This window comes from Paenibacillus rhizophilus (assembly GCF_003854965.1).
GTDB lineage: Bacteria > Bacillota > Bacilli > Paenibacillales > Paenibacillaceae > Paenibacillus_AQ > Paenibacillus_AQ rhizophilus.
On the sequence record NZ_RQPI01000002.1, the window covers coordinates 115,344 to 172,771 of the forward strand.

At 53.4% G+C, this 57,428-nt stretch carries 57 protein-coding genes (2 of these 57 cut by a window edge); 16 read left to right on the forward strand and 41 right to left on the reverse strand.

Annotated elements, in window-relative coordinates; all coding sequences use genetic code 11:
• The 5 genes from EH198_RS05950 to EH198_RS05970 form a co-directional block, all read right to left on the reverse strand.
• Positions 1-254: the 5' portion of an acetyl-CoA carboxylase carboxyltransferase subunit alpha gene (locus EH198_RS05950; RefSeq protein ID WP_124694636.1), read on the reverse strand. It extends 751 nt beyond the left edge of the window; 254 of the gene's 1,005 nt are visible here — the first part of the coding sequence; its start codon is at positions 252-254; the stop codon falls past the left edge of the window.
• Position 255: 1 nt separating this feature from the next.
• Positions 256-1,149, reverse strand: a complete 894-nt coding sequence (accD, locus tag EH198_RS05955; protein ID WP_124694637.1) for an acetyl-CoA carboxylase, carboxyltransferase subunit beta — start codon at positions 1,147-1,149, stop codon at positions 256-258.
• Between the two features lie 75 nt (positions 1,150-1,224).
• Positions 1,225-1,413 (reverse strand): hypothetical protein, encoded by a 189-nt coding sequence (locus EH198_RS05960; RefSeq protein WP_025693333.1) that lies wholly within the window; start codon positions 1,411-1,413, stop codon positions 1,225-1,227.
• Positions 1,414-1,560: 147 nt separating this feature from the next.
• Positions 1,561-2,049, reverse strand: a complete 489-nt coding sequence (locus EH198_RS05965; protein ID WP_124694638.1) for a phosphatidylglycerophosphatase A family protein — start codon at positions 2,047-2,049, stop codon at positions 1,561-1,563.
• Between the two features lie 68 nt (positions 2,050-2,117).
• Complete coding sequence (locus EH198_RS05970; RefSeq protein ID WP_124694639.1) at positions 2,118-5,771, reverse strand: DNA polymerase III subunit alpha; 3,654 nt, start codon at positions 5,769-5,771, stop codon at positions 2,118-2,120.
• Between the two features lie 135 nt (positions 5,772-5,906).
• Between EH198_RS05970 and EH198_RS05975 the strand changes: the two genes are divergently transcribed.
• From EH198_RS05975 to EH198_RS05985, 3 genes are all read left to right on the forward strand, one after another.
• Positions 5,907-6,230, forward strand: coding sequence for a YtrH family sporulation protein (locus EH198_RS05975; protein WP_124694640.1), 324 nt, complete (start codon positions 5,907-5,909; stop codon positions 6,228-6,230).
• Between the two features lie 4 nt (positions 6,231-6,234).
• The gene (locus tag EH198_RS05980) at positions 6,235-6,738 is read left to right on the forward strand and encodes a sporulation membrane protein YtrI (RefSeq protein ID WP_124694641.1); all 504 of its coding nucleotides are present in this window, start codon (positions 6,235-6,237) and stop codon (positions 6,736-6,738) included.
• Positions 6,739-6,861: 123 nt separating this feature from the next.
• On the forward strand, positions 6,862-7,173 hold the full coding sequence (locus EH198_RS05985; protein WP_124694642.1) for a YtpI family protein: 312 nt from the start codon (positions 6,862-6,864) through the stop codon (positions 7,171-7,173).
• A 92-nt stretch (positions 7,174-7,265) separates the two neighbouring features.
• On the opposite strand, the gene EH198_RS05990 is transcribed toward EH198_RS05985, so the two are convergent.
• From EH198_RS05990 to EH198_RS06015, 6 genes are all read right to left on the reverse strand, one after another.
• Complete coding sequence (locus EH198_RS05990; protein ID WP_185702774.1) at positions 7,266-8,564, reverse strand: glycosyltransferase family 2 protein; 1,299 nt, start codon at positions 8,562-8,564, stop codon at positions 7,266-7,268.
• 52 nt (positions 8,565-8,616) lie between these two features.
• Positions 8,617-10,158, reverse strand: coding sequence for a lipopolysaccharide biosynthesis protein (locus EH198_RS05995; protein WP_124694644.1), 1,542 nt, complete (start codon positions 10,156-10,158; stop codon positions 8,617-8,619).
• Positions 10,148-11,311: a polysaccharide pyruvyl transferase family protein gene (locus EH198_RS06000; RefSeq protein ID WP_124694645.1), complete on the reverse strand. Its 1,164-nt coding sequence runs from the start codon at positions 11,309-11,311 to the stop codon at positions 10,148-10,150. Before EH198_RS06000 ends, EH198_RS05995 begins: the two co-directional genes overlap by 11 nt.
• 364 nt (positions 11,312-11,675) lie before the next feature.
• Complete coding sequence (locus EH198_RS06005; RefSeq protein ID WP_124694646.1) at positions 11,676-13,010, reverse strand: DRTGG domain-containing protein; 1,335 nt, start codon at positions 13,008-13,010, stop codon at positions 11,676-11,678.
• 163 nt (positions 13,011-13,173) lie between these two features.
• Positions 13,174-13,455, reverse strand: a complete 282-nt coding sequence (locus tag EH198_RS06010; RefSeq protein ID WP_124694647.1) for a hypothetical protein — start codon at positions 13,453-13,455, stop codon at positions 13,174-13,176.
• 290 nt (positions 13,456-13,745) lie between these two features.
• Positions 13,746-14,090: a YlbF/YmcA family competence regulator gene (locus tag EH198_RS06015; RefSeq protein WP_124694648.1), complete on the reverse strand. Its 345-nt coding sequence runs from the start codon at positions 14,088-14,090 to the stop codon at positions 13,746-13,748.
• Between the two features lie 232 nt (positions 14,091-14,322).
• On the opposite strand from EH198_RS06015, the gene EH198_RS06020 reads away from it, so the two are divergent.
• From EH198_RS06020 to EH198_RS06045, 6 genes are read left to right on the forward strand one after another with little or no spacing between them, the layout of a single operon-like run.
• Complete coding sequence (locus EH198_RS06020) at positions 14,323-15,687, forward strand: YheC/YheD family endospore coat-associated protein (protein WP_124694649.1); 1,365 nt, start codon at positions 14,323-14,325, stop codon at positions 15,685-15,687.
• Positions 15,688-15,697: 10 nt separating this feature from the next.
• Positions 15,698-16,870: a YheC/YheD family endospore coat-associated protein gene (locus tag EH198_RS06025; protein ID WP_124694650.1), complete on the forward strand. Its 1,173-nt coding sequence runs from the start codon at positions 15,698-15,700 to the stop codon at positions 16,868-16,870.
• Positions 16,871-18,244, forward strand: coding sequence for a YheC/YheD family endospore coat-associated protein (locus EH198_RS06030; protein ID WP_124694651.1), 1,374 nt, complete (start codon positions 16,871-16,873; stop codon positions 18,242-18,244). It begins immediately after the preceding gene.
• Complete coding sequence (locus EH198_RS06035) at positions 18,241-19,362, forward strand: YheC/YheD family endospore coat-associated protein (RefSeq protein ID WP_124694652.1); 1,122 nt, start codon at positions 18,241-18,243, stop codon at positions 19,360-19,362. Before EH198_RS06030 ends, EH198_RS06035 begins: the two co-directional genes overlap by 4 nt.
• 9 nt (positions 19,363-19,371) lie before the next feature.
• A complete protein-coding gene (locus EH198_RS06040) occupies positions 19,372-19,914 on the forward strand; it encodes a GNAT family protein (RefSeq protein WP_124694653.1) in 543 nt (180 codons plus the stop codon).
• Entirely contained in the window at positions 19,911-21,041 is a 1,131-nt protein-coding gene (locus tag EH198_RS06045; protein WP_124694654.1) for a YheC/YheD family endospore coat-associated protein, read from the forward strand. The genes EH198_RS06040 and EH198_RS06045 overlap by 4 nt, the downstream gene beginning before the upstream one ends.
• Positions 21,042-21,158: 117 nt before the next feature.
• On the opposite strand, the gene EH198_RS06050 is transcribed toward EH198_RS06045, so the two are convergent.
• From EH198_RS06050 to EH198_RS06060, 3 genes are all read right to left on the reverse strand, one after another.
• Positions 21,159-21,875: an HAD family hydrolase gene (locus tag EH198_RS06050; RefSeq protein ID WP_124694655.1), complete on the reverse strand. Its 717-nt coding sequence runs from the start codon at positions 21,873-21,875 to the stop codon at positions 21,159-21,161.
• A gap of 319 nt (positions 21,876-22,194) precedes the next feature.
• Positions 22,195-22,449 (reverse strand): AbrB/MazE/SpoVT family DNA-binding domain-containing protein, encoded by a 255-nt coding sequence (locus EH198_RS06055; protein WP_124694656.1) that lies wholly within the window; start codon positions 22,447-22,449, stop codon positions 22,195-22,197.
• A 355-nt stretch (positions 22,450-22,804) separates the two neighbouring features.
• Positions 22,805-23,839 (reverse strand): CapA family protein, encoded by a 1,035-nt coding sequence (locus EH198_RS06060; RefSeq protein WP_124694872.1) that lies wholly within the window; start codon positions 23,837-23,839, stop codon positions 22,805-22,807.
• Positions 23,840-24,073: 234 nt separating this feature from the next.
• Here EH198_RS06060 and EH198_RS06065 point away from each other — a divergent pair, with 234 nt between their 5' ends.
• A complete protein-coding gene (locus EH198_RS06065; RefSeq protein WP_124694657.1) occupies positions 24,074-24,877 on the forward strand; it encodes a polysaccharide deacetylase family protein in 804 nt (267 codons plus the stop codon).
• An 84-nt stretch (positions 24,878-24,961) separates the two neighbouring features.
• Here EH198_RS06065 and EH198_RS06070 read toward each other — a convergent pair whose 3' ends face one another.
• The 8 genes from EH198_RS06070 to EH198_RS06105 all read right to left on the reverse strand — a co-directional run bounded on the left by EH198_RS06070 (position 24,962) and on the right by EH198_RS06105 (position 32,665).
• Positions 24,962-25,531: a manganese catalase family protein gene (locus EH198_RS06070; protein ID WP_124694658.1), complete on the reverse strand. Its 570-nt coding sequence runs from the start codon at positions 25,529-25,531 to the stop codon at positions 24,962-24,964.
• A gap of 33 nt (positions 25,532-25,564) precedes the next feature.
• Positions 25,565-25,831, reverse strand: coding sequence for a spore coat protein CotJB (locus tag EH198_RS06075; RefSeq protein WP_124694659.1), 267 nt, complete (start codon positions 25,829-25,831; stop codon positions 25,565-25,567).
• A gap of 3 nt (positions 25,832-25,834) precedes the next feature.
• Positions 25,835-26,065, reverse strand: a complete 231-nt coding sequence (locus EH198_RS06080) for a spore coat associated protein CotJA (protein ID WP_124694660.1) — start codon at positions 26,063-26,065, stop codon at positions 25,835-25,837.
• Positions 26,066-26,259: 194 nt separating this feature from the next.
• Entirely contained in the window at positions 26,260-27,618 is a 1,359-nt protein-coding gene (locus tag EH198_RS06085; protein ID WP_124694661.1) for a hemolysin family protein, read from the reverse strand.
• An 18-nt stretch (positions 27,619-27,636) separates the two neighbouring features.
• A complete protein-coding gene (yfkAB, locus tag EH198_RS06090) occupies positions 27,637-28,773 on the reverse strand; it encodes a radical SAM/CxCxxxxC motif protein YfkAB (RefSeq protein ID WP_124694662.1) in 1,137 nt (378 codons plus the stop codon).
• Between the two features lie 284 nt (positions 28,774-29,057).
• Positions 29,058-30,134 carry an HD-GYP domain-containing protein gene (locus tag EH198_RS06095; protein ID WP_124694663.1) on the reverse strand — a complete coding sequence of 359 codons (1,077 nt, stop codon included), beginning with the start codon at positions 30,132-30,134 and terminating at the stop codon, positions 29,058-29,060.
• A gap of 126 nt (positions 30,135-30,260) precedes the next feature.
• Entirely contained in the window at positions 30,261-31,085 is an 825-nt protein-coding gene (locus tag EH198_RS06100) for an undecaprenyl-diphosphate phosphatase (protein ID WP_124694664.1), read from the reverse strand.
• A gap of 140 nt (positions 31,086-31,225) precedes the next feature.
• Positions 31,226-32,665, reverse strand: a complete 1,440-nt coding sequence (locus EH198_RS06105; RefSeq protein ID WP_124694665.1) for a bifunctional metallophosphatase/5'-nucleotidase — start codon at positions 32,663-32,665, stop codon at positions 31,226-31,228.
• 136 nt (positions 32,666-32,801) lie between these two features.
• Between EH198_RS06105 and EH198_RS06110 the strand changes: the two genes are divergently transcribed.
• Together EH198_RS06110 and EH198_RS06115 are read left to right on the forward strand one after the other, a co-directional pair.
• Positions 32,802-33,524, forward strand: a complete 723-nt coding sequence (locus tag EH198_RS06110; protein WP_124694666.1) for a molybdenum cofactor biosynthesis protein — start codon at positions 32,802-32,804, stop codon at positions 33,522-33,524.
• 68 nt (positions 33,525-33,592) lie between these two features.
• On the forward strand, positions 33,593-34,627 hold the full coding sequence (locus EH198_RS06115) for an HD-GYP domain-containing protein (RefSeq protein ID WP_124694667.1): 1,035 nt from the start codon (positions 33,593-33,595) through the stop codon (positions 34,625-34,627).
• Between the two features lie 23 nt (positions 34,628-34,650).
• Here EH198_RS06115 and EH198_RS06120 read toward each other — a convergent pair whose 3' ends face one another.
• On the reverse strand, positions 34,651-35,073 hold the full coding sequence (locus EH198_RS06120) for a GNAT family N-acetyltransferase (protein WP_124694668.1): 423 nt from the start codon (positions 35,071-35,073) through the stop codon (positions 34,651-34,653).
• 318 nt (positions 35,074-35,391) lie between these two features.
• Here EH198_RS06120 and EH198_RS06125 point away from each other — a divergent pair, with 318 nt between their 5' ends.
• Positions 35,392-35,808, forward strand: coding sequence for a hypothetical protein (locus tag EH198_RS06125; protein WP_124694669.1), 417 nt, complete (start codon positions 35,392-35,394; stop codon positions 35,806-35,808).
• A 68-nt stretch (positions 35,809-35,876) separates the two neighbouring features.
• On the opposite strand, the gene EH198_RS06130 is transcribed toward EH198_RS06125, so the two are convergent.
• The 12 genes from EH198_RS06130 to EH198_RS06185 form a co-directional block, all read right to left on the reverse strand.
• Entirely contained in the window at positions 35,877-37,739 is a 1,863-nt protein-coding gene (locus EH198_RS06130) for an ABC transporter ATP-binding protein (protein ID WP_124694670.1), read from the reverse strand.
• A complete protein-coding gene (locus EH198_RS06135; protein ID WP_124694671.1) occupies positions 37,736-39,496 on the reverse strand; it encodes an ABC transporter ATP-binding protein in 1,761 nt (586 codons plus the stop codon). The genes EH198_RS06130 and EH198_RS06135 overlap by 4 nt, the downstream gene beginning before the upstream one ends.
• Before the next feature lie 309 nt (positions 39,497-39,805).
• Positions 39,806-40,216 (reverse strand): VOC family protein, encoded by a 411-nt coding sequence (locus EH198_RS06140; RefSeq protein WP_124694672.1) that lies wholly within the window; start codon positions 40,214-40,216, stop codon positions 39,806-39,808.
• A gap of 104 nt (positions 40,217-40,320) precedes the next feature.
• Complete coding sequence (locus EH198_RS06145; RefSeq protein ID WP_124694673.1) at positions 40,321-40,902, reverse strand: hypothetical protein; 582 nt, start codon at positions 40,900-40,902, stop codon at positions 40,321-40,323.
• A 272-nt stretch (positions 40,903-41,174) separates the two neighbouring features.
• Positions 41,175-42,572 carry a Fe-S cluster assembly protein SufB gene (gene sufB / locus EH198_RS06150; protein WP_124694674.1) on the reverse strand — a complete coding sequence of 466 codons (1,398 nt, stop codon included), beginning with the start codon at positions 42,570-42,572 and terminating at the stop codon, positions 41,175-41,177.
• Positions 42,573-42,596: 24 nt separating this feature from the next.
• Positions 42,597-43,028, reverse strand: coding sequence for a Fe-S cluster assembly sulfur transfer protein SufU (gene sufU / locus EH198_RS06155; RefSeq protein WP_124694675.1), 432 nt, complete (start codon positions 43,026-43,028; stop codon positions 42,597-42,599).
• Positions 43,015-44,238: a cysteine desulfurase gene (locus EH198_RS06160; RefSeq protein WP_124694676.1), complete on the reverse strand. Its 1,224-nt coding sequence runs from the start codon at positions 44,236-44,238 to the stop codon at positions 43,015-43,017. Before EH198_RS06160 ends, sufU begins: the two co-directional genes overlap by 14 nt.
• A complete protein-coding gene (gene sufD, locus EH198_RS06165) occupies positions 44,235-45,536 on the reverse strand; it encodes a Fe-S cluster assembly protein SufD (protein ID WP_124694677.1) in 1,302 nt (433 codons plus the stop codon). Before sufD ends, EH198_RS06160 begins: the two co-directional genes overlap by 4 nt.
• 25 nt (positions 45,537-45,561) lie before the next feature.
• Positions 45,562-46,344, reverse strand: coding sequence for a Fe-S cluster assembly ATPase SufC (gene sufC, locus EH198_RS06170; protein WP_124694678.1), 783 nt, complete (start codon positions 46,342-46,344; stop codon positions 45,562-45,564).
• A gap of 230 nt (positions 46,345-46,574) precedes the next feature.
• Positions 46,575-47,147: a DUF1802 family protein gene (locus EH198_RS06175; protein WP_124694679.1), complete on the reverse strand. Its 573-nt coding sequence runs from the start codon at positions 47,145-47,147 to the stop codon at positions 46,575-46,577.
• 313 nt (positions 47,148-47,460) lie between these two features.
• Positions 47,461-47,922 carry a Dps family protein gene (locus tag EH198_RS06180; protein WP_124694680.1) on the reverse strand — a complete coding sequence of 154 codons (462 nt, stop codon included), beginning with the start codon at positions 47,920-47,922 and terminating at the stop codon, positions 47,461-47,463.
• A 308-nt stretch (positions 47,923-48,230) separates the two neighbouring features.
• On the reverse strand, positions 48,231-48,533 hold the full coding sequence (locus EH198_RS06185; protein ID WP_124694681.1) for a YunC family protein: 303 nt from the start codon (positions 48,531-48,533) through the stop codon (positions 48,231-48,233).
• Positions 48,534-48,733: 200 nt separating this feature from the next.
• Between EH198_RS06185 and EH198_RS06190 the strand changes: the two genes are divergently transcribed.
• Positions 48,734-49,243: a hypothetical protein gene (locus EH198_RS06190; protein WP_124694682.1), complete on the forward strand. Its 510-nt coding sequence runs from the start codon at positions 48,734-48,736 to the stop codon at positions 49,241-49,243.
• Positions 49,244-49,361: 118 nt separating this feature from the next.
• On the opposite strand, the gene EH198_RS06195 is transcribed toward EH198_RS06190, so the two are convergent.
• Positions 49,362-49,745 (reverse strand): DUF423 domain-containing protein, encoded by a 384-nt coding sequence (locus tag EH198_RS06195; protein WP_124694683.1) that lies wholly within the window; start codon positions 49,743-49,745, stop codon positions 49,362-49,364.
• A gap of 201 nt (positions 49,746-49,946) precedes the next feature.
• Here EH198_RS06195 and EH198_RS06200 point away from each other — a divergent pair, with 201 nt between their 5' ends.
• The gene (locus EH198_RS06200) at positions 49,947-50,387 is read left to right on the forward strand and encodes a hypothetical protein (protein WP_124694684.1); all 441 of its coding nucleotides are present in this window, start codon (positions 49,947-49,949) and stop codon (positions 50,385-50,387) included.
• A gap of 140 nt (positions 50,388-50,527) precedes the next feature.
• On the opposite strand, the gene EH198_RS06205 is transcribed toward EH198_RS06200, so the two are convergent.
• Positions 50,528-51,436 (reverse strand): hypothetical protein, encoded by a 909-nt coding sequence (locus EH198_RS06205; RefSeq protein WP_124694685.1) that lies wholly within the window; start codon positions 51,434-51,436, stop codon positions 50,528-50,530.
• Positions 51,437-51,475: 39 nt separating this feature from the next.
• Positions 51,476-52,501, reverse strand: coding sequence for a stalk domain-containing protein (locus tag EH198_RS06210; RefSeq protein ID WP_124694686.1), 1,026 nt, complete (start codon positions 52,499-52,501; stop codon positions 51,476-51,478).
• Positions 52,502-52,840: 339 nt separating this feature from the next.
• On the opposite strand from EH198_RS06210, the gene yhbH reads away from it, so the two are divergent.
• Positions 52,841-54,004 carry a sporulation protein YhbH gene (gene yhbH, locus EH198_RS06215; protein ID WP_124694687.1) on the forward strand — a complete coding sequence of 388 codons (1,164 nt, stop codon included), beginning with the start codon at positions 52,841-52,843 and terminating at the stop codon, positions 54,002-54,004.
• 177 nt (positions 54,005-54,181) lie between these two features.
• Here yhbH and EH198_RS06220 read toward each other — a convergent pair whose 3' ends face one another.
• The 3 genes from EH198_RS06220 to EH198_RS06230 all read right to left on the reverse strand — a co-directional run.
• Positions 54,182-55,027: a sugar ABC transporter permease gene (locus tag EH198_RS06220; protein ID WP_185702776.1), complete on the reverse strand. Its 846-nt coding sequence runs from the start codon at positions 55,025-55,027 to the stop codon at positions 54,182-54,184.
• Positions 55,024-56,337 carry a carbohydrate ABC transporter permease gene (locus EH198_RS06225; protein ID WP_124694688.1) on the reverse strand — a complete coding sequence of 438 codons (1,314 nt, stop codon included), beginning with the start codon at positions 56,335-56,337 and terminating at the stop codon, positions 55,024-55,026. Before EH198_RS06225 ends, EH198_RS06220 begins: the two co-directional genes overlap by 4 nt.
• Positions 56,338-56,412: 75 nt before the next feature.
• On the reverse strand, positions 56,413-57,428 hold the 3' portion of the coding sequence (locus EH198_RS06230; protein ID WP_124694689.1) for a sugar ABC transporter substrate-binding protein. It continues 304 nt past the right edge of the window; only the last 1,016 of its 1,320 coding nucleotides appear in the window; its start codon lies beyond the right edge, outside the window; it ends in the stop codon at positions 56,413-56,415.

Genomic DNA, 57,428 nt, shown 5'->3' on the forward strand with positions numbered 1-57,428 from the left:
AGTTCGATAAAGTCGGTGAAGATGAGCCCGATCAGGTCGAGCGAGGTCGGCCGACCATGGTGACGGGCCAGATGCATTTTCTGCGAAGGGGAAATATTGGAATAGATTTCCTCCTCCAGCAGCCGGTAACGCTCCTCAAGCCGGGCGATTTCGTCGCTGAAGTCAATTTCCTTTTCCACCCCGAATTGCTTCAGTTCCGCAATTTTTTTGCGCATTTCAACGAGAGGTTTTTCAAAAGGCAAGTCCCCCGCCATTCTAAAATCCCCCTTTCACGTCATGCAGCTCCAGAATTTTGCTCAGTGTGGAGCGCATTTCCTTGCGGTGCACCACCATATCGAGCTGGCCGTGCTGCAAATTGAATTCCGCCGTCTGGAAATCATCCGGCAGCTTCTGCCGGATCGTCTGCTCGATGACGATGCGTCCGGCAAAGCCGAATACAGCTCCGGGCTCGGCGATATTGATATCGCCCAGCGTCGCGAAGCTTGCGGACACACCGCCCGTCGTCGGGTCCGTTATCACGGATATGTACAATCCGCCGGACTCGCCGAAACGGGCCAGCGCCGCGCTGGTCTTCGCCATTTGCATCAGGCTCAGGATGCTTTCCTGCATCCGGGCTCCGCCGGAAGTCGAAAATATGATCAGCGGCAGCTTTTTTTCGGTTGCCTCCTCGATGGCGCGGGTGATTTTCTCCCCCACCACCGAGCCCATGCTGCCCGTGAAAAATTCAAAATTCATGACCGCCGCAATAACCGGATGGCCGCCGATGCTCCCCTGCCCCGTAATGACGGCGTCAATCTGCCCCGACTTTAATTGCTGCTGCTCCAGCTTCGTGCTGTAGCCCGGAAACCCGAGCGGGTCCACCGACTTCATTCCGGCGTCGAACTCGATAAAGCTTCCCGGGTCCAGTGTGACGGCGATCCTCTCCGGAGCGTTCAGACGCAGATGATGGCCGCACTCCGAACAGACCTTGAGATTCTTCTCCAGTTCTTTGCTGTACTGGATCGAACCGCATTTCGGACATTTGCTCATGAGACCTTCGGGAATCTCCCGTTTGGGCCGCTCGCCTTCCGCCGGTTCCTTCGTCTGCTCCAGACGCTGGGAAGGAACTGTCGCGTATTTCCTTTTTTTTTGAAACAAATCTTTAAACAAGATCCGCACCTCTTCAGCCGTTTATTTGCATTATGCAGCATTCTCGCTGTCACGTTTGCTTTCAATGATGTCGTTCTAGGGATGCAGAATCAGGTTAAGCACTTCCTGCACTTCATCCAGTTCGCCGGAAGGAACCAGAATCTCAAACTGCTGCTTGGACATATTGACGGGACGGCATTTTACCAGAAATCCCTCTTCCGTCAACTTGCTCTTAATCATATCCGCCACTTTGGCGGTAGGCGCAATATAAATGACCGTCCACATGTCCTGACGAGGCCTCCCCATCTCGATTCCTAAGCCGTATCCCGTATTATGGGACCATGATAACACAGTTTTCTTTTTCCCTGCAACAAAAGAGGGAGGGAGGCAACGCGGGAGAGACCGCGCCGGATTCATGGTTCCAGGTTGGATTTACGCGAGGGGATACACCCTTGCTCTATCGTGGCGGTGCGCAATTCTGGCAGAAGCCGCGGCGGCTATGCCGGCGACCAGGTCGTCGAGAAAGACGTTAATTGCGTCCTTCCTGTCGTTCAGTTCACCGATGACGCCCAGCTTGATTTTGTCCAGATAGCCGAAGCCGGTCAGACCGATCATTCCATAAACGCCGGTAATCCCCAGAGCCAAAGTCTCGTCCGCCCCATAAAGCGATTCATCAGCCTCCATGATGGCCTGAAACGGCTGCGGCAGCAGCTTCTTCTCCGCCAGCTCATCCAGGGCGATGCCCGTCATCAGCGTGTATTGCACCTCTCTTTTGCCTAAAACGGCCTTGACGCTCGCAATGCACTCCTCCCCGCTTAAATCCGGATAATAAGCCGATTGCAGCGTGTATACAATCTCGGCGATCGAATCGACGGAAACGCCTCTGCGTTCCAATAAGTTCACCGCCAGTTGATAGGACATAAATCTTCCCCTTTCCGCAAGTGAAGCCTGTGGTTCCCTAATGTATGCGAAAAGGGGGGGAAACGTTCTTATTTTATTCTTATTGTTCCAGGGCCCAGCAGCGATTCGACAAGACCGAACAATTCCGGTGACGGCTTGACTCGAAAGCTGTCGCTGAGCGCGATGAGCTTCTGCTCCCGCTCGTAGAACAGCAGCGTCGGGACGGCCCCGGGATGGCTCTGCAGCAGCTCCTTCAGCTGCGGCAGCAGGCCGCCGTCCTCCGAGGCGGCCGTGATTTTGATGTAGGCGCGCTGGCCGGCGGAGCCATTCGCCGGCTGTGCAGCCGTCGCCTGCCGCGGAGCCCGCGCGGCAGCCTGCAGGCCGCCCGGCGGCCCGGCTGGGCCGCTGCCACCGGCGGCAGGTCTTGCGGCTGCGGCAGGCGCAGCGGCCGCTCTCGGCGCGCCGGAGCCTGCCGGCGCGGTCCGGCCCTGCGGGCGCGCAGCCGCGGCCGCGCGGCGCTGCAGCAGGCCGCGCAGCGTGTCCGGCGACAGCTGCGCGACCTCGTCGGCCAGCAGCTTGAAGCCTTCGTCCTGCTGCTGCACCTTGGCGCGCAGGGCAAGCAGCGCGCCCTTGGCGACGAGCGCGCGGCTTCGCTTCCACACCTCGGGGAACAGCACGACCTCGCAGCGCTCGATCTGGTCCTCCCATTCGACAAAGGCCATCGCTTTGCCGGATTTTGTCATAATTTCCTTGAGGGATACGACCATTCCGGCCGTAACCGCCGCGCTCTCATCGGGCGCCTCGCCGAGATCCATCAGGCGCTGCACGCCGGATTCTTCCAGCAGTTCCGCGTAGTCGTCCAGCGGATGGCCCGATAAATACAGGCCTAGCAGCTCGCGCTCCAGCTCCAGCTGCTGGCCCGCCGTAAATTTCGGAATATCGGGATACCGGATATCCCAGTTCGGCATTTCGACAAGGTCGTCGAAGAGCTGGATTTGCAGCTCCTCGCGCTCCTTGCGCCATTTGGCCGCCGCGTCCGTCGTCTCGTCCAGCATGGCCAGCAGCTGCGCCCGGTGTCCCGGCAGGCTGTCGAAGGCCCCCGCCTGGATCAGCGATTCCACGACGCGCTTGTTGCAGACCCGCAGATCGACGCGGCGGCAGAAATCGAGCAGGCTGTCGAAGGGCCGCTCCTTACGAGCTTCCAGTATGCTCTCGACGGCCAGCGTGCCGACGTTCTTGATCGCAGCCAGCCCGAAACGGATATGTCCGCCCGCGCCGCTTAATCCGTCCACCGGAGTGAACAGAACGCCGCTCTCGTTCACATCCGGAGGCAGCACGCCGATCTCCATGCGCCGGCATTCCAGCACATACTCCGCCACCTTGCGGTGGACGCCCATCACTGCCGTCAGCATGGAGGCCATGAACGGCACCGGGTAATGCGCCTTGAGGTATGCCGTCTGGAAAGCCAGCACGCCGTAAGCCGCGGCATGGGCGCGCGGGAAGCCGTAATCGGCAAAGCGCACGATCATGTCGTAGACCGCGTTGGCGTCGGCTTCCACATAGCCCTGCTTCAGGCTTCCTTTTACGAAATGGCCGCGCTCCCGGTCCAGCGTCTCGCGCTTCTTCTTGGATACGGCTCTGCGCAGCAGATCCGCTTCGCCAAGCGAGAAGCCTGCCATCGCCGATGCGATCTGCATGATCTGTTCCTGATAGACGATGATGCCGTAGGTATCGGACAGAATCGGAATCAGATCGGGATGGGGATATTCCACTTCGGCAAGCCCGTGCTTGCCCTGAATATATTTTGGTATGAATTCCATCGGACCCGGGCGGTACAGCGCCAGGACTGAGATAATATCCTCAAATACGGTAGGCTTCAGTTCCTTGAGCACTCGGCGCATTCCTGCGGACTCCAGCTGGAATACGCCCGTCGTCTCGCCGTGGCCCAGCATCGCGTACGTCGATTCGTCGCTGTCGGAAATCTTCCGGAAATCCGGCGGACTCCCGGTCATTTGTCCGACCCAGTTCATGCACCGCTCAATAATCGACAGCGTCCGCAGACCCAGAAAGTCCATCTTCAGCAGTCCGACGCTTTCCAAGTGCTCCATCGAATACTGGGTTAAAGCAGTGCCTTCGTTTCCCTCCTGCAGCGGAACCGCATCCGTGAGCGGCCCCCGGGAAATGACGACCCCGGCGGCATGCGTCGAGGCATGCCTCGGCATGCCCTCCACCTTCATCGCCATGTCGAGCAAATCCCGGGTCTTCGGGCTGTCCTGGTACAGCGCTTTAAGATCCGGACTGCTCTCCAGCGCCCGCGAGATGCTGATGCCGAGCGTCCCCGGGATCAGCTTCGCCGCCTTGTCCACTTCGCCGTAGGGAAGGTTCAGCGCCCTTCCCACATCGCGGACCGCCGCCCGCGCCGCCAGGGTGCCGAACGTAATGATCTGCGCGACATGCTCTTCGCCGTACTTGCCGGCGACATACGATATGACCTCGTCGCGCCGCTCGTCGCTGAAATCGATGTCGATATCGGGCATCGTAATCCGCTCCGGGTTCAGGAAGCGTTCAAACAGCAGATTGTACTTCAGCGGATCGACATCGGTAATGCGCAGGCAGTAGGCGGTGAGGCTTCCGGCGGACGAGCCCCTCCCCGGTCCTGTCGCGATACCCTGCTTGAGGCAGAAAGCGATAAAATCCCAGACGATCAGAAAATAATCGGAAAAGCCCATCGTCTCGATGACGCCCAGCTCATAGGACAGCCGCTCCTCGGCAAGCTTCCGGCCCTCCTCCGATTCCCAGCGGGGAGTGTCTTTATAGCGCTCCTCCAGGCCGGCTTCGCACAGCCGGCGCAAATAGGCGGCAGAATCCAGTCCTTCAGGCAGCGGAGAGTAGGCGGGTAATATGTGCTTGCCAAATTCCAGCTCCAGATTGCATTGCTCGGCGATGGCGGCGGTGTTGATGATCGCCTGGGGAACGTGCGGAAACTGCACGGCCATTTCCTCGCCGCTTTTTAAATAAAGCTGGTCCGTTCCGATTTTGAGCCGCTCCTCGTCATCCACCGTCTTGCCCGTGCCGATGCAGATCAGCACATCCTGAACCTCGGAATCTTCTCGGGACAGATAATGCACATCGTTGGTGGCAACCAGGGGGATGCCGGTCTCTTCGGCCAGAGCGATCAGCTTCGGGTTCACTCTTTTTTGCTCGGACATTCCGTGATCCTGAAGCTCCAGGTAGAAGTCGCCGCCAAAAGTCTCCTTGTACCGCAGCGCCGCCTTCTTCGCCTCCCCGTCCCGTCCGTGGAGCAGATGCTGGGGCACCTCTCCTCCGAGGCAGGCGCTTAAACAAATAAGGCCCTCCGCGTGCGCGGCAAGGGCTTCCATGTCGATTCTCGGCTTATAGTGATGACCTTCCAGATGGCCAATGGAGACGAGCCTCATCAGATTGCGGTAGCCTTCTTCGTTCTTGGCGAGCAGGATAAGGTGATAGATCGGCTGGTCCTTGCGGCTGCCCCGCTCGCGGCGCGACCCCGCCGTCAGGTACACCTCGCAGCCGATGATCGGCTTGATGCCGTTCTCCTTGCACGCTTTATAAAAAGGGATCGCCCCGTACATCACTCCGTGATCGGTCAGCGCCAGCGACTTCATGCCGTGTTCGCCGGCCCGGCGCACCAGATCGGCAATGCGCGCCGCCCCGTCCAATAAACTGTATTCGCTGTGCACATGCAGATGCACGAAAGGGCTCATGATCCCACTTCCTTCCCGTTAATCGGTATACAACTATTTTATCATATTGAAGGGGGAAAGGCCCATAGAATGAAGGGAGAGCACAAGGACAGGCAAAGCGCTTGACAGAAGCCGCGTCCGGACAAGGGGGACTTTATGAACGTTTTTTTGGGCAAAGCCGTCCTCGATTTCTTTATCGCCTTCGGCATCGTGCTGGGCGGCGCCATGCTCGGGGGCATCGGAGCCGTCCTATCGCTCCAGCAGCCGACACAGACGATGCTGGATGTCGCAGGCCGGATCAAAATCTGGGCGCTGGCCGCCGCCGTAGGCGGGACGATCGACCCGATGCGGGTCATTGAAAGCAATATGCTGGGCGGCAATCTGTCCCCGGCCATCAAGCAGATACTATATCTGGTCTTTGCTTTTCTGGGGGCGCATATGGGCAGCGAGCTCGTCAAATGGGTATGCAGCAGGGGGTAACGCCATGAGGGTTCCGCCCTTTCAGCAGTTTCGCCGGTTCTCCAAGGTGTCAGCCATTTTTGTGCTGGGGATGATCGTCGGCAGCGCGGTGTACAACGCGATTTTCCATATGGGCTTCAGCGCGCTCTGGCTGGATAATCAGGGCCTGCGCGTGCAGGTGGAGCAGTATGAAAAGGATATTCTGACACTGAAAAAATACAAAAACAGCTCGACGGTCATCAAAGAAATCAAAATCCGGTCCGAAAGCGGCGGATCAAGGGAAACCGCAAACGGACTGGATCCGGCAACCATAAAGGAGATTATCCTCAAAATGGGCGGCGACCTCGCGCCGATGCGCGGCCGCAGCGTCTTCGACATCGACGAGGACAGCAAGATGGCCCGTCTTCTGCTGAGCGGCAAGGTATACATTGTGCGCGACAAGGAATATGCGGTCCGCATCCGAACGATGCTTGTCATGGAGGGCGTCCTGCAAATATGGGTGGAGATCACGCCGAACAATCGCGGGTAAAAAGGCATGATTCCGTGGGCAGACCTGAAAAAACATGCTACAATACGGGAAGAAAACGCTTTAGTTCGCCGTCGGCCGGGCAAGAGCTTTGGGGCGGCAGACGAAGCCTAAAGGGGTGCGCCCATGATCCTGTTTATCAAATATCTCCTGTTTCTCCTGCTGACGCTCTCCGTCCTCGGCGCCGCCTTTTACAGTGCCTCTTCCCGCCGCGCCGCAACTCCAGGCGAGCGGGGGCTGAAACGGGCGGTCATGAATATTTTGCTCGGATCGATGCTCGTTCTGCTGGCTCTGATGTCGATGTTTCTGTTCCGGGGCTCAACAATCAGCATCATCGTGGAAGCGGTATTTCTCGTGCTGGGCGCCTTCAACGTGTTCTCCGGGCTGCGCAGCTACGGCTATTATAGCGGTCTGAATAAGTCCCGGTCTCAGAAGTAAGGAATCCCCAAGCGGCGTACGGGATTTATAGCCGGCTCAAACAGCCTTCTTCCCTTTCGGGACAAGAAGGCTGTTTGTTTTTCTCCTTCCGGTCAGCGTCCAATCAGCTTTCGGATCAAGGGAACCTGGAGAATCTGCTTTTTGATCAATCGCACCCTGAATTCCTGCTTCACCTTCCCGTATATATCCGGGCAGTTGCTGCGCGTCCATTGATACATGTATGTGTAATCTTCCTTCGTTTTGGCCGAGTTCCGAAGATAATAGACGATCGTATCGTAAGCGGTGTTGTTGAACCAGCCGGTCATTTCCTTCTTCTTGTAGTTGTACCGCTCGACGGCCAGGTTGCGGATGCTGCGCTTCTCTTCCAGATTCCGCACCAGAAAATCCCGGGAAAGATTAAAGGTAATGTTATTCCCGTGAATCCGGTATACGCCGACCACCGCATCGATGAACCCGGCGTCGCCGACGAGCAGGGAACGCAGATAGATGGACGCGTCGTTCACCATATTCATATGAAGAATATCCATGTCGATCAGAGCTTCCCGCCTGAACAGGGTAGTCAGCGTGGAAGCCGGCTTCCCGTAGCCGGGACGCTCGAAATTCAGAAAATAGGCGCGCCGGTCGGTCACCTCGGAAAGCCCGATCTCCTGAAGCTGCAGCCGCTGCGACGCGGAATATTCAAGAAAAACGTTGGCGGCCACGAAGGAAAGACCAGGGCGGCTCTGATGAAAAGCCGCAGCCCTGCTGAAATATCCGCTGTCGATCAAATAATCGTCGTCATCGAGGAAAAGAATGTACTCTCCATCTCCGTGAGCGGTAAAAGCTGCAAGCCGGTTCGCGCCCGGTCCCTTGTTGGTCTCATTCCGCATGTAAATGACGCGCGGCTCGTCTCCGAAGCACTCCTCCATCATAACCTCAGTGCCGTCCGCCGAAGCGTCGTCGATTACGACAATTTCTTTATTCGGATAATTCTGGGCCAGGATGCTTTCCACTGCCTGGCGCAGAAACGGTTTGCGGTTATACGTAGTAATAATGACGCTGATTTTGGGCACGGCGCCGACCGCGGCACCCTCCGCCGCAGCGGACCCGGCGCTGCTATGCAGCGCCCCGAGCTTTTCCTCCAGCAGGCCGGCCTCTTCCGAATCGCTTAACCCGAACTGGCTGTCCAGGTAGAAGCGGAGAACCTCAGCGGCATCCTTGCCAGCAGCCTGGCGGGCGATAACCCGCGACAGCGCCGTCAGCGCTTCCCGCGCCTCCGGCTGCTCCCGCTCCGCGAGCGTCCGGCATTTTCCGAACACCTCTTCTTCCGTTGCCGGACCACCGCCGATTTCCCGGCTCACGCTGTCCATAAACCTGCGGCAGACCTGCCGCATATCCTCTTGTTGAACCATTCCCATTCCTCCAGTCGCGATCTGTAATGCAGCGATACTCTATTTTTCGAAGTCAACCGCTGACCTTGACCTTGCCGGGAACGAACTTGGCCCTCATCTTTACGCCCAGGCCCCTGAACAGTCCGAGACTGTACATAAATACCTCGCGTTCAAGCAGCGAAGCCACGGCAATATAGAGCGGCAAAATGATGATACCAAGGACGAAGGCCCCCAAAATAATAGAAAGGTAGGAATCGAATGAATAATTTACCAGATTGCTTAGATACACAATGCCCGCAAATACGGCGATATTCGTGAGCCATCTGCGGAACGTGATCCAGGGACTGCGATTCATCAATTTCCGGTTGGCATAAAAGATGATATCCGTGGAACGGTATACCAGCGCGGCCACCGTGCCAAGAAGCACGCCGTAGATGCCCATAAAGTTCACCAGAATCAGCGAAGCCCCGAGATTGATGCCCGATTCCAGCAGCGAACGGCTCAGCGTGTTTTTAAAATGGCCGGCGATATTGATGACATTGTTGGCGGAAGAACGCGCATTGATCAGCAGCTTTTGGGCCACGAACAGGATCGGAATCCAGTACAGCACATAATTGACGTCATTGACGCCGGATGTGTACAGCGTGATGAACGGCAGGATCAGAATATAGGCAATGGTCAGCAGCGAGAAGACAAAAGCCATGAAGTACAGCTCGTAAGCGTCGTAGAGCTTGATGAATCGGCTTCGTCCTTCATGATAGCTCTGCCCCAAAGCGAATCTGACGCTTGTATTTACCGTATTGACGATGTTGTCGATAATGGTAAAGATCATGTTGTACATCACGTAGACGCTGACGATTTTCAGATTGGTAAAAAAGGTCAGCACCAGCACATCCGTGTTCCGGAAAATCATATAGGACAGCTCGTGGACCAGCACGAAATTTTTCTGGTTGATGGCCGCAAGATCCGGCTCTTTGTTGAAATCCAGCCATTTATAATGCCGTTTCTTGTAGATATGGAAAGCGACCATCTGAAGCATCGTCACGGCAAAATAGGAGGCCTGCACAAGCACGATATCCACGCTCTGCATCAGCAGGACGATCCGCACCAGGTTGTTGATAATATTGCCGACGGTGACGACCGAGGTATCAACATAGCTTTTTCCTTCGGCGAGCAGGTACACCCTGAATTTGCCCTGATAGTAGTAATTGATGGCCCCGCCCAGGCCGTTGAACAGAACAATGCCCATAACCTGCCACATGCCAAGCTCCGATTTGATCGCGAACGGGTAAATCACCGCAATGGCGATAACGGAGAGCAGATAGTAAAAGCCCGTTTTTTTGTAATACATGGCGGTAGCCGAAAGGATGGAATTAATGCCTTCACGATCATCTTTCGAGATCGGCTTGTACAGCGCCTGCAGCGAAGCCGCGCCCACGCCCGCTTCCAGCAGAGCCAGATACGCGATGATTTGGACAACGGAAGACACAAGCCCGTTTGCCTCCGACCCGTAATGGATCATGATCAGCCGGGGAATGAAAATGCTGAGAACGATCGTAATCAACTGGCTGCCCAAGCCGAAGACAAGGTTAAGAATGCTCCGTTTAGCTTTCATGGCCCCTCCTTGCAAAGACGCCGGGGTTTATGGCTGCCGAAGCTTCTTTGGCATTTTTGTTTTTCCCCAAATAATTGTCCAGCTTTTCGAAATGCCGCTCGGCCTGTCTAGCCAGAACGGAGACGTTCAGCCGGTTCGTGTCCAAGCTCCGGACAACCGCTTCCGGTTCCAAGGACTCCATCTTTTTGAGATCGGCGTAGGCACCCGCGAAACCGGCGTCGTTCATGACGTTGGTCGTCTTCTCGCTGTAGGCGATGGGAAACACGGGCTTGCCGAACACCCAGCCGAGAATCATGGCGTGGAACCGCGTCGCGACGATCATGCCGGAAGAGGCCAAAAGTTCGACAGCTTCCTCCAGGTTGGTCCGGTAAAAATAGGGTTTCACACGGTCGGCGTACACCTGAGGAATTAAAGAATGAATGGCTTTGACCGCTTCCTCGTCCCCTTCATACTCACAGAAAGACATCAGCTTCACCCCGTACCCTTCTTCGACGAAAGCGACGGCGATCTCTTTTATTTTGTTGTAATACATCGCATCTAGGTCTTTAAGGCTTTCGCGGTCCGAGGGCTTGATGACGGAAATGACGACATATTTCCCGTTCTTCAGGTTATCCGGCTTGGCGTGCTGGAAAATAATGTCCGGCGCCAGCCTGACGTTGCCCAGATCCTTGAACAGGTCGTAGGAGTACCGGTCCCGAAAACAGATATCGGTGTACGTGGAGAACAGCTCTCTGTGCTTGACGTAAAACGCTTCGTCCTTGTACGGCCCAAAGTTGGCTCCAAGGACAAAGAACGGTTTTCTGCTGTCGAAAACGTCCAGCTTCCAGGTGTAATCCTCCTTCCATCTTGCCCCCTGCATAAATACCGAACCCCCGATCTGGACGACGCCGTCGCAGCTCCGGGCCAGTTTCTTCAGCAGGATATTTTGAAACTCGGTGCCATTAAATTTCTTGAGAAGCTTTCGGATTCCGCGAACCCAAATCGATTCGATCGGATATAGTGTAAGGTTGGACAGGGATGCGAAGCACTGCTTGTACTCGCTCCGGGCGGGAAGAACAAAGTGGGTTTCAGGATACCTCTCGCATAGAAGCTTGACGAAGAGATCATCGCCCAGATTAAATTTGGTGTACGCGTGAATCATGATTCTTTTCATTTCTTCATCCCTTCCCGCTTGTAAATGTGGGCCGTTCCATATCTTGCATTAACGGATAGCCGAAATCGGCAACGAACAGGCTCTTCAACTTGTAGAAGGAAAAGCTGATGGGAAATTTTCTGAAAACCGCTCTTACTTTGTTCCAATTCTAAATAATCGGTTTTCCGTTTGCAATAAAGATACAAGAAATGTCAACTTTCGGCCCAAGGGCATCCTCCAAGGAGATACCGTCTACCTAATCCTTTAGAGGGTTGAAGAAATAAAAAGGACTCCGCCATAAAAGACGAAGTCCTTTAAAATGACGAAGCCCGATTCACCTTTCCGGCCCAGCGGAGTCCCGGCAGAGCAATCTCTAAGTTAAGCCTTATCTGTGATCGATCGATTGCAGCATCAATACGGATTTGGCTACCAGGGTTCCCTGATGGCTGATCTCGATTTCGAGCTTGCAGGTCCGTCGGCTGCTTTCCAGCAGCCTTGGCGTGACGATAACGGAGTCCTCGATCTGGACCGGCCGTACAAAATAGGTCGACATATTGTCCAGCACATGATCGTTTCCCGTTATATCCTTGGCCGCTTTGAATGCGGCATGCATCATAAGCGTCGAAATAACCCCTTCGGAGATGGTTCCCAGATCCGTCGCCATCTGCGGGGTAATAAAGCCGTGAAAAAACAGCCTGCCCTCCTCGTCACGCTCCTCGGCAAACCCGTTCCAGATAAGATGGTCGAAGGTCTCCCCAAGCTGCGGCTGATTGCGCACGTCCCTTAGGCTCTGCAGAACCTCCTTGCGGGTAAGCGATCCTACCAGCTTGCGGTTGCGGTCGATAATGGGCAGGAAGTCTATGCCTTCCCACATCATGATCTGGGCCGCCGAGGCAAGCGACGTCTGCAGACCGACCGTGACCGGACCGCGGATCATCATCTTCTCGATCGTTTGGTCCTCCGGCAGATCCTCTACGTCGCGGCGGCCGACGATGCCGATGACGCGGTTCCATTCATCGGTAACGGGAAACCGCTGTTCCCCGCTCTCCTTGGACAGACTGAGCAGCTCACCGATCGTGTTGGATATTTTCAGCGTGTTGATCCGCGGCTTCCGGTCGACAATATCCTCGACAAGCATAATCTTTTTCTTGATTAACCGGTCAAAAATCGCACGGTTGATCATGTAGGCTACGGTGAAGGTATCATGGCGCGATGAGATGACCGGAAGATCAAGCTTGTCCGCCAGCTCCTTGACCTCGCGGCTGGTCCCGAAGCCGCCGGTCACAAGCACCCCCGCGCCCTGCTCCAGCGCCAGCGAATGCACGTCGTCGCGGTTGCCGACGATCAGCAGGCTGTCCGCATCGATATAGCGAATCATGGCGTCGATCTTCATGGCGCCGATTACATATTTATGCAAAGGCTTGTCCAGTCCGTTCGCCCCTCCAAGGACATGTCCCTCGACAATGTCAACCACATCACCGAACGTAAGCTGCTCTGAGATGCCCCTGGGCTTCTTTTCCACCCGGACGGTTCCAATACGCTCCTTGGTAATGACAATCCCCAAGTTCTCCGCTTCCTTGACCGCCCGGTAAGCCGTTCCATCGCTGACAGCCATTTCCTTCGCCAGCTTCCGGACCGATATTTTAGCGCCCACCTTTAAGTTTTCAATATGCTGCAGCAGCTGTTCGTGCTTTGTGACTGCATCGCCTTGATTGTCCAACTGTTACACCTCCGAACCCAAAACTGTACTACACTGTACTGTATTGTAGTCGCAATCGGGTACGATCGTCAAATGAATACTTTGTCTTTGATGGCGTAGGCACCCCGAATCAACAAAAACGGCCTGCCCGGATCAATACCGGACAGACCGTATGCCAAAAGGGCTATAATCTTTGGGTAGCCCGTCCTTCTTCGTTCCATTTTCCCTGCCACATTTCCAGCTTCGCCTTTCGCACCGCATCCAGCCGTTTCTTCTTCTCCTCGTCCACCCCAATAATAAAATGCAGATGAGCGGCAATCACGAGCAGCGCAAAGGCTACCCACACTGCTCCGAACACGAACACCGGAGTCGGCCCTTCCGGCGACAATTTGGGCAGCGCATACAGGAGCATGGCCAGCGCCAGCGCCAGGTATACTACATGCTTGAACTTGTTTCTTTTTCTCATCTCTTCAAACAGCTCCTTCAATAACGAATCTATACTCTACTCTATGAGCAAGCCGTCCAAATTATGAGACAAGTTGTACAAAATGCCGGGAAGAGCGTACATGGGCAGGGTCCGTTGTTTGTTTGCGTGCCGGAGGTCCTATGTGTAAAGTTATGGAAATCGGGGTGATCAAGGAGGAGAACACCGGGTAAAGAACTATCGCAGGAACAAAAGAGGGTGCTTGCCGCCGGGTCTACCGGCTGCAAGCACCCTCTGTGGTATTTATTTTGAGAAAATGAATGCCTGAGTGCCTAAACGTCCGTTCCGTACAGATGCTCCAGGCTACCAGTAATAATCTTGTTCACGTCTTCAATAATGACGCTTAGGCGCCGTTCCGCTTCGAACAGGCGTCGGATGCTGAGGTTCATATTCAGCACTTCGAACAGCTTCTCCATCTTCTCCATCTCTTCCTGTGCCGGCATTTCCCCCGACATCATCCGTTCCTGAAGCTCCTGCTGGCTGCTGCGAAAATTGTCCAGCATCTCCTTGCTGCTCGGATCGGCCTCCACCAGCTTAAGCGCGGCGGAAATATCCGCCACCTCACTGCTTTCCTTGATTGCGCGGGCCAATTCATGCGCCTTGTCGTAGATGTTCATGTTAAGTTCCTCCTAAAAGTTTTGTTAGCATAACCTCATTGAGTAATCGTCGGCAAAACTCGCTTCGGAAGCGTTCGCTTTGTTTTGTGAGCCCAGTGCCTTCCTTGTGAATAAGGGGCCTTTCGGGAGATGGGTCAATCACCAAGGGGCGTATGACTCCATATGATGAATGATATGTAGACCTCAGCTGTCAAACAGCCGGCATCACGCTGCTACCGGAAGGAGATCCACGATGTCAAAGCTAAAGATCCCGGTCCATACGGTGCACTCGGGCATCCTGCAGGAGAACGCCGTCATGCTTGGCGACCGGCTCATCAAAAAACTCAAAATCCCGGCGCACGGACCAATCCTGCTTACCTTCGGTTCTTTCCGTCAGGAGGTCACCGTCATTCCGGTCCCCAAATCCGACAACCTGCGCGTCAGCGAGGGGCTGGCGAGAAGGACCGGATGGAAGGCGCGGAATGTTCTGAACGCCTCCTACGTTCCCGGAAGCCGGACGCTCCGGCTCGGACCGCTGATCGGCGTACTCGTCAGCCGGGAGCATCCCGAGCGTCCCGAAAGGCTGTTCGGTCCGATCACCCTGTTCTGCCGTGAATTGACGAATGCCTGCCATACACAAGGTGCCTTTGTCTATTTCTTTACGCCGAAAGCACTGGAGACCACTGGCTCCACCATTTCGGGCTGGGTGTATGACGAGGGCTGGAAACAATCGAAGCTGCCCATTGCCGATGTCATCAATAACAGGCTCACGACGCGCAAGGCGGAGAATAAACCTAGCGTACAGCATTTTTTGGCGGAAGTAAAATCAAGGTACGGCACTCATTTTTTCAATGAGAAATTCCTTGACAAGACCGAGGTGTTCGAAGCGCTGCGGCGGGACTCCGCCCTCCAGCGTTACTTGCCGGAGTCCCACCCGCTCAGCGGGTTTGCGATTCTCAAGAGAATGTGCGGCCATTATCCGGTTGTGTTTCTGAAGCCTGTCCGGGGCAGTCTCGGCAAAGGCATTCTGCGGATTTCCCGAGAAGAAGGCGGCTACCGGCTGCAGTCCACGACACCGCTGGGCACCCGCAAGCAGAGTTACCCAACCCTCACCAAATTGTTTCAGACGATTGCACCGAAGATGAAGAACACCCGCTACCAGATTCAGCAAGGTCTGCCGCTGATGGAGATCGGACGCAGGCCTGTCGATTTCCGCGCACTTGTGCAAAAGAACGGCAGCGGGAAATGGGGGGTAACCTCCATTGTCGCCCGCACCGCAGGGAACAACCATTTCGTCTCGAATTTGGCGCGGGGCGGCAGTCTCAGCACCGTTCGCGAAGCGATCGGCAAAAGCTCTATTCCACCCGGTGCCAAGGAAAGCGCGAATCTCCAACTGCCCCGGGCGGCGCTTGCCATAGCCAAAGGCGTAGAGGCCAATATTCCAGCCCATTTCGGCGAACTGGGCATCGACCTCGGAATGGATCAATCCGGCCGAACATGGCTATTGGAAGTGAATTCGAAACCGTCCAAGAACGACAACACTCCGCTGAACGACACCAAAATCAGACCGTCCGTCAAGCAGATGATTCAATACTGCCGATACCTGGCCGGTTTGTAAGGAGGACGCCATGCCTGTGACCGAAATGGGCTGTCTCGGCATTCTGACCTGCCGGGGCGTCAAAGGTTCCCCGGTGGCCGAACCCGCCTTCTGCAGCGCACTGTGCCGGGCCGCTCCATCCTACGGTCTGCGCGTCATCATCTTCACTCCCGATGGCGTATCGGACGACGGCCGGACGGTGAGCGGATTTGTCCGAACCGGCGAAGAATGGCGAGCAGCGACAGCCGAAGCACCCGATATTGTGTATAACCGGATGTTCTGCAGGAATCCGGAGGAAAGACGGAACGCCTCCCGGGCACTGCATGCGCTGGCGCGCAGCCTGGTATGGTCGAGAGGGCTGCCGGACAAGTGGAAGGTCCATCAAATCCTGCGGCGAAGCCGCAGAGCGTCTTCTCTGCTGCCCGAGACCAAACGGTATGCAGGCCGACGCAGCCTGGAGCGAATGCTCGCGGAACGGGAAGACGGGGTCTTTCTGAAGCCACGGGCAGGCACACACGGAAAGCGTACCCTGCATGCTGCACTCTGGGGAACGTCATCCGGAGGACTGTTTGTAAGGGGCCGGGACGGAGAAAACCGGGAGATCGTCCGCGGCTTTGATGACCGCCGCGACGGACTGGAATGGATCGACCGCTTTATCGGCAAGCAGGGCTTTATCATGCAGCCGTTCCTGCGGCTGACCGGCGGTGGACAGCCGTTCGATGTCCGCGTGCTAATGCAGAAGGACGGCGGCGGCGGCTGGACGCTCGCCGGAATGGCTGCCCGCCTTGGCCCGTGCGGTTCGCTTACCTCGAACCTTCACGGCGGAGGAACCGCGGTGCATCCCGCTTCCTTTTTGCGGAAGCAATACGGCGGGGCCGCGGAAGATATTCTGCGTGAGGTGGAACTCAGCGCCGCCTTTCTTCCGCCGCTGCTTGAGGCAGCCTTCGGGCGTCTCGGCGAGCTCGGGCTCGATTTCGGCATCGATCCCGGAGGCCGGATCTGGCTGCTGGAGGCGAACTCCAAGCCGGGCCGCTCGGCATTCACGCTGACGGGCGACAGAGACGCCGCGCGGCGCTCGGCGGAAAACCCTCTCTCTTACGCCCGATACTTGCTGCTGACGCGGCGCCGTTCTCCCCGCAGCGCCGAAAGCTTACGCGGATTATCCGGAAGATTGATATCAATGGTGCCTAAGGAGGATTCATAAATGGGTCTCACATTTTGCAATGTCCATTTCACCAAGCAGCCCCAAAGAGTTGTATATATATCGGGGGCGCTGATGAAAAGCTTGAAGCTGTCCGGGAAGAGGAACATCCGGCTGAGGCTCGGCAAAGACGCCATTCCGGCGGTGATTAAGCCGATCAAGCGCGCCGGAAAGCATCTTTTTCTGGCTTCGGGCGTCCAAAACGCCATCAAGGTGCCTAAAACGGGCAACGTCTACTTGCGCAACCTGCAGAACGACGAGGTTCAGCTAGGCCCGCTTGTGGGCGTCCTGTCCGACGGTCCGGCTTCTTCGGCCCAGCCGTTCGGTTCCCGGACGGGATTTATCAAGCAATTGCTTCGCGAAGGCGGCAACATGTGCTATATCTTCGCGTTCATGCCCCGGGACATTAACTGGCAGCAGGAACGCGTAAACGGCTACTTTCTGACGGAAAACGGCAAGTTCGAGCGCAAGATGGTGCCTCTGCCCGACGTCATCTATAACCGGCTGCCCAGCAGGCGGGCGGAAACCTCGCCGGCGATCAACCAGCTGCGGGAACGGTTCATCCGTAAGAAAATCCCATTTTTCAACTGGAGCTTTTTTAACAAATCGGATATTTACCGTCTGCTTGAAAACGACAGCTTCGCCAACCAGCATGTGCCCGAAACGCACAGCAGCCCGGACCCCGATCTCATTAAAGATATGCTGGAACGCCATCATTTCGTCTATTACAAGCCATCCGCCGGAAGCCTCGGCCACGGCATTTACCGGCTGACCTATCTGCCCAAACGCGGATATTTCGCCCGTTACCGCCGGGGCGGCAAGAACGTGCTGCTGCGCTTCGGGACCTTTGAGAGCCTGATGCGGCTGCTGCAGTCCCGCCACGGACGCTCCCTGCAGAGCTATGTCGTTCAGCAGGGTATCCGGCTGATCGAAATCGACGGCTGCCCGATCGACTTCCGGTTCCATATGCACAAGAACGGCAGCAACCAGTGGGTCGTGGTCGGCATCGGAGCGAAAAAGGCCGGTCGCGGCAGCGTAACGACCCATCTTAAAAACGGAGGCTCCCTCCTTACGCCGCAGCAGGCGCTCGGACGCGTATTCGGAGCCAAAGCCGACGAGGTACTGCAGCAGGCGAAGCAAACGGCCATCCGCTTGGCGGAATCGCTGGAAACCCAGCACCGCCATCTGCTCGGAGAGATTGGCTTCGATCTTGGCATCGACCAGGATGAAGAAATCTGGATGTTCGAGGCAAACGCCAAGCCCGGGCGGTCCATTTTCCGCCATCCTTCCCTGCGGGCGGAAGGCAAAGCCTCCATCGAGCATATATTGGAGCACTGCCTGTACCTCAGCAAGTTCCGCAGGAGGGATGATATGTGAACACCCGGTACGAAGACAGACCCGTCATCGCCATTTTGACGACTAGAGATAAGAACAGGCAGTTCCGTGGCAATCATAAAAACTTTCGCGATATCATTCGTACCGGAAAGGAACTCGGCTATCTCGCTTATGTGATTACCGTGCGCGAGTTGAACCTGGAGAGTTCCTATGTTACCGGGTACGTACCGGGTCCGGGCAAGTCTTGGACCTCCGTCCAGCTTCCGCCGCCGCAAGTCGTATACAACCGTATTCCAACCCGCGAGGAAGAAGCCAAACCCGCGGTAGCCCGCAAAATCGCCGAATGTCTGGAGCATCCGGGCATTCGGCTGTACAATCCTTACTTTTTCAATAAATGGAGCCTGTTCGAATGGCTGAAAGGCTCGCATGCCACTTCCCGGCATGTGCCGGCAACACGGCGGCTGAGAAGCTCGCGAACGCTGTCGTCGATGCTGAAAACCCACAGCAGCCTGTATCTCAAGCCCGAGAGCGGCAAGGCGGGAAAAGGTATCATGCGGATCAAATATCACGCCGAAGGAGACCTGCCATACCGGCTGCAAATCCAAAGCGGCAAAAGGAACGTCACGTACAAGGCGGCGTCGATGGAACGTCTCTGGTCCCGCATCGGGAAGGAACGAGGCGACTCTCGATATATCGTTCAGCAGGCGATTGAGCTTGCGACATGCAAAGGAAGACCTTTCGACCTGCGTGTGCTCCTGCAGAAAAACGGCAAGGGCGGATGGGGGGTTACAGGCATCGGCGCAAGACTGGCCGGCTCCCGAAGCATCACGACTCATGTTCCGCGCGGAGGCAGCGTCGAAGAGCCTTCCAGCATGCTGGAAGCCATGTTCGGACCCGAACGGTCGGTATCCATCCTGAAAAGCGTGTCCGCAACCGCCCTGCTGATCGCTCGGCAAATCGAGCGGGCTTCCGGGTATATGCTGGGCGAAATGTCCATGGACCTTGGCATCGATGAAAAGGGCGGTCTCTGGTTCTTTGAGGCCAATTCCCGGCCCATGAAATTCGACGAACCGGACATCCGGAGGCTCTCGCTCGAACGGATCTTTCAATACAGCCAGCACTTGTCCCGCCAAACCGCAATCTCTCCGCAAAGGATGTGATCAGCCAATATGCGGATATCTTCCATTTACGCCGCCGGCCCCGCGCAGTGGAGCCGGCAGCGCGACGCGCTCCTTGCCTTTCTCCGCCGCCATGCCGACAAACAGATTACCCCGGAAGGCTGGATGACACTGGCGGAGCTGACGCCTGAGCGCCTGTCCGCTCCCGGTTCGTCGCTGCTTACGGCAACCATCCGCGATCAGCTCGGCAGCCAGCTCGCAGCCTTAAGCTTTGTGACGGATTACGGCAAAGAAACTTGCGTGATCGCCGTTCACACCCTGTACCGGGACAAAGGCATAGGCGCCTCGCTGATGCGGGCGCAGCTCGAACGTCTCGGAAAGCTCGAATGCCGTGTCGCTTCGGACAATGCGGCCAGCCTGAAGATGTGCTTCAATGCCGGCCTCGCCGCCGTGGGGCTTACCCGGAGCCCCTCCGGCGCGGCCGTCCTGCACCTGCGTTCCTTCCCACCCGCGTTCTCGCGGGCAGAAGCGGGCGGGCAGGCGGCAGAGCTGAGACGGGCAGCCATTTCATTGCAAGAAGGTGAATCCCTGTGACTCAACCCGTCTTAGGCATTCTAACCCTGTATCTGAACAACGCCCGGCAGCTTGAAGAAAAACAGGTGTATCGCAAAATGATCACGGAAGGCAAGCGAATCGGACTGGACGTTTTCGTGTTCACGCCGATGGATGTCGACAGCGGAAAGCAGCGCATTTATGCGATGGTATTTGATCCGGCAACGGGAGAATGGAGCCGAAAATGGCGGACCTTTCCCGATATGATTTACGACCGGTGCCGCATACAGCGCAGTGTGCGCTTCCAGCAGCTGCTTCAATTCCGCTCGCGTTACAATCACCTCACCTTCCTGAACCGGCCGCTGCGCAACAAATGGACGATTCACCAGACGTTTTCGCAAAAAAGCCGCTTCCGGCAGCATATGCCGGATACCCTGCTGTATCACTCATCTGCAGACCTGCACCGGATGCTCAGGGTCAGTCCGGTGGTGTATATCAAGCCAATCAACGGCACCGGCGGAAGAGGAATTCTGCGCATCGAGCGGCTGAAAGAGCCGCGGGGGATGTTCGATATTCAGGGCCGGCGCCAAAACCGCCGGATTATTCAGCCCCGCCGGGTTTCCCTGGCCCGGCTGGAGTCGATCGTGCGCCAGTGGTGCATCAGCGGCCGTTTTCTCGTTCAGCAGGGTATTCCGCTGCGTCTTCCCGGCGGCCGGTTCCATGATTACCGGATGCTTGTTCAGAAGAACAGCCAAGGCAATTGGGCACTGACCGGCATAGCCGGCCGGGTAGGAGCAGCAAAGAGCGTGACCTCCAATCTGCACGGCGGCGGTCATGCGGTTAGAGCGGAAACGCTGTTGAAAGAGTGGCTGGGCAGCAGCGAGAAAGCGGCGAAAGCGATACAATCGGCCGAGAAGCTAGGTCTGGACGCCGCCGCTTTTCTGGAAGACAGCTTCGGCACCTTATGCGAACTGGCGCTCGATCTCGCCATTGACCGGGAAGGAAGGATCTATGTGCTTGAGGTTAATCCCAAACCGGCCCGGGAAGTGTTCTCCAGGGCCGGCGAGAGAGAAACCTACCGCAAAGCGCTAAAGCAGCCGCTGGAATACGCGCTATGGATATACCGGACCAAGCTGGCGCCTTCATCCTCGAAGAAAATCGAGGAGTAACGGGACGCCGCCGGGGTCCGGAAGCAAATAACCCCAACAAGCGAATCGTCTCCACCCGCCTTGCGTGTGGAACAGGATTCGTTTGTTGGGGTCTTTTCGGGCTTCAGCGCCCTTCTTTTACTGCGCACCGTCATACAGCTCCAGAAGCTGGTCAAAGGAACGGATAATCTCATCCGAGCCTTTAAGCTCGTCATTGCGGCCAAATCCGGCATAAGCGCAGCCGATTACGGTTTGTCCATTCTCCTTGCCCGCCTGGACATCGGAAGAACGGTCCCCTACCATCCAGGCGCTGCCGATGCCGTAATTGTCCAGAAGAAGCTTCAGCAGATCAACCTTCGTGGAGGTTCCCTGACCGCCCGCGCTGTACAGCCCTTCGAACACATCTTCCAGCTTATGTACGACAACTATACTGTGGATATATTCCTCCAGGCCGTTGCTGCATACAAACAGCCGGACGCCCTGCTCCTTCAGCTTTCGAAGCGTCTCGGGAACCTTGGGGTACAGCATGGAGCCGCCAGCCTCGAGCCCTTCGATCTCCAGCCTCAGCAGCAGTTCGTCGGCGCGGCGGTGAACCTCCTCGCCGGCTTCTGGCATGACATTCTTCCAAATGTCCGACAGAAGCATGCCGAGGCAGCCGAGTATCCGCTCCTCCGGCGGCGTCGGCCCCGAATACAGACCTTCCTCTCGCAGAATGTCAAACATTTTATGGTAGGCAGGCAGCAAAAGACTTTCCGTCTGAAGCAGTGTGCCGTCCATATCGAACACCATCGCCTCGGGCTTTTGTAGTGTCGGCTTCGTTTCTTGCCGTTCCGTTCCCAGCTCTTCTCTGCTCATTGATGACTCTTCCCTTCCGCGGATTACCCGGAAATGCCTTTCATCTCCCGGCGAGTATCATTTACACGCCCTATAATAATGGAAAACAAAAGACATTGTCCAGGTTTATCCGAAAGCTGGAGGAAGTTCTCGAGCAGCCGCAATCAAGCTTATAAAATATCCCCACAATCAAAAACGGCAGGTTGGCTGTTCCCTTCGGAACTTCCCATCCTGCCGTTTCGCTATTATATTCAGCCTCCCGCTTTCACGGGGTACCGTCTTTAAAAAAGCGCTGACCTGTGCGGTCAGGCTCAATCTTTTCGTTTCCGCTAATTTAAATTTATATCTGATTAAAGCTATCGAGCAGTTCGTCGAGAATGTCCTTGCTGACCATCTTGCCCTTGAAGTTAATCAGATTCTCCGAGCTCCCGGAAAAAATGCAGGTTGGTTCATATTTTCTGAGAATAATCTTCTCTCCGTCGACGAAAATTTCAAGCGGGTCCTTAATATCGATTCCCATTGTGCGGCGAAGCTCGATCGGAATGACGATACGTCCCAGCTCATCCACTTTTCTTACGATTCCTGTTGCCTTCATTCAATGAATCCTCCCTTGAAATAACACTTTATATAATGATTTACATAGAAAAGCGAAAGTTCCATTAACGGATAGAAATGATTACGCTCTAACTTGAATTGTAAAGTGTCACAACTTTCCTGTCAATTCATATTTCTACATCTTCCGATAACAATCGACAAAATAAACACACAAACCTTCCTGAATTCGACAAAAATCAAGTCTATTTACTACTAATTTAAACTAAAATCAGGGCTATTGGCAAGTTTATTCCAAAATAATGCCTCTAATCGAGGCCTATGTTTTTTTCAAGCACCTTTGCAAGAGATTTCGGAAAACTAAAAAGAGCGGCCACACGGCCGCCCTTCTCCTTCTGTCATTTTGCGCCTGCATTTCTCTCGGATACATTTCCCTTCGAATCGACGACAGCATTGAATGACAGTTTGTTCAACAACTGAATGATCTTCTTGTTGTAGTTTACATCCATGAATGCCGGCTGGCCGTGCAAGATTTTGACCGGTGTTATGCTGGCGGACAGCTTATTCCCGGCAATTTGGAAATTCGCCAGCACCGAATCCAGCGTCTTCTCTCCGCCCCGGGTAGAGCGGTTGAATACAAAATTACCGAGAGAATAGTAAATTGGCTTGTGCTTGTAATATTCGATCCCCATCAAGCAGTGACTGTGCGCTCCGATAATCAAATCGGCACCGCTGTCGATCATCTGCCTGGCAAGAGCGCGGGCATACTTCTCCGGATAATCCTTGAATTCCTGATTCCAATGGATATAGACGACCGTGAAATCATTGTCTTTGGCCGACTGTTTAATCTTGCCAAGCAGCGGCTCCGGGGCATAGACCGAGGCCGCTCCCGGTTTGTTCTTTCCCGCATACCACGAAGAATCCGACAGAACGCGGCTTACGCCCAGGATAGCGATTTTCTTGCCATTTACGGTTTTTGTGTAAGGTCTGAACGCTTCCTCCACATTCCTACCCGCTCCGGTACGGCCTATTCCGTACTTGTCGAGATAGGACAATGTGTCCAGCATCCCCGCCTGCCCGTAATCCAGGATATGATTATTCGCAACGGTCACTCCGTCAATTCCGGCATATTGCAAACCGGCCAGCGTGCCGGGCTTCGACCGGAACACAAACGTCTTATTCGCCGCCTCGCCTTTTGTCGAAACGGGCGTCTCCAGATTGGCAAAAGCCACATCCGCTTTCTTCAGTACGGGTGCCACTTTAACGAAGGGATAGTTCACTCCGTATTTGGCAATTTGGTCGCCGACGTAGCCGTCCAGCAGAATGTCGCCCGCGAACACCAGCCTGATATCGGTAGCAGCCGCTGAAACTTTATTGGAAACGGCAGCCGCCGTCCCCGTCCCGGCCGGAATGGACAGAGCAAGCAGAATCATGATGATGACCAATGGGAGTCTTCGCAACTTGAGTTCCCCTCTCTATTAACGCTTTACCTTCCGATTTTCCCAGTATCCCTACTATTCTACTATATCGATCCATTCTATTAAAGCGCAAAAAGAAAGGGCCGGCCGCATCCGGAAAGCTCGTATAATCAGAGCCCCTTAAAGGAAACCTAACTCTATGAGCAATATCAAAGCGTTGATCCATGCACGGGAGGGGAGTACGAGAAATTGTTTGTATACCGACTGTCCATTTGCTTGCTTCTGTCCGCGGCTCTTGCCGGGGGCATTGCGAATGCCGCTTCGGAGGCGGGTCCAAAAAGCAGAAAATATTACGAGGAGCACGGGGAAATCGTCTGGGAAGTACCCACTGCGGAGAAGCTCGTTGCCCTAACGTTCGACGACGGACCCGACCGGCGGCTCACCCCGGAAATTCTTAGACTGCTCAAACAATACAGGGCGAAGGCTACCTTTTTCGTCGTCGGCGATAAGGCGTTGCGGCATCCTGAAATTTTGCGGACCGAGCTTGAAGAAGGTCATGAAATCGGCAATCATACTTTCCATCACCCCTCTTTCCAGGGAGCATCCTCCATCCGGATTCTGGAAGAGATCAGCAGCACTCAAGATGCGGTCTTGCAGGCGACCCGGCACAAGCCTGTCCTGTTCCGTCCTCCCGGCGGCTGGTATAACGAAGCGGTTGTCGATATTATTAAACAGAACCGGATGCAGCTAGTGCTGTGGTCCTGGCATCAGGATACATGGGACTGGGCGAAGCCGGGGGTCGGCCGCATAGTCAACAGAGTACTGAACAATGTGCGCAGCGGTGATATCATCCTAATGCATGATTATGTATATAACAGCACCCAGACGGTCGAAGCGCTCAAAATCATCCTTCCCGAGCTGCAAAAGCGGAATTATTCCGTGGTAACGGTATCCGAGCTTCTGAAGCACCGGTTGGACCGAAGGGCCAAAGGCTCGAACCGGATTCCCGATCCTTTAAAAGAATCGTACGAGGCCGCGCATACGTCAAAATAAATCCCCCGCCATCTTTAGCGGGGGATTTATTTTCGGGCGGATGCCCTCTCCAAAGAGCTGGCTCAGCCGTTTGTTCTTATTTTGTCAGAACACCCTCTTGTACTCCCGGTCTTCCTTGAGTATCTCGACAGCTTCCCTGAAGCGCTGCGAATGCACGATCTCCCGCTCTCTCAGGAATTTGAGGCTGTCCTGCAAATCCACGTCGTCGGTCATATTGATCAGCCACTGATATGTAGCCCGCGCTTTTTCCTCTGCGGCAATGTCCTCGTACAGATCGGCAATCGGGTCCCCTTTTGCCTGAATATAAGCGGCCGTCCACGGCACACCTCCGGCATTCTCGTAATAAAGTGCGGAGTCATGGTTGACATAATGGGCGCCAAGACCCGCCTCCTCCAACTGCTGCACAGTCGCGTCTTTGGTCAGCTTGTAGACCATTGTCGCTATCATTTCCAGATGAGCCAGCTCTTCCGTTGAAATGTCGTTAAGCACCCCGATGACCTTACCCGGGATGGTATATCTTTGATTCATATAGCGAAGGGCGGCGGCAAGCTCTCCATCCGCTCCTCCGTACTGTTCGATCAGATATTTCGCCATCCGGACGTCGCACTTGCACACCCGGACCGGGTATTGCAGCTTTTTTTCGTAAACCCACATGCACTTAACCTCCTTTTTCGCCTCTGCGTCTGTTTAAACCTGCCAAGGCCAGGGACTTTCACTCCACTCCCAGGGACATTTCGAATACGCGCGCCCGAAATTTTGCAGCGGACCATACAGCTCCTGGAACTGCTTTGCCAGCCGGGTCCGTTCCTGGGTAAGCTGGTTGAACTGCTGGATGCTATTCAGATCGGTCGGGTGAGTGTCCAGGTAAAGATTCAGCTCAACCAGCGCAAAATCAAGCGTCTGCAGCTGCTCCAGCAGTTCATAATAGCGGGGATCGCAGGGGGTTGCTTCCATTTGCTAATTCCCTCCTCTGATATGAGGTGTATACGTGCTGTACAGCGCGGGCCAGAGCGTGCCGATCCTCAAGGCTTCCGTAAGGTTGAACTGCGGCAGATTCGGGGGTTGGAAGCCCAAAAACAAATGAGGGGGCACGACATATGTCTTGCAGGGAACCGGCGGACAGGGATCGAACGGCCCTACGTAAACCGAATATACGCGTTCTTGGGAGTTTGGTGCTTGTGAAGTCAACGGCTATTCCTCCTTCGCTTTCCCCGGCTTTGCGTAAATCTTGCTCTCCCGAGGATTATCTTCGTAATTAATTTATGTAGTCCACCCGGTATGTAGACGATGTTCAGAAAAAAATAAAAACTCGCCCCGTTAGAGCGCCGTAAGGCGCGGGGCGAGTCTTTTGAGATTATAAATGTGCGGCGCTGTCATTATCATTAATCGTTTCGATCCCGGACTTCCTCTTCTTCTTCTTTGGAAGCGTCCGGCTCCCGGTGGATGTTGATCCGGGTAATGCGGAGCCGAGTGGATTCCTCGACCTCAAATATCACATGATCGACGACTCTGCGTTTGCCCTTGGCGGGATTGCCCTCAAGTTCCTTGAACAGCCAGCCGCCAATGGAGTCGACTTCGTCGTCCTCGATCTCAATGCCCGTCAAATCATTGATATCCTCGATCAGCATCCGGCCGGAGACCGAGATGTAGCCGCCTTCCTTGTGCTCTACGTCCGGCCGCTCATCCTCGAATTCGTCATGCAGGTCGCCGACAATTTCTTCGAGTATTTCTTCCGCCGTAAGCAGGCCGGCCGTGCCGCCGTATTCGTCCACAACCAGCGTCAGCTGAGAATGATGCTTCTGCATCAGCCGCAGCGCGTGGCTGATTTCGATCGATTCCGGCACATTCAGAATCGGACGGACAAGGCTGGCCAAATTGCTCTGCTGCTCCCGAGGAGCGAGCAAAAAATCGGTAATATGGACGAAGCCGATAATCCGGTCCTTGTCTTCCAGCGCCACGGGATAACGGGAATGCTTGGTCTCCGTCACAATCCGCAAATTCTCCTCCACGGAAAGATTCGTATACAGGCAATCCATATCCGTCCGGGGAAGCATCACCTCGCGGGCCAAAAGGTCGGAGAACTCGAAGATATTGTCCATCAGCTTCATCTCATCTTTGTCGATGACACCGCTCTTCGCGCTCTGATTCATCAGAATGCGGATTTCCTCCTCGGAGTGGGCAGCCTCCGCCTCGCTCGCCGGCTCCACGCCGATGAGACGCAGCAGCCCGTTCGCCGACGCGTTCAGAACCCAGATGAACGGCAAGAACACCTTGTAAAAGAACATCAATGGAGCCGACAGCAGAAGCGCTGTGCCATCCGTCTTCTGGATCGCCAGGGATTTGGGCGCAAGCTCACCAAGCACAATATGTAGGAAGGTGATGATGCAGAAGCCGATAACGACCGATACGGTGGAAATCAGGGCATGGTCGGTAACTCCCAGCTTGAACATCAACGGCTCCACGAGCAGCTCCGAAATCGCCGGTTCCCCCACCCAGCCGAGACCGAGCGAAGCCAGCGTTATGCCGAACTGGGTGGCGGACAGATAAGAGTCCAGCCGATGGTTGACCTTGAGCGCATAACCGGCCAGTTTATTGCCTTCGCTTTGAAGCTGGGTGAGCCGGGACTGGCGGACCTTCACAAGTGAGAATTCCGCGGCCACAAAGACACCGTTTAAAAAGACGAGCAACAGAACAAGCAGAAGGTTAAGCACTAAACTTCCGATCTCAAATTCCGTATGCACGATAACAACGCCCCATTTCTACAGAGTGATCGCTTTTCTCGATTTAAAGTCAATATCCGGGTAGTACATATCTTTTACCAAGAGATTGGGGCCGCAGCAGCCGGCGTCGGCGCAGTGGCAATTTACCTTTTGATTGAGCGGGTGCTCGCACAGCCATTCCGCAAAAATATCGTCCAGCTTCCGCTCGGCGATATTTCCAAAGGCGGGGATATCGGCAAAGTCGGTAACGAATACATCGCCGGTGAACAGATTGACATTGACACGGTTTCGGCCATCGGGGTCGTTACGCACCGTAACGTTCTTCTCGGACTTCAGACGGCGCAGCAGCTCGCGGTCCTCCTCCAGAAAGCTGCAGGCAAAAAAGGGCAGCGTTCCGAACAGCATCCAAATGTCGGGATTCCGCTGGTCCAGAAGGGCCTGAATGGCGGCAGCCGTCTCCTTCAGCGACAGGACCGGAAGCGAAGACGCGAAATTGGAAGCGTACATCGGATGAACTTCGTGTCTGCGGCAGCCCATGTCCCCGATCAACCGGTGAATTTCCGGCAGCTTGCCGTGTGTCCGGTAGTTGATCATCGATTCCGCGGAAATGAACATGCCCTCCCGGCTAAGCCGCTGCGCATTCTCCAGCATCGTGTCATACAGCCGGTAAGCCGCCTCTTTCGCCACGGCATGGCCGCTGCCCGCAAAACCAACCTCATGAAAATCGTCCCCGTTCACATAGTTGAACGAGATATGCATAACGTCAAGATAAGGGAGCAGCTTCTCATACCGGGAATAGGGCATCGTCAGATTCGAATTAATCTGAGAGCGCAATCCGCGCTCCCTCGCATATTTAAGCAAGGGAACAATCATGTTGTCCACGGTATCCGCGCGGAACATCGGTTCTCCCCCGGTAATGCTGATCGTCTCCAGATGCTCCGCTTCCTCCAGCCGGTTCAGCATATTCTCAAGCGGCAGCAATTCTCCTTCCCGTATCGTCAGACTGTCGCCGACCGCACAGTGCTCGCAGCGCATATTGCACAGATTGGTGACTGTCATTTCCACACTGGTAAGCATATGCTTTCCGTATCGGCTCAGAGAGGTGATAGGGTCCCACGGATCGTAGCTTGGCGACAGCTCCTTTGGTATTGAGGTTGGTGATTGAATCCTGTTCATGTGGCAATAACTCCTTCAATAGCAAATGCTTATTCTCTTTATTAACCAAAAAAACCGCGAAAAACTTCCGCCTTACCCTTTATCATACCATGAACTTTTAAAAAAACGCATTGTTCCGCAAACGTTAAAGCCGCTTCTGCGGCGGCAGGAGGGCAAAAAGCAAGATGCAACGAAAAAAAGGGCGAAGACATCCTCCGGCTGGAGGCGCCTTTCGTCCCCGTTCCCGCTGCATGGGGGCCGGTTCCATATGGAACCCTTAAAGATTCTTTTGCAGATACTCGCCGCTAAACCGTCATATCGGAGATCACCACCGACAGGATTTTGCGCAGATCGATTTCATAGGGAGCCACCTTCTCGCCTTCCGGACCCTCAATTATCCGAACTACGGGCCTGTGGGGCATGCTTGGATCGATTTTGACGATAACACCGGTCTCTCCCGTGCTCAGCTTGACGTTCAAGCCGATCGGGTAAATCGCCACACGATCCCGGAAGATCTCCAACTGCTGCTGCTCGTAGAGCGTACCGGAACCGACGTACAGCGCCTCCACGGCCTGGTGCGGCAGCATAGCCTTTTTATACACACGGTTAGAGGTCATAGCGTCATAGGAATCCGCCACGCCGATCCATTTCGCATATTCGTGAATCTGCGGACCGAGAATGCCACGGGGGTAACCGGACCCGTCGATCCGTTCGTGATGCTGGTAGGCGCAATGGGCGGCCAGGAGAGGAATGTTCGGCTCCTCTTTCAGAATCTTATAACCGATCTCGGTATGGGCGCGCATGTGCCGGAATTCCTCATCGCTTAGCATGCCCGGCTTTTGGACGATTTTGGCGGGAATTTGCGTCTTGCCGATATCGTGGAGCAGCGAGCCAAGCCCGAGTACTCTCAAGTCAGCGCTGCTGTAGCCATGAGCGATTCCGAGCACCAAAGTATAAAGACATACATTCAGTGAATGGACATACAGGTAATTGTCGGTCGTATGCATATCATGAAGCATAATCATCGGATCTTCCTGCGAAGACATGTCGTCGAGTATGGAATCCATGACTTTCGAAAATTTTTTGTCGAGATGATAAAAGCCTTTCTTAATGCCCGATGAGTTCGACATATCCTGGAACTGGGTACGTATCGACTTGAGCGCCTGATTGCGGGTCTCATCATGAAGCATCGTCGGAATTTCCACATCTTCCGTCAGCGCATCGTGTATGTATACATAACCGATATCCATTCTGGCCAAGCGGTTGATCAGCGGACCGGTAAGCTCCACACCATCCGCGAGCAGCACTAATCCTTCATCATTATATATTTTTTTACCCAGCTTCATCCCCTCTTGAAGCCGATTGATAGGTACCAAACGCAACTTGGGCTCACTCCTGCCTTAACGGTAATTGGGTGCCATACAAAATATTCATGATTGCTCGGGTAGCTATACCGTTACATCCAGTAAGCGAGTCGACAAAGGTGAAGCCTCCGCGAAAAACGGATCTTAGCGCATAACGAACAGCCAGAAGAAAGCGGCAAGTAAAAAGCGGTAAATGGCAAAATGGGTGAGCCGGATTTTTTGAATCAGCCGCATGAAAATAATAACGACGAGATAGGCTACAACAAACGAAACCAGGAATCCGATGGCAAAAATTCCGACCGTGTCGCCGGTGATATCCTTGTAGGAATCGAGCAACTCATAACCGGACGCCGCGCACATGATCGGGATCGCGATCAAAAAGGAGAAATCCGCAGAAGCCTTGTAACTGACCCCGCTCAGCATGCCGCCCGAAATTGTCGACCCCGAGCGCGAGAAGCCGGGCCACAGCACGGAAATAATCTGATATAATCCGATCGCCAGAGCTTGTCCGTAGGACAGGTCATCCAATTCTTGCGCGGTGATCCGCACTTTGCGCTTGTTGACCCATTCGGCGACGATCATCAGAATTCCCCCTGCGACCAGAGCCCACAGCACCGTGCTCGCTCCGAACAGGCTCTTGATAAAATCGCGGGCGACAAATGCGACGGCAAGCGCAGGCACGATACCGAGAAGAACGTGAATGAGGTTGAGCCGCGAACGGGGCATGACGCCTCCCCTTTCGGTCTTGCGGCCGATTCCGAGCAGATCGAGGATTCGGCGGCGGTAAACGAGAGCAATCGCGAGAATCGCCCCAAGTTGGATGAAAATTTCAAACGTCTTCATCAAATTATCCTGTTCGTCAAATCCAAGGAGCCGGGTGGTCAGGATCATGTGACCGGTGGAGGATACGGGGATGAATTCGGTGATCCCCTCAACGATAGCGAGAATAATAGCTGTGATTGTGTCCATATTTGGCCTCCTAAACAGTTCTGCAATTTGGGTGGTAAGACAACCCCGTAATGCGGGGGATTCAGCTCCGATGCTTGCAAGTGCAATGTGCGGGAACCCCGGAATTTGGAATTACGAGGGTAATTGAGCCGGTACTCCCGCTAATGAGTTCTCGGCTCCCAGCGGGCCTTCGCGCACTCGTCCAGACTTCCCGGACGCTGCAGCTCCAGGCGCAGCAAATCCCGGAGGAAATGAGGCAGCAGGAACCGAACGTCATCGCCGTTGCCAATCGACTCATATCCCATGTGAAAAGTGAACATGTCGAGCGTCCCGACCGTATACTCCCGGCGGTCCTCAAGCGGCTGTCCGTCGACAAAAACTGCAATATTTGTATCATAAGGCATCACATGAGGATCGTACAAGATTTTTAATCCGTCCACTGCCAGACCGCCGAGTCGTTCTCCCCGGAAGCCGTATCCGTAAATGACCTTCTGACGGAACTCCGCCGTCAGACTCTGCTGAAGCGCTGTGCGGATATCCTGGCCGGACAGCCGCATAATGCAGGCATTAATCGGGGATGGACACAGCGCATGCAGCATGCCGGTCGTGATCTCACCGTCCGGAAGGGGTCCGAGGAGTTGACCGGCATTGACCAGCGAGAGAGGAGTCCCTGTGAATCGTCTCACCGACTGCGCCAGCAAATTGGCAAAAGGGGACTCTCCCCCGAGATCAAGAGCCAGCCGCCGGTCGGTAATGGCAACCGTCTCGCTCAGCACTTCTCTTCCGCGTTCCAAATGCAGGGTTGCCGCCGAGGATACCGAGGGTTCGGAGAGAGAAGGATCGACGGGAACGCATTCTCCCGTCACATAATGGAAATGTCCCGACGCCTCGTCACGTTCAAAAACGAGATGCCCCAGATAGCGTCCAAATTTGCCGGCGCCGCACACTGCCGTCCCATCAATAATCAGCGGCTGTTCCAGTACATGATGCGTATGGCCGCCCAGAATGGCATGAACCCCATCCAGACGCTCAGCTAGCAACCGGTCTGCGGGCAGGCCCAAATGCGAAAGGATAATCACAATATCCACCTGCGGCGCGAGCAGCAGGCATTGCTCCCGAAGGCATTCTTCCGGCTCCAGCGCATCCCATCCGAGCAGCGAATAGAACGAGGCGAAGGGCACGGTTGCTCCCGTTACTCCAATCCGCACGCCTTCTTTCTCCAGAATCGCGTGGCGCTGCATCCAATGCGGCGGCTCACCCGTTGCAATCTCCACCATGTTGCAGCAGACGACCGGGCACTGGATGCCGGTAAAGACGGATGACAGCATCTCCCTAGAAAAGGTCAGGCCTTCATTATTTCCGATCGTAACGGCGTCATAGCCCGTAAGATTGATCATATCGATATTCGCCTGTCCCAAGGTGCCTTCGGTTTCCGCGGCGGCCCGATCCATATGATCACCGATATCGAACAGCAGTACGGGACTGCTTCGGGCCTTTTTTTTCTGCCTTGCGATAGCGGCGGCAAGCGGGCTCATCATCTCGAAGTGGCTGTGAATATCATTGGTATGAAGAATCGTAAGACGCTCTGTTTCAGGCCTCATCGTCCAAGCTCCTTCCGGCTGTGAAGCCGCGCCCATAAGGGGCGGCAGGCAGTTTGTCTATAGTGCCTAGCATAACATTTTAAAAGACATTATGGTATATTGTAGTCATTATAATCATTAGCGAGGTGAACAGAGTATGCAACTTTCCATTCGTCTTTTCGCGGGGCTGGCTGAAGTCATCGGCTCCCAGACCCTGAATTTCCACGTAGCCGAGCCTCCGGTAACCGCCGGTAAACTCAAGGAGCTCCTGTCCGCTTCCTATCCGGAAGCCGCCGGTCAGATCGCCGTGTCCATGGTGGCCGTCGACCGCGAATACGCTCCCGATAACACCGTAATTACCGAATCCTCTGAAGTGGCGCTGATTCCTCCGGTATCCGGAGGAGAGCCCTCCCCGGAGGAGAACAGCACTCAGGATGGATTCTACACCGTAACGGAGCAGCCGCTCCGTACGGAAGACATCCTGAACAAAGTGCTGGACAAAGATCACGGCGCTTCACTCGTCTTTGTCGGGACGACACGGGAGATGACCGGCAGCGAGCGGACTTCGGCCCTGCACTACGAGGCCTATGTTCCGATGGCCCTCTCAAAGTTTGAGGAAATCGGCAGAGAAGTCATGGAACGATGGCAGGCACGCTGCGCCATTTCCCACCGCATCGGACATGTGGGCGTACAAGAGGCCAGCGTCATAATCGCCGTATCTTCCCCGCATCGTGCCGCCTGTTACGAGGCCAGCCGCTACGCGATCGAAGAGCTGAAACGCATGGTGCCAATATGGAAGAAAGACATAGGCGAATCATCCGAAACATGGAAGGGTGCCGACCCCGCTTCCAGCGACAATAGGCCTATTCCCCCCCGCTGATTTCCATTGAAAATTTTACCTGTTCTTGTTATTCTTTAAGTAAATAACTGGCAGGGGTGACATTGGATTTGAGAGTGCACGTCACGGATTTAAAGCCCGGCGATTGCCTGAAGGACGATACCTTCAGCAAGAGGGGCATACATGTGCTTTCCAGAGGAGCCCAGCTCCGGGTGGATGACATTTCCAGACTGATGCAGCATGATGTGGACTACGTTGACATAGATGACGCTCGTCAATCGAGTGCATCGGTTCCGCGTGTCTTTCAGACGGTTAATACGGAATTTGACCAAAGTATTGTAGGTTTTAAATCCCTCTATCTGGAAGCGTTAACCACAGGAAGCTTTAACCAGTCCATGGTTGACGATATCCTGAAACCCCTGCTTAATTCGCTCGACCAGCATAAAGATATTGTTACTCTGCTCCTTCTGCTGGATCGCGAGGATGAATATACCTACAACCATTCCCTTCAGGTCGGCATGCTAACCTATTATATTGCTTCCTGGCTCGGTTATACCAAGCAGGAATGCTACGAAATTTCCCGGGCAGGATATTTGCTCGACATCGGCAAATGCCGAATCCCGACAACCTTATTGAACAAGCCCGGCAAACTGACTGCGGAGGAATTTCAGGAGGTAAAGCGGCACACTACATACGGTTATGAAATCATCCGCAACTCCATGAGCGACCAGAACACGGCGCTTGTGGCTCTTCAGCATCATGAGCGCGAGGACGGTTCGGGTTATCCCGCCCGTCTGGTATCAAGCGAGATTCATCCTTACGCCCAAATCGCCGCAATCGCGGACGTGTACAGCGCAATGACAACAGCCCGCGTGTTTCAGTCAAAGCAGGAATTTATCAGTGTTTTGCGGGAACTGCACAATCTCGGCTTCGGCAAGCTGAACGGCAAATTCGTACAAGCCTTTATCCAGCATCTGATTCCGAACTTTATCGGAAAAAGAGTGCTGCTCAGCACCGGCGAAATGGGCATCATCATTATGAATAATCCAATCGACGTATTTCGGCCTCTCGTACAGAGCGAAGGCCGCTTCATCGACCTGGCCCGGGAACGGCAGATCGCAATCGCGGAAATTTATATGGAATAATGGACACAGCACAGCTGCTCCTTTTATTTCAGCACAGTAAACATGCCCGTCATATCGGGCGAATGATCTTTAAATCCGAAGCGCTCGTAGAAGACCTCCTTTCCGGAAGCCGCAAAAAGCCCCACAAAAGCGATTCCTCCGGAAAGCCGGCGCTTTTCGATATCAGTCAGCAGACGCTCAACTATTAATTGGCCTACTCCGTTATGCTGATGCTCGGGCAAAACCGCCACATCCTGGATATAAAAATACATGAATCCGTCACCGACGGTTCTCCCCATACCGATAACTTCCTCACCGCAAACCGCGACAACGCCATGCATGGAGCCTGCGATGGAGCGTTCCGTCATTTCCGGATCGACCTCTCCCCATCCGACGGATTTCCATAAAGCGTTATGCTCCATCACCGTTGGAAGACGCTCCATAATCTCATACTGCCGATTAGCCATCGTTAACCCCCTCTTCAACTTCACTTCCTCAAAAAACAAAAAGCCCCCTTGTCCGGTAATCGGATAGGAGGCGCAGGCTGTGCACAAAGATACCCTCCTTCTTATTGAAGGTGGGGCTACTTCCTGCAGCTACAAAAAAGCGCATACTGCTCCTATCCCGGAAAACTCGGATCAACCGATTGTCTTGCGGCAAGATAGGTTAACAGTCCATGGCTTGAAATCATTCCTTTTCATTCTGATGCCTCGAATGTATCACACCTCATCAGCCTTATTCAAGACCTCTGCTGGAAGAAAATAGTTCACAAGGAGATGCAACGCATGATTAAGCAAGCGGTAACAGCGAGTCTTTTGTTCATGCTGGCCTTTATCCTCTCGGCCCAGCCGCTTTTAGCGGCAGGCAAGACAGCGAAGGTTAAAGTAACCTTCGTAAGCGCGGAACTGGTTGAGAACGAGCATGTGGGCAATGAGTGGTGGTGGGGCGGTTATGTCAACGGCAAGGAGCTTGAGGAAGGGTCTTCAGTGACCGTAAGCGCAACGGGTTCGATCAAGCTTCGAGCGGAAGCGCAGGAGCAGGACAAATATCCCGAAGACGGAATCGCCGATGCCACAGTCAAAGTGTCTTCTCTTAAATCCTCGATCAACAAAACCTTAAATGTCACCGTTACCGAGAACCGCGGACGGTATTCCGGAAATACGGCCAAATGGCGCTTTGTATTCAAGATTAAGAAGCTGTAACCGCTACATATACTTACAAAAATGCCCCGGCGGCGCCTTTCAAAACAAGGGCGCCGCCGGGGCTTTTGTCACAGAAACCGGAACTGCGCTTCGATCAGACCGTTGTAAATGCCTTCCCGTTCCGTCAATTCGCGGTGCGTTCCCATTTCCTTAATTTCTCCATGATCGAGAACGACGATTTTGTCCGCATGGCGGATCGTGGACAGCCGATGGGCGACAATAAACGAGGTCCGGCCTTTAAGCAGCACCTTCAACGCCTCTTGTATTTTCAACTCCGTCTCGGTATCGATGCTCGCCGTCGCTTCATCCAGAATCAGAATGCGCGGATCGGCCAGCAGCGCCCGGGCAAAAGACAACAGCTGACGCTGTCCCATGGACAGCGCGCTGCCGCGCTCCTCCACCTCGGTATCGTAGCCGCCCGGAAGCTTCATGATAAAATCATGGGCATCCACCGCTTTGGCCGCTTCTTCCACCTCCGAGTCTGAGGCGCCTAGCCGACCGAAGCGGATATTATCCCGGATGGTGCCGGAGAATATAAACGTGTCCTGCAGCACGATGCCAATCTGGCTCCGGAGACTGCTCAAAGTGACCCCCCGGATGTCCTGTCCGTCTATTGTAATCCTGCCGCCCGTTATGTCATAGAAGCGTCCGATCAGATTAATGATCGTGCTCTTGCCCGAGCCGGTATGCCCGACAAGCGCGATCGACTGCCCCGCTTTTACATCAAGGTCGATTCCTTTCAGCGCGGCGCGGCCTTTTTCATATTCGAAATAGACTTTCTGGAAGTTGATATCGCCGCGGATCGTCGGCAGCGGTTTCGCGCCCGGATTATCTTTGACAAGCGGCTCTTCATCGAGATACTCGAAAATACGCTCCGAAGAGGCCATGGCTACAAGCAGCTGGTTATAGGTCTGCCCCAGCCGGTTGATCGGGTCCCAGAAGTTGCTCACATAGGTGCTGAATGCCACGAGCACGCCGACCGTCAGATTGCCGGTCTGGATCAGGTGCGCCCCGAGCCAGAACAGAATCAATGTTCCGATGCCGCCCGTTATCTCGATAATCGGTCCGAAAGTCTGGTTCATGGCCGACGCCTTGTCCCAGGATTTCTTGCTGTCACTGTTCATGGCGTCAAAATAGTTCATATTTTCGAGTTCCTGGGTATAGGCCTGAGTTACCCGAATGCCTTGAATCGACTCGTTCAAATGCGAATTGATCCGTGAGTTCTTGATCCGGACCTCCTGCCAGGCGATGCGGATCGTCTTGCGGAGCTTGGTCGAGACGAAGAACATGATCGGCACCGTCACCATGACCGCAAGGCCCAGCTTCCAGTTCAGCGCCAGCAAAATAACAATAATTCCGGCAAGCTGTACGCAGTCGATAATCGAGTTGACGACCCCGTTCGTGAACAGATCCTGGAGAGAGTTAATGTCATTGGTGACCCTCACCAGCACCGAGCCTGCCGGACGCTTGTCGAAGAAGTTGAACGACAGCTTCTGGATATGCTTGAACAGATCGGAGCGAAGATCGTATATGACTCTTTGGCCGATCACATTGGTGTACTTAATCCGGTAGACACCGGCAATCCACTGAACGATGTATAGTACGATAACGCCTGCCGTCAGAAAATATAGCAGTGTCGGATTCGGGCTTCCTTCTTTCGGCGCGATGGCTTTATCGATCGCCTGACTGGTGAGGAACGGTACCGAAAGCTTGGTGATCGTGCCCAGTACCATCATCAGCAGGACAAGCGGCAGCATTTGTCTGGCATACGGCTTCATGTAGCCGAATAGCCGGCTAAACTGCTTCCAGTCGAAGGCTTTGTCGATGACGTCGTCATCCTTGTAGACAAATCTCTCCTGCGCCGACACGTCCGTTTCGGTCTCCAAAGAGCCGGGCGCTCCATTTTTACTCTTCACCGTTACATGGCTCATTGGTCTTCACCTCCGGCGGCTCTCGCCAAATAATCGGCGTATTGAATCCGGTACACATCGCGGTAAGCTCCTGGAACCTGAATCAACTGCTCATGGGTGCCGCGCTGCACGATTTCCCCTTCATCCAGAACAAGGATCTGATCGGCATGCCGGAGAGAAGATATGCGGTGCGCGATAATCAGCGTCGTCCGCCCGCGCATGACCTCCTGAAACCCTGCCTGTATTTCATGCTCCGTTTCCATATCAACCGCGCTTGTGGCATCGTCAAGGATCAGAATTCGCGGGTTCTTCAATAGAGCTCTCGCGATGGCTACCCGCTGCTTCTGGCCTCCCGAGAGCCCCATGCCGCGCTCCCCGACAACAGTGTCGTACCCTTCCGGCATCTCCATAATAAAATCATGCGCCTGTGCCAGCTTGGCTGCGCGGATCACCTCCTCCATCGTCACATCCTTCAGCCCGTAAGCGATATTGTTCCGGATAGAGGAAGAGAATAGAAAAGTCTCTTGGAACACGGTGGCGATCTGCGACCTTAAACTTCGGACTCCCAGCTCCCTGATATCGGTACCGTCCAGTCTGATGCTGCCCTCATTGACATCATAAGCCCGCATGAGCAGCTGGATTATCGTCGATTTGCCCGAGCCGGTCCCGCCAAGAAAGCCGATAACCGAGCCCGCTTTTGCTTCAAAGTCAATATCCGTAACGGCCGCCAGCTTATTTCCATAAGCAAAAGTAACATGATCAAACACGATATGACCCTTTACTTCGGCCGCATCCACCTCCAGCGCATCCGGTTGGTCCTTGACGTCGATCCAATGATTCAACACTTCCAGCACTCTTTCTCCGGAAGCCTTCGACTGGGTATAATTGTTGATATGAAAGCCCAAGCCCCATACGGGAGCGATAATATACCAGATCAGACTGAAAAAAGCGACCAGTTCGCCGAGCGTCATTCTTTCGTTAATGACCAGCGTCCCGCCCACTCCAAGCAAAATAGCCACACAGGCGCAAGCCAGAAACTCCATGATCGGAAAGAACTTGCTCCACAGGCCGGCTGCAAAAATCTGATTATTCTTATAACGCTCATTGCGTCCGGAAAATTTCTCTACCTCATAAGGCTCTCTGGCAAAAGATTTGACCGTCCTCACGCCGGTTACGTTCTCCTGAACCGCTGTTGTCAGCGCGCTGAGCGCAAGTCTCATCTCCTGAAAAGCCGGATGAATGCGGGATTCGAATTTAAAAGCTACCGCAGCCAGTAACGGCATCGTTACGAGCGTCACCAGCGTAAGCTGCCAATTGAGCGAGAACATCATGATTGATCCGAAGAGCACCATGAAGAAGACATTCAGCAGCTGTGCGAATCCGAAGCCGATAAACAGCCGGATCGCCTCCAGATCGCCGGTCAGCCGGGACATGAGATCTCCGGTCTTCGCGGTGTCGTAATAACGGAATGACAAAAACTGCAGCTTCTCGTAGCAGGCGTTACGGAGACGATAGGCCAGATAATTCCCAACCCTTCCTCCGAAAAATCCGTGTGCGAACTGCAAACCCGCCTTCACGCACACCACAGCCAGTACCGTCAGAGCAAGCAGAGGAACTTCATCGAATTTCATGGGCAAGATAACATCGTCAATTAGCTTCCTCAGCAGGTTTGGGGTAATCAGCCCCACTGCCGTTGCGGCGGCTAAACAAACAATCGAAAGAATCAGAAAATGCAGCCTTTCCCGGTAAAAGCCCCGCAGTTGCCTAAGAACATTCATGTCTCTCCTCCTTTAATTCACACATTTCCATACTTTAACGCTTTCAATTTTTAGCGACTTTATGCAGTTTATCACTCCTAATTTAATGGAGCAAAGCGGAAAAATGGCCGGATTCTGCACTAAATCCTGGAATTCACCGATTAGCCTATCTAAACTGGTCCCCGTATTCATAGAATGCTTCCGTTTTCTCACAAATGCTGGTCTTTCTGCAGGAAAATCGGCAACAAATTAAAAAGCGTCTCCACTACGGAAACGCTCGTCGCTATCTCTATCATTCACAGTTGTCGGGCACAGAGACCCCGGATGGAATCAGGATGGTTCGGGCGCTTCCATCTCCGTAGTGACTTGCCATGTTACCCCGTACTTGTCCTCAAGCTGGCCGAAGTGCGCTCCCCAAAATTGGCGCTTCAACGCATCAATCACTTTGCCGCCCTCAGAAAGCTTATCAAAAGCTGCATAAGCCTCTTCTTCGGCAGAGAATTCCAGCGTAAGAGCCAACCCGTTTCCCCGCTCGATCGGCTTAAAGGAATCGCTCATATAGAACAAAATACCGGCAGCCGTAAAGCTGAGATGCATGACCTTATCCTTGTACTCCGTATTCGGCTGGGGACCATCTGCGAAAGTCATAACGCCCAGAATTTCCCCGCCAAGCGCCTCAGTGTAAAACGAAGCCTGTGATCTAGCATCCTCCGAAAAAATGTAAGGGGTCAGTTTAGCCATTCCTTCAACATCCTTTCATTCCTGAGTTTAAATTTCTACTGCTATACTATAACAGAACATATGTTCGTGTCTACTAATATTTATTCTGTCTCAGCTTTCACTCTTTATTTTTTGATGACCATTCTCGAGGTCTTCTTATTAACCGATGCATCAAGGTCGGCAACATAATCATTCAGCAGTTTTTGCGCGGAAATACACTCGGTAGGCGTATTAACCCCCGTTGTCCGAAGCAGTTCGATCATTTTCCCCTTAACATTTAGGTCATTGAGGAAATCTCCGCTGCGCAGAAAACAGAATTTAATATCTTCTCCTTCCGGGAAGTACTTCTCACTTTTATTCGTTCTTGAATCGATCGTATAGAACTCAATATGGCCTTCGAGGTTTATTCCTCCAAAAGCAATCATTACTTTTACATCCCTTTGATTTGGATCTTCAGCATTAAAAAAATCGATCAAAGCATTATTAATTGCGGAAAAGTCCGTTTTTTCATCAAAGTATGGAAGCATCTGAACCGAAAGCTCTTCACAAGCCCCTTGACTGCCCGCGAAAGCAATAAAAGCGCTGTTTCCGATATTGATAAATTTCTGATAGTCTTCCTGCAAAATCTCATTGTTCTCGCCAAGCAGCTTTCCGTCACTCATTACACATAAAAAATTCTCCCGGCCCAAAACAGACACGAAACTCATGGTATTCCCCCTAATTTTTCAACACAATTTAAAGTATGTAGTCCCAAGAAGAAACGGCTTCGCCGTCCTTTTAGGGACGGTACCGTTTCTCGTAGAAATATAAGACAAAATGATAAGCGCTCGGCTTATAAATTCTTATATTTTAAATAAAATACGTGTCCGAGCGTCTTGGGCATAAGAGCGTCAAGTTCACTGGCGGACACGTATCTGGATGCTATTTAATTAACCGGTAAAACTCTGGCCGAAAGCCGGAAAACCTTGAATTATCAAGGCTAACCTATGCTTCCCTCCATCTCGAATTTGATGAGACGATTCATCTCGACGGCGTATTCCATCGGCAGTTCCTTGGTGAACGGCTCGATGAAGCCCATGACGATCATCTGGGTCGCTTCGGCTTCCGTAAGACCGCGGCTCATTAGGTAGAAGAGCTGCTCCTCGGATACCTTCGAGACCGTCGCTTCGTGCTCGAGTGTAATGTTATCGTTCATAATCTCATTATAAGGAATCGTATCCGAAGTGGACTCGTTGTCCATAATGAGCGTATCGCATTTGATATTCGATTTCGCGCCTTCTGCCTGGCGGCCGAAGGAAGCGAGCCCGCGGTAAGTAACCTTGCCGCCGTGCTTGCTGATCGATTTGGAAATGATAGTGGACGTTGTGTCCGGTGCCAAATGGATCATTTTGGCCCCGGCATCCTGGTGCTGGCCTTTGCCGGCAACAGCGATGGAGAGTACGGAGCCTTTGGCGCCGCGTCCTTTCAGAACAACCGCCGGGTATTTCATCGTCAGCTTGGAACCGATGTTGCCGTCAACCCACTCCATCGTCGCGTTCTCTTCCGCAACGGCGCGTTTCGTAACGAGGTTGTAGATATTCGGCGCCCAGTTCTGAATGGTCGTGTAACGGACACGCGCGTTCTTTTTACAGATGATTTCAACGACGGCGCTGTGCAGCGAATTTGTGCTGTACACCGGAGCGGTGCAACCTTCAACGTAATGCACAAAGCTGTCCTCATCGGCGATGATCAGCGTTCTTTCGAATTGTCCCATGTTCTCGGAGTTGATGCGGAAGTAAGCTTGCAGCGGCACTTCGCATTTAACGCCTTTCGGAACGTAGATAAAGCTTCCGCCCGACCAGACGGCGCTGTTCAGCGCGGCGAACTTATTGTCGGTAGGAGGAATAACGGTGCCGAAATATTCCTTGAAAATCTCGGGATGCTCACGCAGAGCCGTGTCCGTATCCGTAAAGATAACGCCCTGATCTTCAAGATCTTTCTGCATGCTGTGGTACACGACTTCGGATTCATATTGTGCGGATACACCCGCAAGGAACTTTTGCTCCGCTTCGGGAATACCGAGCTTATCAAATGTTTCCTTGATTTCAGAAGGAACTTCTTCCCAGGTTTTGCCCTGCTTCTCGGAGGGTCTGACATAGTACTGAATGTCGTTGAAGTCCAGCTCGTCAAGGTTTCCGCCCCAACGCGGCAGCGGCATTTTGTCGAATTGACCGAGCGACTTCAGACGGAAGTCCAGCATCCACTGCGGTTCATTCTTGATAGCCGAAATTTCCTTGACAATTTCCGGAGTCAGCCCTTTACCCGTTTGAAATACCGCCTTGTGCTCGTCCCGAAAACCATATTTGTACTCTTCAATTTCAGGCGCTTTTTTGGCCATGGGGGTATGCCTCCTTCATTTCATTTAGTGGTGTCGTTCTTCCTCGTCGATGCCTTTGCGCAGCGCATTCCAGGCCAATGTCGCACACTTGATCCGCGCCGGGAATTTGTTAACGCCGGAAAGGGCTTCGATATCTTCATAATCGCCGAACGTCACGTCCTCGCCTTTCATCAGTGCAGAGAAGCGGCCGGCCAAGTCGAGTGCCTGTTCCACTGTTTTGCCTTTAACGACCTCGGTCATCATCGATGCGGAGGACATGCTGATCGAGCAGCCTTCGCCGACATACCGCGCCTCTTTAACGACTCCGTCCTCCACCTTCAGCTGCAGCGTAATACGGTCTCCGCATGTAGGATTGTTCAGTTCCACCTTCATGGCGTCGTCTTCGAACAATCCGCGGTTCCGGGGATTCTTATAATGATCCATGATCACACGTCTGTACAAATCATCCAATTGCATCGGCGAAATACTCCTTTGTCCGGATTAATGCCGACGCCAGCCGGTCAATATCTTCTTCGTTGTTGTACAAGTACAGGCTGGCCCGTGCCGTTGAACTAACCTCCAGCCAGCGCATCAGCGGCTGGCAGCAGTGATGCCCTGCCCGGACCGCAATCCCTTCCGCATCGAGCACGGTAGCTACGTCATGCGGGTGAACATCCCCCAGATTAAAGGTTACGACGCCCACTTGACGGTTACGCGGTCCGTAGATGGAAATACCGTTGATTTCGGCAAGGCGCTGCTCGGCATACGCAGCGAGCTTGATCTCATGCCGGTGAATCTCATCCAGGCCGACCTCCTGAAGAAAATCGATCGCCGCTCCCAGGCCGACAGCGCCCGCGATAATCGGTGTGCCGCCTTCGAACTTCCACGGCAGTTCCTTCCAAGTCGAATCGTAAAGGCCAACGTCATCAATCATTTCCCCGCCGAACTCCACCGGTTCCATGGCTTCCAGCAGCGCTCTCTTGCCGTAAAGGGCGCCGATACCGGTAGGCCCGCACATCTTGTGGCCCGATAGTGCATAGAAGTCGCAGTCCAGATCCTGAACGTCGACTTTCATATGCGGCGTGCTCTGCGCGCCGTCCACTACCATGACCGCGCCGTGCCGGTGGGCTATGGCCGCCAGCTCCTTTACCGGGCTGGTGACGCCCATTACGTTGGAGACATAGGCCACGGAAACGATCTTGGTGTTGTCCGTAATCGTCTTCTCGGCATCCTCCAGCAAAATGGTCCCGTCTTTTTGAAGCGGAATGTACTTAAGAGTCGCTCCGGTCTTCTTGGCAAGCTGCTGCCACGGAATCAGGTTGCTATGGTGCTCCATCAGGGTAATTACGATTTCATCGCCCTCTCCGACGGCGGAAGGACCGTAAGAGGAAGCTACCAGATTAAGAGCGGTCGTCGTACCGCGGGTAAATATGATCTCCTTGGTACTGCGGGCGTTAATAAATTTGGCAACCTTCTCTCTGGCTCCTTCGTAGGCATCGGTGGCCCGGCTGCCCAGCGTATGGACGCCGCGGTGAACGTTGGAATTATCATGTTCATAGTATGCCTTGATCGCTTCAATTACCTGCCGAGGCTTCTGCGAAGTCGCAGCGCTGTCCAGGTACACGAGCGGATGGCCGTTGACGTTCTGGTTCAGGATGGGAAATTGCTCCCGGATGGCGTTGTTCATTGTCCCAACTTCCTTTCCACAAGAGACTTCAGCTGTTCGCGCAGTCCCTCAAGTGGAATTTGCGACACAACCGGCGCAAGGAAGCCGTATATAACGAGTCTCTCCGCATCCGCACGGGAAATGCCGCGGGACATGAGATAGTAGATTTGCTCCGGATTGACCTGCCCGACGGAAGCTGCATGTCCTGCGGTAACGTCGTCTTCGTCAATAAGCAGAATCGGATTGGCATCCCCGCGGGCCTTAGGACTCAGCATCAGCACTTTTTCCGTTTGCTGACCGTCCGCGCGCGTTGCGCCCTTCTCGATTTTGGTGATTCCGTTGATAATCGACGTGGCGCTTTCCCGCATAACCGCGCGGGTAATCATATTGCTTGGCGTGTTTTTGCCAAAATGCTGCGCCTGCGTCGTGTAGTTGAGCTTTTGCGAACCCGAGCCTACCGCAATGACTTTCGCGTCGGAGCTTGCCCCGCTGCCCTTGAGCACCGACTTTGTATCGCTGGCCGTATCGCCGTCGTTCATTTCGCCGACAATCCACTCGACCGTTCCGTCATTCTCAACGATAGCGCGGCGGTACGTAACATCCGTAGTATCCGCTCCGAATTGATGCACCGTGGCGAAGCGAACTTTCGCTCCGGCTCCGACGAAAACTTCCACGGCGCCGTTATGAAGTCCGGCATCATTCTTGCCCGACACGTAGTTGTCGACATAAGTCACCGAGCTGTTGCTGTCGGCCACGATCAGGACATGAGGAGCGAACGCAGCCTCTGCGTCGTCCGTCAGGAATACGGCCTGCACCGGTGTCTCGACCACCACATTCTTCGGAATGTACAGGAACACGCCTCCGTTCCACAGCGCCGCGTGCAGCGCCGCGACCGAATGCTCCTCCGGTTTGACCGCAGTGTGCAGATAGCGCTGCACAAGCTCTCCGTGTTCCTTCACCGCCGTCTGCAGATCCGTGAAGATTACTCCCTGCTCCGCAAGTTCTGGGGCAAGACGAGTATAGACCGCTCCGGAATTCCGTTGAATGATAAGGCTGCCTTCCTCCGCGCTTCCTACAATTGCGGCAATGGAGGAGGGTGCTTCGTTCAATGCGGCAATCGCCGCGCTTTCTTTATAACTCCCGTATTGGTGTATATTCCAGCGCTCAATCCGTGTCTTCTCCAGCTTCGGCAGTTCCAGTTCCGCGGCAAGCTCCAGCGCTTTCAGGCGGCTTTCCTTTAGCCATTCCGGCTCTCCGCTTCTTAGCGACAGTTCACTCAATCGGCCGGCGTCCACCGGAAGAATGGTTTGGGTCATCATTATGGTCTCCTCCTTCCAGGTGTTCTTAAGCTTCCTGTCCTACGGTCTCATCTTCGATTCCGAGTTCTTCCTTCACCCATTCGTAGCCTTCAGCTTCCAGACGTTCCGCCAGCTCCGGACCGCCGGATTTGACGATTCTTCCCTGCATCATTATATGAACAAAGTCAGGCTTGATATAGTTGAGCAAACGTTGGTAGTGGGTGATAACCAGGAATCCGCGGTCTTCGCTCCGCATAGCGTTTACCCCTTGGGCTACAACTCTCAAAGCGTCGATATCCAGACCGGAGTCAATTTCGTCCAGAATGACGATTTTCGGTTCCAGCAACATCATTTGCAGGATTTCATTGCGTTTCTTCTCGCCGCCGGAGAAGCCTTCGTTCAAATAGCGGTGCATGAACTCGGGGTTCATTTCCAGTTCCTTCATTTTGCCTTCCATTTGGCGGATAAACTTGATCAGCGAAATTTCACTTCCCTCTTCGCGGCGCGCGTTGATCGCGCTGCGGAGAAAGTCGGAGTTCGTTACACCGGCGATTTCACTGGGATACTGCATAGCAAGGAACAATCCGGCGCGAGCGCGCTCGTCAACGGCCATTTCCAGCACATCTTCGCCCTCAAGGGTTACGGTTCCTTCCGTCACTTCGTATTTCGGATGGCCCATCAACGAAGAAGCAAGCGTACTTTTACCGGTGCCGTTCGGCCCCATGATGGCATGAACCTCGCCGCCCTTCATTTGAAGGTTGAACCCCTTTAAAATCTCTTTCCCCTCAATCGTCGCTTTCAAACCCTCAATGACAAATTCTGCTGCCATAACGTTCATTCCCTCCATTGATCGATTTGCGAAATCAGAAGTATATTTAAACAGGTTAGCCCTGATCCCAGCATCATGTTTTAGAGTGCTTATCAAATTAAAATAATTATAATTTGATTCTCACTGATTATCAATGATTTTCACTAATTTTATTATAATGGACCTGTCTTTACAAACTGAATTTTCATTTTTTCAAAATGTTTCAACGAATTTTCACCATTATTGTCATATTATTGCCCCAATATGGACTTAATTCTCCTGCGCTGTTCTTCAAAGGAATCTTCGCTCAAAACCGGACTTAATCCGGCGTCGTCCGGGAGCGACGGAAGCTCGATCCAGGAGCGGCAGCCGCCATATTCCGGAAGCGCCTTGATCAGAGCTGGCTCCTCCAGCTTGTATACCCTGAGCAGCAATACATGCAAAGGCTCCTTCGCTTTCCATCTCAACCGCTCCTCGGCCAAATTCCCGGTCCACATATGATAGGGATAGAGCAGCTCAAGCTGTTCATGATCGCGTACCTCAAGATCATCGACGGCCTCGGCATAGGCGGTAAGCTTCACACGTTCGGCCCCCGCATCATATTCTGAAAGCGAACGTTCCACTATTGATCGATAGGGATCCTTGACGAGATGGGTCCGCTGATGCTCATAGGTAGGAAACAAGTAAAAGGAACGGCTCTTCAGCTCAAACCGCCTCGTTTCTTCCTCGATGCCGCCTTTTCGCATAACCAGGATCTGATCACCCTCGGCAAGAACATCAATGACAGAAGCCCATTCTTTCAGAGCGACAGGGTTGAGTTTCATTGCTTATCCCTCCTTCCATCCCATTGTTCGGCTGATTATGTTTCTATTATAACGGTATTCGGTCCATTTCGACAGGCCGATGTTAAAAAAGCTTCCGCAAGCGGTCGTCCAAACCCTATGTCCGGAGTCTGAATAGAGTGAAAAAAGCGCGCCGTGTATACATTTCCTTCCTTAGCCGCGGCATACCTCTGAAATATTTTCCAGAACAGCCGTTCCAGAAGTTAGAGGGATTTGTTTGATAATGTAAAAAAGCCTCCCGAAGGAGGCTTGTCCGCAAAAGATACCTGTGAATGATATCGCCTAACCCCTGCCCTTAACCGAGGTAAGAACGCAGCATCCAAGCATGCTTTTCGAAGTCGCTGCGGATTTTGATGAACAGGTCCGCCGTCGGGTGGTCGCTGCCTTCCTCCGCCAGCTCAATGCCTTCCGTCAGCTCTTCGGCCACGGTCGTAAAATCCTCGATCAGCGATTGCACCATCGCGCGAGTGTCCTCTTTGCCGGTTGCTTCCTGAATGGTCGCAATCTCAAGATATTCCTTCAAAGTAGCCGCCGGCGTTCCCTTGATGCTCAGCAAACGCTCGGCTACCTCATCCATTTTCACCGTAACTTCATCGTACAATTCTTCGAATTTGACATGAAGCGAAAAGAACTGCTCGCCTTTTACATACCAGTGGAAATTGTGTATTTTGACATACAATACATTCAGATTTGCAACCTGCCGGTTCAATACTTGCTCGATTGAGGTAGAATCAACTTTGTTCGTTGCTTTAGCCATATTTAATCCCTTCCTTGTTTCAAAATGTAGCCGGCATATCATGCGTGATCCGGCCCCTGCTGCTGTCTAATGACCAATTACCCCTATGCGCGCCCAGGCGAAACAAAATGACCGGATATCTTTAATATTGTCAAAATTCTGGATTGATCGACTTCTGTAGGATGCACAAAGGAATTCCCGCTTATGCTTGGCCCGTCCGCTTCGGCTTTTTTACACAAACGCGTAACCTCTATTTATGGATATCAATTTGGCTAAGTGCCGAGCATTAAAAAAGGGGCCGATTGGCCCCATCTCACCTGCGCATTTCTCTACAGCATCCTAAGCAAAGCTTCGGACCCGGTCATGCCCGGAACGATTCCAAGCTTCTCCGCTTCGAACGTCACGGATTCCAGCGGAGCGGCAAGCAGCTGCTCCAAAGTTCGTACCCCCACAGCCCTTCCGGCAATGATACCCCGGTCCGCAAGACGTTCGTTCAGCAGTCCGACATCAAGCGCGCCGCACATAATATAACCTTTATCGGTGCTGATCGTCAGCAGCGTCGTTTTGGGCAGTTTCACTTCAACGCCAAGCATGATATGATTGCCGACCGCTACAGGCTCCAAAGTCACCATTAACAGCCACCTCCCTTATCGTTTCCCCGCTCTATGTGTATGCCTGCCTTGATGCAGGCGTGTGGACGTTGGTCCCGATTTCTTGGGAGAATTAGGAGACGAAAGGCCCATTCACTTAAAATTCTACTATATAATTATTTCGCATTTAATGATATAGTTTGTTTACATAGAACCATTCCTAAGGATAAGCTGGGGGCATTATGGACAAAAAAACACTAAGCGAAGACGATCATTATTTGTTTAACGTCGACATCTTGATTAATGCCCGTACCCATCCGCTTGCTCTGCAGTATTTGCTGGAACTGATGAACGGCAGCCAGGTCGTAGGCGATTTCAAAATCAATTCGGAACTTCCCCTGGGAAAAAAAATCGACAGCCTGCTGAATCCTCCCAAAACGTTGTCCAAGCATGAAAGTGCTCTACTAAAGAAGCTATCGGGCTATAAGTCTTCCATGCCGGCTTCATCTTCGAAAGCCGCGTCTCCCCCGCCGGCGACCATAGCAAGCCCCGCAGACGCCTTCGGACAGATTCGCGCGTTTATCCGGGATAACCGGCTGGTCCGGTTAAGAGCCAACCGTCAGGGCAAGCAGATGTCACTCCCGTGCCGTATTCTGAATTTTGACGAAGAGACAGGCACCATTAACGTCTATCATGTAGACGAGAAGCAGGTATATACGTTCAGGCTGAATGAAATCGACGAATTTTTGTAAAAAGCAAGTGAGGGTGCCCCAGACCATAAGACGGTCTAAGGGCACCCTCACTTGCGTAAATCATAGGATCGGCGCCATGAGGTTCAATGCGCTTCTGCTAGCTGAGCGTCCTTCCGAATTAGACTGCTTTTTTCCGGGACCAGCCCTCCAGAGCAAACAGCAGCCAACCGGCAATGAAGCATACTCCGCCTAACGGCGTAATTGCTCCCAGTACCTTGATTCCGGAAATACTCAGCGCATAGAGGCTGCCCGAGAACAGGACGATGCCGGCAAGCAGCAATCCGCCGGACCAGCGGAGCCGGCCGCTTTCGCCCCATTGTCCAGCGGCAAGGCCGACAATCAGCAGACCCAGCGCATGGATCATGTGATACTGGACGCCCGTTTCATATACCGCCAACGCCCTCTCATCGAGCGAGGCTTTCAGGATATGGGCTCCGAAAGCGCCGACGGCTACCGCCAGCATGGCGAGCAAGGCTCCCCAAGTCATAAATGTCCGCTGCAAAGACTGACAACTCCTTATCATGTGCCGTGAATAACGAGGCTTTTGCGGCACGCGTATCGAATACTTCTATCATAACGGATGCGATGCCTTCGATCCAGTTTTCACATATTTGCAAAGAACCTTGCATTTCGAGCCGTGTTGTGAAAAATAGGTAATAGCATATACATATTTAATCATTCGTAAAGGAGCAGACTTAAGCCTATGGATGAACATGAATTCCCGAAAAAAGACACACCGCAAGGCGACCCCTATCCCGGCACCTCCGGCTTTTCTCCATACCCCGAGGAACCGCGAAAGCTCAAGCATTCCGGTCCGGGCATCGCCTCCTTTGTTATTGCAATGGTGACCCTTACAGGATACATCGTCTCATTTATAGTCGCCGGAGCCTTAATCGGGCCGGCGGTGACTGAAACAACCGTGCTGAATGGCCAATCGGGCGGAGCCTTTCTGTTCCTCGGGATGGCAGTGCTTGCGCTAGCGGCGCTTAATTTTATCGGCGTAGTGGTAGGGATCATTGGTCTTGCCCTGCGCGGAAGGCGTAAAGTATTCGGAATCATCGGAACGATTATCAACGGAATTATACTGCTTGTGTTCCTGCTGCTCATTGCGGTCGTCCTGATGAGTGCTGGCGCCCTGCAGTAGAATCGGAGGCTATTGCCTTCCTCCAAAAATCCCGGCGCCTGAACGCAAAACGGCCCCTCCGCTTGTCTCCGAAAGCTTCGGAAGACAAGGCTGAGGGGCCGTCTTGTCCTTCCCGCGTGTACGCGCTTTTTTCGCTGCGTTTAGCGGTTCACAAGCGAATTCAATGAAGCGAATGCATGCGGCGGAAATCCTTCCGTGGCATCGCCATACGGGATATTCATTTTAATAATATAGCCCTGCCCGCCGGATTCTTTGACGATATACTTTTTCGTCCCGTTATTGCCGGTCGCGGTCAGAAACAGACGCGCACCTTGCATAGCCTGTGCTCTCTCGTCTCCCTTAAGCTCCTTGACCTCTCCGGTCTTGGACAACTCTTCACGCCCTTCAAGCAGCAGATTATCGAGGTTGAAGTCCGCAGGAAGCTTCTCAATGTCGGCGTAATAGTCGGGATTCACCTTCAGATAAAGCCTGCCCTTCGCCGGGTCGAAGCTGAGAATGTCGAACACATACAGCGCATAATCGTCGCCCGAAGCAAGCGTAGCGGTCTTCTCTTCCCGGTTGCCTTCAAGCGTAAGCGCCAGCTGCTTCGTGCGCGGCAATTCGGACGATTTATCCGCGCTTCCTTTCGAAGCGCTCAGCTTGGTGAGCACCCGCTGCTTGATCGAAGCGTCGCCCGCTACCTCTTTTTCCACGTATTCAAAGGCGACCTTGTCCTCTTCGTTCAGCGTTTCCGGCACACTCTCCATTCCGGCTCCGAGTTCAAAAGCTACCGGACCTTCTTCCGTCTGGATTTCTATTGAATGGTTATCGATTTGTCCATTGTAGATGCCCGTTCCTTTAATAACCTGCGTCTCTCCGCCCGCCGGCTGGCTCGGCAAAGGGGATGGCTCGGGCGCCGTGCCCGGTTCGGGACTGGCCGCGGTCGTCGGCGAAGCCGTGACGGGCGCATCCGTAGGCCCTGCGGTGGGCTTATCTCCCATGCAAGCCGTAAGGGCAAGCAAGAATACGGCCAAAGCAGCCGCGGCCGAAATGGTACGTTGTGGTTTCATGTTGTTCTGCCTCCTTAAGGTAGATGATCTCTCAATGGCTTAATAAAATGAAAACGAGACGGATTCGGCGGTGTATGCCCCGTTCTTCAAAGCATACGTTACTACGGCTTCCCCGAGAAAATTCTCTATCCCCGCCGCGCCTGCGAGTACAGTCACAAGCCTGCCGCCGCGCACTTCGTATTTAATGATGGAACCGAAGGTTAGACGGCTTGGCGATTCTCCGTCGCTCTCCTGCTTGTCCAAATGGCGTTCCCGGACCGTACCATCCGCCGTTACGCGGATCACGGTATCTTTGCCTTGGCGGTCCACGCTGGAAACCAGCCTTTGTCGGACGGCTTCAAGCGGGTCCTGTATCCGGATTTCCTTGAACGTGCGGCTGTCGACAACATGCGGATCTTCAAGATAAACGCCTGTCCCGCTTCCCGCATTAAGCAGAATAATCGCTTCCCGCCTCCCGTCGCCGCTTATATCCTGGGCCAGCAGCCGCGGAGGCGATCCCACATTGGAGGGGTTACGCCATAAAGGAAAGGATTTCAGCATTCCGTTCCACTCCATAGTAACGCCCACGTACTCCCCTTTATTCTCCGACATGGCAAAAAGACGGCTTCTGGTTCCGGGTACGGATGCAATGGCCATCCGCTTTTGCTTGACCGACACTTTGTTGTTCATTTGATCCCATGAGACGTCGGCTCCGGCCATTTCGGCGATAAACCGCAGCGGCAGCATCACCCGGCCATCCCTCATAGCGATTGCCGCTCCCAGCGGATAGCGCTTGTCCATATCGTCGGCATAGCCGGTCCCCGGCTTGAAATCGAAGATGCCTCCGCGGTCCACCCAGAGTCTGGCCAACCCTTCGTCCGGCAGCCAGCTTGCCGATAATCCATTCAGTTTCGAGATCATATCGATGGATACAAAGGTAACACCGTTCTCAATATAGGAAGGCACGGATGTGCGGACGGGTTCGCCATTCCAATCAATCTCAATACCGCTCGTCCCGGAAGCCGATGCCGCAGAGTGGGAAAAAAGCAGGGCGGCGAGCAGCAGCGCGGCAGCTTTAAGTTTCATTAGAAGAAGCTCCTTTTAGCAGGGATTTCTTATATTATAATGAAAACCGCTTACCCAATAGTTACCAAACGTTTACAAGTTTGAACACTGAGTGCTTCAGCTGCGCAAAAAAACGAACCCGCTCCGGGGTCTGTCTCCTGCAATCTCTAACGGGAAGCGCTGTATGCGATTCTGCGGCTACTTTAAGCGCACATATCCCTCGCCACTGTGAATATACTTTAGTTACAACTAACGGCTTACCTCGCCCCGGCTCTCTGCTGAACTCTATCCAGTATGCCGGTTCGCGCCTAAGCCGCGAATGAATTTCGTTTTTCCATATTCCATGGGAGGTGGTCCTCTTTGTCGCAATCGTCACAGCCCTTTTCGTTCGTCGTCTCGAAAGAAGACTGGTCCCTGCACCGCAAAGGCCATCAGGATCAGGAACGTCACCAGCAGAAGGTCAAGGAAGCGATCAAAAGCAATCTGCCCGATCTCGTTACGGAAGAGAACATTATCATGTCCGATGGAAAGCAAATTGTAAAAGTGCCGATCCGCAGTCTGGATGAGTACCGGATCATTTATAATTACCGCAAGCAGAAGCATGTCGGCCAAGGCGACGGAGACAGCCAAATCGGAGATGTTCTGGGACGGGAACCATCCCAAGCAGGTCCGGGCAAAGGAGATAAAGCGGGCGATCAGCCGGGTCAGGACCTGGTGGAGGCGGAAGTCGATCTGGAGGATTTGGAGGACATTCTGTTTCAGGAATTCGAGCTGCCGCATCTGAAGCCGAAGGACAAGGAAGAGATCGAAGTGCAATCCATAGTCTTTAACGATATCCGCAAAAAAGGCATGATGTCCAACATCGACAAAAAACGCACCCTGCTTGAAAACCTGCGGCGCAACGGCAGAAGAGGCAAGCCGGGAATCCACGGCATCAGCCCAGACGACCTGCGCTACAAGACTTGGGACGAAACGACCATTCCGCATTCCAACGCGGTCATAATCGCCATGATGGATACTTCGGGCAGTATGGGAACCTTTGAAAAATACTGCGCCCGCAGCTTCTTTTTCTGGATGACCCGCTTCCTGCGCCGCCAGTACGAGAAGGTTGAGATCGTCTTTCTGGCCCACCATACGGAAGCAAAAGAGGTCAGCGAGCATGATTTCTTCACCCGGGGCGAAAGCGGGGGCACGATCTGTTCGTCGGCGTATCAGAAAGCGCTGGATATTATCGACAAGCGCTATCCGCCTTCCAAGTACAACATCTACCCTTTCCATTTCTCGGACGGTGACAACTTAAGCTCCGATAACGAGCGCTGCGTCAAGCTGATCGGGGAACTGCTGAAACGGAGCAACATCTTCGGCTATGGAGAGGTCAACCAGTACAACCGGAGCAGCACGCTGATGTCCGCATACAAGCATATTAAGCAGCCGCAGTTCATGCACTATGTCATCAAGGACAAGAAAGAAGTGTATCAGGCGCTAAAGACCTTTTTCGGTAAAAAGGAGCCCGCCGGGCGGTAATCCGCTAACCCCGGACGCCACGGAAACAATCCGATTCTTTGACTTCACTCCGTCCGGCTAGCAGCAGCATACAAAAACGAAAAACGGCGGTTTATAACCTAAAAAAGCTTCCCTGCTATAAAAACGGGAAGCTTTTTATATTTTATATGGGCTAACAAGCTATTTCCCTTTACGCGCTTATCCTTTGCTGGCTCCAGCTGTCAATCCGTCTACAAGCAAGCGCTGGAGGAAGGCGAACAAGATCATAATCGGAACAGCAATCAGTACGGCTCCGGCCGAGAACAGAGTGAAGTTGGAGTTCTGGATGGTATTAACCATGTCCCACATCCCTACTGCGACGGTCCAGTTCTCTTTCGTTCGCAGAATCAGCCGTGCGAAAATGAAGTCAACCCACGGTCCGACAAATTGGGTCAAAGCCATATAAGTAATCATCGGACGTGATAATGGCAGAATAATTCTTGCAAAGATGCCGAAGTTGCTTGCCCCGTCAATCCGCGCGGCCTCGTCAAGTGAACGGGGAATCGTATCGAGAAAGCCTTTGGCGATGAACGTTCCCACGAGAGGAGCGCCGGCCGCGTAGACGATAATTAACGCCAGATGAGTATCCAGAAGATGAAACTCCTTCAGCAGCAAATAAATGGCGATCATACTCATAAAGCCCGGGAACATGCCGAGAATCAGCAGCGTGGACAACGCCGTCTGACGTCCCTTAAAACGAAATCTCGATACCGCATAGCTTGTCAGCAGAATCAACAATACGCCGATCAGCATAGAACAAAGAGCGATCTTCAACGTATTCATGTACCATGTGCCGAACAAATAGACCTGAGAGGTAAAGAGCTCTTTATAATGGACAAGCGTTAGCTGATCAGGAATAAAATGCTTGCTGTATAGCGACTTTCCGGGTCGAAGCGATCCGAGAACAATCCATATCGCCGGATACAAAGCGGATATCGCCAGCACAATCAGGATGATATAACTCACAGCCAGACGAATGATATTGGCCAATTTACGTCCGATCATTGGATCATGTCCTCCTGTTTGAAAGAATTGGTCCGGCGGTAGTTGTATATGGAAAAGGAAGCGATGATGATAAAGATAATAATCCCTACGGCGGCCGCCATGTTGTTTTTGTTCTGGTCAAGCGTTAATTTATACAACCATGTTACGAGCAAATCCGTTGAACCTGCATACTGATAGTTCCCGTTAACCGGATTTCCGCCCGTAAGCAGAAAAATCGCGTTAAAGTTGTTAATGTTGCCCGCAAACTGCGTAATGAGCGTAGGAGCAGTGGTGAACAGAACCATGGGTAAAGTGACAATGCGGAATTTTTGAAAGTTGGAAGCTCCGTCTACCTCGGCCGCTTCGTACATATCCCGCGGAATCGTGGTAAGAACGCCCATAATCAGCAGCATGGATACCGGTATGCCAACCCACATATTAACAATAATGACGGTTACCTTGGCCCAGAACGGATCGGTTAGCCACGGCAGCCCGCCAAGTCCGAAATATCTCAGGTATTGATTGATCGGGCCGAATTGCCCATTGAACAGGTTACGCATGAGCAGCAGGGAGATCAGCTGCGGAACAGCATACGGAATAATCAGAATCGCTCTCCAGAAGCCCTTGAATCTTATCCCCTGCTGGCTGATCAGCAACGCTACCAGCAGACCTCCGAAATAGGTTGTAACCGTCGATAAAATCGCCCATATAATTGTCCAAGTCAAGACCCCGTAAAAAGTATGGCTCCATGTCTTGAGAGCAAGTAAATTGCGGAACGTTTCGAAGCCGACCCAATCCACAAGCTTCGCCGGCGGAACGTGCGAGGGGGCGGAATAGTTCGTAAAGGCAATCAGAATCATAAAGATGATCGGCATGATGGTGAAGAACAGAATACCGACGGCAGGAAGAGTCAGGAAGGTCTCCGCAAATTTATAATCCTTTACATAGCGGAGTGATTGTTTGAAATTGTTAACCGCAATTCCGGCCTCCCGTTTCTTGACGGTTTGGAATGCATCCCTGATGTTCATAAACCAGGCGATCAGAAACAAAATCAGAACAAACAAGGTAATCAAGCTCTGAATCAAAATATAAATGGAATGGTCTCCGGGCACCATTTTCGTGATCCCGTTCACTTTAGCCAAATGGTTAGGCGTATCTCCCAAAGTGACGATCCCCCACAAGGCTCTTCCCAAATTCCCGATAAAATAATTGACACAAAGAAATTCGATCAAGAATAAAATAATGCCTTTTACGAATTGGCGGTTGTATATTTGTCCCAATCCCATAAAAATCGTCGACAGTATCGTGGCTGTTGCGCGTTGTCGCCGCATTCTTCTCCGTTCTCCTCTCCCGGGGAATTTATATCGCCCGCCAGGCTTGCGCGGCGGGCGATAGCGATTCCTTTATTATTGAGCTGCGGCTCCATTGTTCAAATCCTTGATTTGCTGAACCGCTTTGTCCATTGCCGCCTTCGGATCGGCATCTTTATCCCAAATTTCCGGCAGCGCCGCGTTGGCCGGGCTCCATATATTGCCCATCTCCGGTATGGACGGCATAGGCTGGGAATTTTTCGCTTGCTCGGCAAAGGCCGACAAATATGGATCATTCTTAACCTGCGGATCCTCCAAAGCTTCCTTGTTTGTCGGGATGGAACCGATAAGCTTGTTCAGCAGAATCTGGGCATCTTTGCTGGTAGCGAACTCAGCATACAATTTGGCCGCATTCGGATACTGCGTATAGGCATTGACTCCGTAGATTTTGATGCCGGAGAAGGAGATCGACGTTTTGCCGTCAACCGTCGGCAGCGGCGCTAAACCCAACTTGTCTCCAAGCACTTGTTTATAGCCGGCCAGTTCCCACGGACCGTTAATATCCATAGCTACATCTCCGGAATTGAACAGACTGCGCTTGATATCGGGGTTGATATCCCCGCTCTTGATCGGCAGAGCCTCTTTCATTTTGACAAAGGCTTTCAAGCCTTCAATGGCTTGATCGGAGTTCAGGCCAATATCGTCCTTGTTTGTGCCGTTATCGCCGAAGACATAACCGCCCGTGGAAGCGATAAACATATAGTTAAAATACAGGTTTCCGACTTCCCACATGATCCCGTATTTGTTCTTCGATTTGTCCGTGAATGTCTTGCTGAAAGCAAGAACATCGTCAAAAGACTTCGGCGCTTCCTTCACCAGCGATTTGTTGTAATACAGGGCGTAGGTCTCTGCGGAACGCGGGTAGCCGTACAGTTCGCCCTCAAAGCTGGCTCCGGTAATCGAGGCCTCGGTGTTGTTCTTTTTGGTCTCCTCGGCAAACACATCGTTTGGAAGGACAAGACTCGCGGCCACCGCTTTGCCGAGATTGTCATGCGGAATAACGATAACGTCCGCAGCCAATCCCGAAGGACCGTCCTGAGACAATTTCGTCA

Bases quoted from the DNA above. Each gene is read 5' to 3' on its own strand.
- EH198_RS05960 (WP_025693333.1), bottom strand. From the start codon at position 1,413: ATGTGGACGGTCATTTATATTGCGCCTACCGCCAAAGTGGCGGATATG.
- EH198_RS05965 (WP_124694638.1), bottom strand. From the start codon at position 2,049: ATGTCCTATCAACTGGCGGTGAACTTATTGGAACGCAGAGGCGTTTCC.
- EH198_RS05970 (WP_124694639.1), bottom strand. From the start codon at position 5,771: ATGAGCCCTTTCGTGCATCTGCATGTGCACAGCGAATACAGTTTATTG.
- EH198_RS05975 (WP_124694640.1), top strand. From the start codon at position 5,907: ATGAACGTTTTTTTGGGCAAAGCCGTCCTCGATTTCTTTATCGCCTTC.
- EH198_RS05980 (WP_124694641.1), top strand. From the start codon at position 6,235: ATGAGGGTTCCGCCCTTTCAGCAGTTTCGCCGGTTCTCCAAGGTGTCA.
- EH198_RS05985 (WP_124694642.1), top strand. From the start codon at position 6,862: ATGATCCTGTTTATCAAATATCTCCTGTTTCTCCTGCTGACGCTCTCC.
- EH198_RS05990 (WP_185702774.1), bottom strand. From the start codon at position 8,564: ATGGTTCAACAAGAGGATATGCGGCAGGTCTGCCGCAGGTTTATGGAC.
- EH198_RS05995 (WP_124694644.1), bottom strand. From the start codon at position 10,158: ATGAAAGCTAAACGGAGCATTCTTAACCTTGTCTTCGGCTTGGGCAGC.
- EH198_RS06000 (WP_124694645.1), bottom strand. From the start codon at position 11,311: ATGAAAAGAATCATGATTCACGCGTACACCAAATTTAATCTGGGCGAT.
- EH198_RS06010 (WP_124694647.1), bottom strand. From the start codon at position 13,455: ATGAGAAAAAGAAACAAGTTCAAGCATGTAGTATACCTGGCGCTGGCG.
- EH198_RS06015 (WP_124694648.1), bottom strand. From the start codon at position 14,090: ATGAACATCTACGACAAGGCGCATGAATTGGCCCGCGCAATCAAGGAA.
- EH198_RS06020 (WP_124694649.1), top strand. From the start codon at position 14,323: ATGTCAAAGCTAAAGATCCCGGTCCATACGGTGCACTCGGGCATCCTG.
- EH198_RS06025 (WP_124694650.1), top strand. From the start codon at position 15,698: ATGCCTGTGACCGAAATGGGCTGTCTCGGCATTCTGACCTGCCGGGGC.
- EH198_RS06030 (WP_124694651.1), top strand. From the start codon at position 16,871: ATGGGTCTCACATTTTGCAATGTCCATTTCACCAAGCAGCCCCAAAGA.
- EH198_RS06040 (WP_124694653.1), top strand. From the start codon at position 19,372: ATGCGGATATCTTCCATTTACGCCGCCGGCCCCGCGCAGTGGAGCCGG.
- EH198_RS06050 (WP_124694655.1), bottom strand. From the start codon at position 21,875: ATGAGCAGAGAAGAGCTGGGAACGGAACGGCAAGAAACGAAGCCGACA.
- EH198_RS06055 (WP_124694656.1), bottom strand. From the start codon at position 22,449: ATGAAGGCAACAGGAATCGTAAGAAAAGTGGATGAGCTGGGACGTATC.
- EH198_RS06060 (WP_124694872.1), bottom strand. From the start codon at position 23,839: ATGATTCTGCTTGCTCTGTCCATTCCGGCCGGGACGGGGACGGCGGCT.
- EH198_RS06070 (WP_124694658.1), bottom strand. From the start codon at position 25,531: ATGTGGGTTTACGAAAAAAAGCTGCAATACCCGGTCCGGGTGTGCAAG.
- EH198_RS06075 (WP_124694659.1), bottom strand. From the start codon at position 25,831: ATGGAAGCAACCCCCTGCGATCCCCGCTATTATGAACTGCTGGAGCAG.
- yfkAB (WP_124694662.1), bottom strand. From the start codon at position 28,773: ATGAACAGGATTCAATCACCAACCTCAATACCAAAGGAGCTGTCGCCA.
- EH198_RS06100 (WP_124694664.1), bottom strand. From the start codon at position 31,085: ATGGACACAATCACAGCTATTATTCTCGCTATCGTTGAGGGGATCACC.
- EH198_RS06105 (WP_124694665.1), bottom strand. From the start codon at position 32,665: ATGAGGCCTGAAACAGAGCGTCTTACGATTCTTCATACCAATGATATT.
- EH198_RS06110 (WP_124694666.1), top strand. From the start codon at position 32,802: ATGCAACTTTCCATTCGTCTTTTCGCGGGGCTGGCTGAAGTCATCGGC.
- EH198_RS06120 (WP_124694668.1), bottom strand. From the start codon at position 35,073: ATGGCTAATCGGCAGTATGAGATTATGGAGCGTCTTCCAACGGTGATG.
- EH198_RS06125 (WP_124694669.1), top strand. From the start codon at position 35,392: ATGATTAAGCAAGCGGTAACAGCGAGTCTTTTGTTCATGCTGGCCTTT.
- EH198_RS06130 (WP_124694670.1), bottom strand. From the start codon at position 37,739: ATGAGCCATGTAACGGTGAAGAGTAAAAATGGAGCGCCCGGCTCTTTG.
- EH198_RS06135 (WP_124694671.1), bottom strand. From the start codon at position 39,496: ATGAATGTTCTTAGGCAACTGCGGGGCTTTTACCGGGAAAGGCTGCAT.
- EH198_RS06140 (WP_124694672.1), bottom strand. From the start codon at position 40,216: ATGGCTAAACTGACCCCTTACATTTTTTCGGAGGATGCTAGATCACAG.
- EH198_RS06145 (WP_124694673.1), bottom strand. From the start codon at position 40,902: ATGAGTTTCGTGTCTGTTTTGGGCCGGGAGAATTTTTTATGTGTAATG.
- sufB (WP_124694674.1), bottom strand. From the start codon at position 42,572: ATGGCCAAAAAAGCGCCTGAAATTGAAGAGTACAAATATGGTTTTCGG.
- sufU (WP_124694675.1), bottom strand. From the start codon at position 43,028: ATGCAATTGGATGATTTGTACAGACGTGTGATCATGGATCATTATAAG.
- EH198_RS06160 (WP_124694676.1), bottom strand. From the start codon at position 44,238: ATGAACAACGCCATCCGGGAGCAATTTCCCATCCTGAACCAGAACGTC.
- sufD (WP_124694677.1), bottom strand. From the start codon at position 45,536: ATGATGACCCAAACCATTCTTCCGGTGGACGCCGGCCGATTGAGTGAA.
- sufC (WP_124694678.1), bottom strand. From the start codon at position 46,344: ATGGCAGCAGAATTTGTCATTGAGGGTTTGAAAGCGACGATTGAGGGG.
- EH198_RS06175 (WP_124694679.1), bottom strand. From the start codon at position 47,147: ATGAAACTCAACCCTGTCGCTCTGAAAGAATGGGCTTCTGTCATTGAT.
- EH198_RS06180 (WP_124694680.1), bottom strand. From the start codon at position 47,922: ATGGCTAAAGCAACGAACAAAGTTGATTCTACCTCAATCGAGCAAGTA.
- EH198_RS06185 (WP_124694681.1), bottom strand. From the start codon at position 48,533: ATGGTGACTTTGGAGCCTGTAGCGGTCGGCAATCATATCATGCTTGGC.
- EH198_RS06190 (WP_124694682.1), top strand. From the start codon at position 48,734: ATGGACAAAAAAACACTAAGCGAAGACGATCATTATTTGTTTAACGTC.
- EH198_RS06200 (WP_124694684.1), top strand. From the start codon at position 49,947: ATGGATGAACATGAATTCCCGAAAAAAGACACACCGCAAGGCGACCCC.
- EH198_RS06205 (WP_124694685.1), bottom strand. From the start codon at position 51,436: ATGAAACCACAACGTACCATTTCGGCCGCGGCTGCTTTGGCCGTATTC.
- EH198_RS06210 (WP_124694686.1), bottom strand. From the start codon at position 52,501: ATGAAACTTAAAGCTGCCGCGCTGCTGCTCGCCGCCCTGCTTTTTTCC.
- EH198_RS06220 (WP_185702776.1), bottom strand. From the start codon at position 55,027: ATGATCGGACGTAAATTGGCCAATATCATTCGTCTGGCTGTGAGTTAT.
- EH198_RS06225 (WP_124694688.1), bottom strand. From the start codon at position 56,337: ATGCGGCGACAACGCGCAACAGCCACGATACTGTCGACGATTTTTATG.